We start from the raw sequence: 57,671 nt of genomic DNA on the forward strand, positions 1-57,671 counted from the left end.
GTGAGGGAAGGAGCATAGATAAGTATGTGACTGAGCTTACGAGCGCAGGCAACGCAGTCAGAGCACAAAAGACACAGGACAGAGCACAAAGAATTTGCCTGGCGGCTTTAGCGCGGTGGTCCCACCTGACCCCATGCCGAACTCAGAAGTGAAACGCCGTAGCGCCGATGGGACCCCTGAAGGGACGTTGAAGACTACGACGTTGATAGGCCGGGTGTGTAAGCGCAGCGATGCGTTGAGCTAACCGGTACTAATGACCCGTGAGGCTTAACCTTACAACGCCAGAAGCGTTCTGGTGGCGTTCGAGAGACGCAAAAGAGATTTTCAGCTTGTTACCGGAATTAAGTCCGAAGGATTTTGCGCTGTGACAAGGCGGCCAGTGAAGTGAGGGAAGGAGCATAGATAAGTATGTGACTGAGCTTACGAGCGCAGGCAACGCAGTCAGAGCACAAAAGACACAGGACAGAGCACAAAGAATTTGCCTGGCGGCTTTAGCGCGGTGGTCCCACCTGACCCCATGCCGAACTCAGAAGTGAAACGCCGTAGCGCCGATGGTAGTGTGGGGTCTCCCCATGCGAGAGTAGGGAACTGCCAGGCATCAAATTAGTTCCTTTTCCCCTGACAAGGAAAATAACAGGAACAAACTTGTATCAGACGTTTTCTGATGTGAGTGTAAGGACCGGTGGAGCGGTAGTTCAGTTGGTTAGAATACCTGCCTGTCACGCAGGGGGTCGCGGGTTCGAGCCCCGTCCGTTCCGCCAATTATTAAAAATTATGCCTGCTAAATTTAGCAGGCATAATGTTAAGCATAATTTAGGGGCGTAGCTCAGTTGGTAGAGCACCGGTCTCCAAAACCGGGTGTCGCGAGTTCGAATCTCTCCGCCCCTGCCAAATAAAAACAATCCTTTGCTTCGGCAAAGGATTTTTTTTGTCTAAAATTCCTGCCATGTTACCCCTGTAATCATCTTAAAAGCATAAAAAAGGACCAGCAAGCTGGTCCGATTCGATGGTTATTTATACGCTTTATGCTCTTATATTGACCGGAGACTTAATGAGTTGTCGGATATATGCCTGCTGATCGCTGTTTTGTAGCCATACCGCATACAGCGGTCTGGATGCGACAGCGGTATCAGGGATGACTAGCAGATCGCTGTACTCTTTCCCCCACACATCCGGTAAAAATGCACAGGCCCCAGTGGTATGCAGCAGTTGCCTGGCCAAATGTGCTGAGGTTGTTGTTAGTACCGGAACATCATCAGCGCCGGCAAGATAACTTTCATGTTGATGAAAATCAGCACCCCATTCCAACTTAATGTAATCATATTTCTCCTTTTTCTCGGATTTTTTTGACCGGAAAAGAGTCAGTGAAATATGGCCAATTTGCTGACTGGTCAGCTCATCCATTTTGGGGGCTTCGGTCGTAATAAGCAGGTCAAGTTGTCTCTCATGTAGCTGTTTAACCAGCAAATGACGCTGCGCAACACGCGCTTCCAGATGTAAGCTCTCACGGTTCTCATACAGCGTTTGCAGCCAGGGTGTCAGATAAGCCTCCCACAGAGAAGCACTGGCCCCGATCGACAGCTCGTGATGTTGCTGAGTGTGCGCTACCTCTTTCTTAGCCATCAGCCATGTGCTCATCAGGCTCTCTGCATAGGGCAGCAAACGCTCCCCTGCAGACGTCAGTCTGATGTTATTACGATGGCGGGTAAAAAGGTTCACTCCCAGCTGATTTTCAAGCTGTCTGATGCGAAAACTTACAGCAGATTGCGTGAGATAGAGTGCTTCTGCGGCACGTCCAAAGTGGCGAGTTCTGCTCACTTCAAGAAAGGTTTTCAGTAATTCCGTATCCACATCCATCTCCTAAAAAACATTTGTCGTTATGATTTAAATGTTTTGTTTTACACTCTGTCAAGCCTATCTAATACTCCGCGCCATAAATAGCACGGCCATAAATGAGTTAGGAGCGTGTAAAATGGCGGAAAGCTTCGCAACAACGAATCGTTTTTTTGATAACAAACATTACCCTCGCGGGTTCTCCCGTCACGGTGATTTCACCATCAAAGAAGCCCAACTTCTTGAGCGTTATGGTTACGCTTTCAACGAACTGGACCTGGCAAAACGTGAGCCAGGTACGGAAGAAGAGCGTCTGTTCATTGAGGTGTGCCGGGGCGTGCGTGAGCCGCAAACCGAGGCAGAAAAAGTCTGGTCAAAATATATGACCCGAATTAAACGTCCTAAACGTTTCCATACCCTGTCCGGCGGTAAACCGCAGATGGAAGGCGTTGAAGACTACACGGATAGTGACGATTAAGAAAAAGGGGCTTCGGCCCCTTTTTCATTTCCCTACTGCAGGCTGTTATGCAGATGAATCAGCAGGCGGTCGATCCCTCGGTAACTAACGGCTTCCGTTAAATGCTCCCTGCTAACCTCGTTCTCCCCTGCCAGATCGGCAATCGTACGTGCCACCTTCAGCAAACGTTGCCATGCCCGCACTGACAGCCCCAGTTGGTTCAGCACTTGCTCCAGCCATTGAGCATCCTCAGGCGTAAGTGTACAGCATGCCTTGATATCGTTGTTGTTCATTACCGCATTCACTTTGCCGCAGCGATTGATCTGGCGTTCCCGTGCGGCCAGCACACGTTCACGCACTTGCTGACTGGACTCTCCATTACCCTGTTGTGTACTCAACATCCCTGGTGGTAGTAACGGCACTTCAAGAGAGAGATCAAAACGATCGAGAAAAGGGCCAGACAGACGGCTGAGATAACGTAATGTCTGCTGGGGTGAACTTCGATTATGTGGGCCGCTATAATGCCCGGTTGGGCTGGGGTTCATTGCGGCGATCAGCTGAAAGCGTGCCGGATAGGTGATTTTGGCACGTGCCCGCGAAATACTGATCTCCCCTGATTCAAGCGGTTCACGCAGTGCATCCAATGCGCGGCGTTCAAACTCCGGAAGCTCATCAAGAAACAGTATGCCGTTGTGGGCAAGGGAAATCTCACCGGGCTTAGGCAGTGAACCACCGCCGACAAGAGCATACAGAGATGAACTGTGATGAGGGGAACGGAATGGCCTCTGGCGCCACTGACGGTGCAGATCGCCACTGCCTAGCAGACTGGCTACGCTGGCACTCTCCAGGGCCTCACGATCGCTTAGAGGCGGCATCAGACCGTTCAACCGTGAGGCGAGCATCGTCTTCCCCGTGCCGGGTGGGCCAATTAAGAGCAGGTTGTGCCCACCGGCTGCTGTTACCTCCAGTGCGCGCTTGGCCTGCTGCTGGCCGATAATCTCGTTTAAATCCCCTGTAACGTGCGGCAGGCAGACCAGGTCGTTGCTCTGGGCTTCTTCAAGCTGCGTTCTGCCATGCAGGAAAGCACAGACCTCAAGAAGATGGCTGGCGATTAAACTTTTCCCGTGCTGGATAAGGCCAACATCATTTTGGTTATCCGCTGAGAGGATGAGTTGCCTTCCTGCATTGAGTGCCGCAACGGCTGCAGGAATTGAGCCCTGTACGCCACGTAGCGCGCCGTTGAGGGCTAACTCACCGAGGAACTCATACCCGGCAAGTTTCGCCGCAGGAATCTGCTCTGAAGCTGCCAGGATGGCTATAGCGATAGGCAAGTCATACCTGCCGCCTTCTTTCGGGAGATCGGCGGGGGCAAGGTTGACGGTAATGCGTTTTGCCGGAAAGGTGAAACCGCTGTTGATGATGGCGCTGCGCACCCGGTCCCGGGCTTCTTTAACTGTCGTTTCGGGCAGACCGACCAGTGACAAAGCGGGCAGGCCATTACTCAGGTGAACTTCAACAGACACCAGCGGCGCCTGAATGCCCAATGCGGCACGGGTATTGGCAACAGATAGCGACATAGACACTCCTTGTATTCGCTACTGTGCACTGTCGATTTGCCTCTGACGAGGATGACATCAGGAATTTGTATGCTGCGCCGTAATGAATTTCATCAGCTCGACTGCGGAAGACATCTTCGTGCGATCTGCCCCGAACATTTTCACTATGTGGAAATAAAGCAGTCACGCGCCGTGAGTGATGAAAAAAATTCAATTTTTCCTTATTAACTGAATAACAATAGTTTTTTCTGGATTTGCGTCAGCGGTCATAAAATAAAGTGATGAAAAAAGTTGAATTAATGCTGATAACTGTGATAACTCTGTAGGCATTACTTCGAACAAGCGAACTAAAAGAATTCAAATGAAAGCCCTTCTACGAGTCATTAGCCTAGTCGTCATTAGCGTCGTCGTGATTATTATAACGCCGTGCGGGGCTACGCTCGGAGAAAGAAAGGCTTAAAAATCAAGCCTGATTTCGAAAGAACCCCCGCACCGAAAGGTCCGGGGGTTTTTTTTTGGCAAGGTATCAACGACAGAGGAACAGAATATGAACAGTAGCATAAAATGCTGTTGTTCCCAGCGAGAGGCGGGGGAATAACTATGAATGGTGCTCAGTGGGTGGTTCAAGCTTTGCGTGCACAGGGAGTCGAAACAGTTTTCGGCTACCCGGGTGGTGCAATCATGCCGGTCTATGACGCGCTCTATGACGGCGGTGTCGAACACCTACTGTGCCGCCACGAGCAGGGTGCAGCGATGGCCGCTATCGGCTTTGCTCGTGCAACCGGTAAAGTCGGCGTCTGTATCGCCACTTCCGGGCCGGGTGCCACCAATCTGATCACCGGGCTGGCAGATGCCATGCTGGACTCTGTTCCTATCGTCGCCATTACCGGGCAGGTCTCTTCTGCCGTGATGGGGACGGATGCTTTCCAGGAAATTGATGTTCTCGGCCTGTCGCTGGCCTGCACCAAACACAGCTTCCTCGTTGAATCCCTTGATGAACTGCCGGTGGTGATGGCCGAAGCTTTTGCCATTGCGAAATCAGGTCGGCCTGGCCCAGTACTGGTTGATATTCCTAAGGATATCCAGTTAGCGAGCGGCGATCTGGCCGCCCATCTGCTGCCAGTTGAACAGGAAATGGCACATCCTCACGCGGAATTACAGCAGGCGCGTAATCTGCTGGCGCTGGCGAAGAAGCCGATTCTGTATGTGGGCGGTGGCGTGGGTATGGCTGATGCTGTACATGCGTTGCGTGCTTTTGCGAAAGAAACGGGAATTCCCACTGTCGCAACGTTGAAAGGTCTGGGCACACCGGATGCTGATGACGAATGCTACCTGGGTATGCTGGGCATGCACGGTACCAAAGCGGCCAACCTGGCTGTGCAGCAGTGTGACCTGCTGATCGCTGTCGGGGCGCGCTTTGATGACCGCGTCACCGGAAAACTCGACACCTTCGCGCCGCATGCCAGTGTGATCCATCTGGATATTGACCCTGCCGAGCTGCATAAACTGCGCCGTGCACATGTTGGCTTACAGGGCGATCTTAATAAGCTGTTGCCTGATTTGTATCAGCCAGTATCCATCAGCGCATGGCGTGATGAAGTGAAAGCGCTGAAAGCCGATCATGGCTGGCGCTATGATCATCCCGGCGAGGCGATTTTTGCTCCGCTGTTTTTAAAACAGTTATCAGATCGTAAACCGCAAAGTGCGGTAGTGACTACCGATGTGGGCCAGCACCAGATGTGGGCTGCACAGCATATGAGTTTTAACCGTCCGGAGAATTTCATCACCTCCAGCGGTCTGGGCACGATGGGCTTCGGCCTGCCCGCAGCCGTGGGTGCGCAGGTTGCCCGTCCAGATGACACCGTCATCTGCGTCTCGGGAGATGGCTCCTTTATGATGAATGTCCAGGAGCTGGGCACCGTTAAGCGTAAACAGCTGCCGGTAAAAATCGTTTTGATGGATAACCAACGCCTGGGGATGGTACGCCAGTGGCAGCAGTTGTTCTTCGAAGAGCGTTACAGCGAAACGAATCTTTCAGATAACCCCGATTTTCTCATCCTGGCCAGTGCATTTGGCATTCCTGGCCAGCGCATTACCCGTAAAGATCAGGTCGACGCCGCATTAGACGCTTTGCTGCACAGTGAAGGGCCATACATGCTCCACGTCGCGATTGATGAGCATGAGAACGTTTGGCCTCTGGTACCACCGGGCGCCAGCAACGAAAATATGATGGAGAAGACTTCATGAAACAGCATCAATTGTCTATAGAAGCACGCTTTCGCCCGGAAATACTGGAACGCATTTTGCGCGTCGTTCGCCACCGTGGCTTCCAGGTGTGCTCAATGAACATGGCGTCGCTGGTCAATACTGACAATATTAATATTGAGATGACCGTTGCCAGCCAGCGCTCTGTCGATTTACTGTCAACGCAGTTAAGTAAATTGATGGACGTTGCATGCGTTCAGATCCAACAACAAACAACACAACAAATCCGCGCATAAGCGCGCAAGGAAACAAGAATGACGAAGAAAGCAGACTTTATCTGGTTCAACGGCGAGATGGTAAAATGGGAAGACGCAAAGGTCAGCGTGATGTCCCATGCACTGCACTACGGCACTTCAGTGTTTGAAGGCGTACGTTGCTATGACTCGCATAAAGGACCAGTAGTCTTCCGCCATCGTGAACATATGCAGCGCCTGCGCGATTCTGCAAAAATCTACCGTTTCCCGGTCAGCCTGAGTGTTGATGAGTTGATGGAAGCCTGCCGCGCCACACTGCGCAAGAACAACCTTAAAAGCGCCTATATTCGTCCATTAGTCTTCGTGGGTGACGTTGGTCTGGGTGTTAACCCGCCGGACGGCTACGAAACGGATGTGATCATCGCGGCCTTCCCATGGGGCGCCTATCTGGGTGCTGAAGCGCTGGAGCAGGGTATTGATGCCATGGTGTCTTCATGGAACCGTGTCGCGCCTAACACGCTGCCAACCGCAGCGAAAGCCGGTGGTAACTACCTTTCTTCTCTGCTGGTCGGTAGCGAAGCACGCCGCCACGGTTACCAGGAAGGTATCGCGCTGGATACTCAGGGCTACATCTCTGAAGGTGCAGGTGAGAACCTGTTTGAAGTCAAAGACGGAATCCTGTTCACGCCGCCGTTCACCTCTTCCGCTCTGCCAGGGATTACTCGTGACGCCATCATCAAACTGGCGCAGGATATGGGTATTGAAGTCCGTGAGCAGGTGCTGTCTCGTGAATCTCTGTATCTGGCTGACGAAGTGTTCATGTCAGGCACCGCAGCGGAAATCACCCCGGTACGCAGCGTCGACGGTATTCAGGTTGGCGAAGGCAAGCGTGGTCCGGTGACCGAGCGTATTCAGTCTGCATTCTTTGGTCTGTTCACTGGCGAAACGGAAGACAAATGGGGCTGGTTGGATCCGGTTAACCCATAACAAAAAATACTTTTCGCGGGCATCATTTGATGCCCGCGCACTATCTGATTTCTGGAGTAAAGAGCATGCCTAAGTATCGTTCTGCCACCACCACCCACGGCCGTAATATGGCCGGTGCCCGTGCCCTGTGGCGCGCCACAGGAATGACCGATGATGATTTCGGTAAGCCGATCATTGCGGTGGTTAACTCCTTCACGCAGTTCGTGCCGGGTCACGTTCATCTGCGCGATTTGGGAAAACTGGTTGCTGAAGAGATCGAAGCTTCTGGCGGCGTGGCGAAAGAGTTCAATACCATTGCGGTGGATGATGGTATCGCCATGGGCCACGGCGGGATGCTCTATTCTCTGCCGTCACGTGAGTTGATTGCGGACTCCGTGGAGTACATGGTCAATGCGCACTGCGCTGACGCCATGGTCTGTATTTCCAACTGTGACAAAATCACCCCGGGAATGTTGATGGCGTCACTGCGCCTGAACATTCCGGTGATCTTCGTCTCCGGCGGTCCGATGGAAGCCGGTAAGACCAAACTGTCCGACAAAATTATTAAACTCGATCTCGTCGATGCGATGATTCAGGGCGCTAACCCGAACGTCAGCGATGCGGAGAGCGACCAGATTGAACGTTCTGCCTGTCCGACCTGCGGTTCCTGTTCCGGTATGTTCACCGCCAACTCGATGAACTGCCTGACCGAAGCGCTGGGTCTGTCACAGCCGGGCAACGGCTCGCTACTGGCAACGCACGCTGACCGTAAAGAGCTGTTCCTGAATGCGGGCCGCCGTATCGTTGCGCTGACCAAGCGTTACTACGAGCAGGATGATGAAACCGCACTGCCACGCAGTATTGCCAGCAAAGCGGCGTTCGAAAACGCCATCACGCTGGATATTGCTATGGGCGGCTCAACCAACACCGTTCTGCATCTGCTGGCTGCCGCACAGGAAGGCGAAATCGATTTCGATATCTCTGACATCGACCGTCTGTCCCGCCTGGTTCCACACCTGTGCAAAGTGGCACCAAGTACCCAAAAATACCATATGGAAGACGTGCACCGTGCCGGTGGCGTACTGGGCATCCTTGGTGAACTGGACCGTGCCGGATTGCTGGACAACAGCGTACGTAATATCCTCGGACTGAGCCTGCGTGAAACGCTGGATCAGTACGACATCATGCTGACCAAAGATGAAGCCGTGAAAAAGATGTTCCGCGCTGGCCCGGCAGGTATTCGTACCACGCAGGCGTTCTCGCAGGACACTCGCTGGGACACGTTAGATGACGATCGCCAGGAAGGCTGTATTCGTTCACGCGAGTTCGCCTTCAGTCAGGACGGTGGTCTGGCCGTACTGTATGGCAACATTGCTGAAAACGGCTGTATTGTGAAAACAGCCGGTGTGGATGAAGGCAGCCTGGTGTTCAGTGGTCCGGCAAAAGTGTATGAAAGCCAGGATGATGCTGTTTCTGCCATTCTTGGCGGCAAAGTGGTTGCTGGTGACGTTGTGGTGATCCGCTACGAAGGACCAAAAGGGGGGCCGGGTATGCAGGAAATGCTCTACCCAACCACCTATCTGAAATCCATGGGTCTCGGTAAAGCCTGTGCGTTGATCACCGATGGGCGTTTCTCTGGCGGTACCTCCGGTCTCTCAATCGGTCATGCCTCACCGGAAGCGGCCAGCGGCGGGACCATCGCGCTGGTCAAAGATGGCGATATCATCGACATTGATATCCCGAATCGTGGCATCCAACTGGCGGTACCAGAGAATGAACTGGCTGCCCGTCGTCTGGAAGAGGATGCACGTGGCGATCAGGCCTATACGCCACACGGCCGTGAGCGTCAGGTTTCCTTCGCGCTGCGCGCTTATGCCACTCTGGCAACCAGCGCCGATAAAGGTGCCGTCCGTGACAAGAGTAAGCTGGGAGGCTAACCAACATGGCTGAATCTCAACCGCTATCCGACCAGCCCACGGGCGCAGAGTATCTGCGGGCCGTGCTGCGTGCGCCGGTGTACGAAGCTGCACAGGTGACCCCGTTGCAGAAGATGGAAAAGATCTCCGCGCGTCTCGGTAATACGATTCTGGTGAAACGCGAAGATCGCCAGCCGGTCCACAGTTTCAAGCTGCGCGGCGCCTATGCGATGATCGCCGGGCTGAACGCAGAGCAGAAAGCCTGTGGTGTGATTACAGCATCTGCCGGCAACCACGCGCAGGGTGTGGCGCTGTCATCCAGCAAGCTGGGGATTAAGTCTCTGATTGTGATGCCAGTGGCAACGGCCGATATCAAAGTGGATGCTGTGCGGGCGTTTGGCGGTGAGGTTTATCTGTTTGGGGCCAACTTTGACGAGGCCAAAGCCAAAGCCATTGAGCTGTCTGAGCAGCAGGGTTACACCTTCGTGCCACCGTTCGACCATCCGATGGTGATCGCCGGGCAAGGCACGCTGGCGATGGAACTGCTGCAACAAGATGCGCATCTGGATCGTGTGTTCGTGCCGGTGGGCGGCGGCGGGCTGGCGGCAGGTGTTGCGGTGTTGATCAAACAACTGATGCCGCAGATCAAAGTGATTGCGGTGGAAGCGGCCGATTCAGCCTGTCTGAAAGCCGCGCTGGATGCCGGGCATCCGGTCGATCTGCCACGCGTCGGGCTGTTTGCCGAAGGGGTGGCGGTGAAGCGGATCGGCAGCGAAACCTTCCGTCTTTGCCAGGAGTATCTTGACGACATCATTACCGTCGACAGTGATGCGATCTGTGCCGCGATGAAAGACCTGTTTGACGATGTGCGTGCGGTGGCGGAGCCTTCGGGCGCGCTGGCGCTGGCCGGCATGAAGAAGTACATCCAGCAGCACCAGATCCAGGGTGAACGCCTGGCGCATGTGCTGTCCGGTGCAAACGTTAATTTCCACGGTTTGCGTTATGTATCAGAGCGCTGTGAACTGGGGGAACAACGCGAAGCACTGCTGGCGGTGACGATCCCAGAGCAACAGGGCAGTTTCCTGCGTTTCTGTCAGCTGCTGGGTGGCCGCTCGGTCACCGAATTCAACTACCGTTACGCCAACGCAGACGATGCCTGTATTTTCGTCGGTGTACGACTGACGCGCGGATTATCCGAGCGTGAGGAGATTCTGACGCTGTTGTCAGAAGGGGGTTACAAGGTGGTGGATCTCTCCGATGACGAAATGGCGAAGCTGCATGTGCGTTATATGGTGGGCGGGCGTCCGTCAAAGCCATTACGTGAAAAGCTGTTCAGCTTTGAATTCCCGGAGGCACCCGGTGCGCTGCTTCGTTTCCTGCAAACACTGGGTACCCACTGGAATATCTCGCTGTTCCATTATCGCAGCCACGGCACGGACTATGGCCGCGTGCTGGCGGCGTTTGAACTGAGCGACAGTGAACCGAAGTTTGAAGAGCATCTGGCGGCACTGGGTTATGACTTCCACGACGAAACGCATAACCCGGCTTTCCGTTTCTTCCTGGCCGGTTAAAGCAATTTCCAGAAAGCATCAATAAGCGGCTCACTGAGCCGCTTTTTTTGTACGCAAACGCCTAACTCAAACGGCGCCACCATCTCCACATCTTCCAGTTCCAGAATACGATTGCGTATCGGTTCCGGGCTGTTTTCCAGCACCACATCCGGCAGCAGGGCAATACCACAGCCCAGCGCGACCATTGACACAATCGCTTCATGACCGGACACCGTCGCATAAATCTGAGGATTGGCGATATGACGATGACGGAACCAGAGATCAATACGCCGCCGCGAAGGGCCCTGAGCGGGGAGAATAAACGGAATTTGCGCCCAGTCGGGTTGCGGTTGCGTCGCCTGAGCCCGTACCGGACAGGGCAGTGCCGGGGCGATTAACACCAGCGGGATTAACCCCAGCGGGGTAAAACCGATGCTGGTGGGCAGCGTTTCCGGCCGTCCGGCGATGGCAATATCCACTTCGTTAGACTGCACTTTTTCCACCGCGTCGGCAGCATCGCCCGTGGTGAGTTTGATTTCGACCAGCGGATGCTCGGCACGAAAGCGATCGAGAATGGGTGGCAGATGGCTGTAAGCGGCCGTCACCGAGCAGAACATTTTCATCTCACCGCTGAGTGACGGGCCGTTCTGGCCCATCGCGTGCCGCATCTGCTGGTACTGTAGCAGCGTCTGCTGGGCAAACTGACGCAGGCGCTCTCCGGCATCGGTCAGGGTGACAGTGCGGTTATCACGCAAGAATAACGTCTGGCCAAGGTCTTCTTCCAATCGCTGGATTTGGCGTGAGAGCGTGGAAGGACTGACATGCATCGCCCGCGCACTGCGCCCGAAATGGCGGCTTTCAGCCAGATGTAGAAACAATTTCAGGTCACGCAAATCCATCAGAGTCAGGCCTCATTCTTATGTTGCAAAATATGCAATGTCACGTTGTTAATATATCAATTTCAGCAACGCATTTCCTGTCATATGATAAGGTCTATTGAGGGTAAGGAAATAACCTACCCCGACAACAAACAATAATGCGAACACAACCTCATACGGAGTACCCCATGGCTAACTATTTCAACACTTTGAACCTGCGCAACCAGCTGGCGCAATTAGGTAAATGCCGCTTTATGGCTCGCGAAGAATTCGCTGATGAAGCCAGCTACCTGAAAGGCAAAAAAGTCGTCATCGTTGGTTGTGGTGCTCAGGGCCTGAACCAGGGTTTGAACATGCGCGACTCTGGCCTGGATATTGCCTATGCTCTGCGTGCTGAAGCGATTGCTGAGAAACGTGCTTCATGGCGTAAAGCGACCGAAAACGGCTTCAAAGTGGGTACTTACGAAGAACTGATCCCGCAGGCAGACCTGGTGGTTAACCTGACGCCGGACAAACAGCACACTTCTGTTGTTCAGGCTGTTCAGCCGCTGATGAAAGACGGTGCTGCACTGGGCTACTCTCATGGCTTCAACATCGTTGAAGTGGGTGAGCAGGTACGTAAAGACATCACCGTTGTGATGGTAGCGCCGAAATGTCCGGGTACTGAAGTCCGTGAAGAGTACAAACGTGGTTTTGGCGTACCGACGCTGATCGCGGTTCACCCGGAAAATGACCCGAAAGGCGAAGGCATGGCGATTGCTAAAGCCTGGGCAGCTGCGACCGGTGGACACCGTGCAGGTGTGCTGGAGTCTTCCTTTGTTGCGGAAGTGAAATCTGACCTGATGGGTGAGCAGACTATCCTGTGTGGTATGTTGCAGGCCGGTTCACTGCTGTGCTTCGATAAACTGGTTGCTGAAGGTACCGATGCACCTTATGCAGAAAAACTGATTCAGTTCGGCTGGGAAACCATCACCGAAGCGCTGAAGCAGGGTGGTATCACTCTGATGATGGATCGCCTGTCTAACCCGGCTAAACTGCGTGCTTTCGCACTGTCTGAGCAGCTGAAAACCATCATGGCGCCGCTGTTCCAGAAGCACATGGATGACATCATCTCCGGTGAGTTCTCTTCCGGCATGATGGCTGACTGGGCGAACGACGACAAGAATCTGCTGGGCTGGCGTGAAGAGACCGGTAAAACCGCCTTCGAAACTGCTGCACAGTTTGAAGGTAAAATTGCCGAGCAGGATTACTTCGACCAGGGCGTTGTGATGATTGCCATGGTGAAAGCGGGCGTTGAGCTGGCATTCGAAACCATGGTGGCTGCTGGCATCATCGAAGAGTCTGCTTACTACGAATCACTGCACGAGCTGCCGCTGATTGCGAACACCATCGCACGTAAGCGTCTGTATGAAATGAACGTGGTTATCTCTGATACTGCAGAATACGGTAACTACCTGTTCTCTTACGCAGCAGTACCGCTGCTGAAAGAGTTCATGACCACTCTGCAGGCAGGCGATCTGGGTAAAGCAGTGAACACTGCGACCACCGTTGATAATGCGCAGCTGCGTGATGTGAACGAAGCCATCCGCAACCACGACATCGAAACGGTAGGCCGTAAACTGCGTGGCTACATGACCGATATGAAGCGTATCGCTGTCGCAGGTTAATGACGCGCAGTACCTCCAGGGGCGGATCGACGATCTGCCCGAAAAAAAAGCGCCTGACGGCGCTTTTTTCATTAGTTACGGTACAACACCTTAATGATGTGGTAACCGAACTGGGTATGCAGCGGGCCCTGTGGCTCGATCAGTGGGCAGGAGAACACCACTTTATCGAACGCCGGCACCATTGCACCTTGTTTGAACTCGCCTAAATGGCCGCCTTTCTTACCTGACGGACAGGTCGAGTGTTTCTTTGCCAGCTTCTCAAAATCGGCACCTTCTGCCAGCTGGGCTAACAGATCCTGAGCCAGTTTCTCTTCTTTTACCAGAATGTGCAGTGCTGCTGCCATTTTTGCCATGATGTTACCTTGAGTCATAGGGATTTGGCTGGCTATACTACCACGCTGTTATTTTCTTCCCTCTGCAATTTCATTGAGTGACTTATCTATGCGTCTTAATCCTGGTCAGCAACACGCCGTCGAATTTGTTACCGGGCCTTGTCTGGTACTGGCTGGTGCCGGTTCGGGTAAAACACGCGTGATCACCAACAAAATTGCCCATCTGATCCGCGAGTGTGGCTATCAGGCACGCCATATCGCCGCAGTGACGTTTACCAATAAAGCGTCGCGTGAGATGAAAGAGCGTGTGGCACAAACCCTTGGCCGTAAAGAAGCACGCGGACTGATGATTTCGACCTTCCATACCTTGGGTCTGGAGATTATCAAGCGCGAATATGCTGCGCTGGGCATGAAAGCCAAATTTTCGCTGTTTGACGATCAGGACCAGCTGGCATTACTCAAAGATCTGACGGAAGAGTGGCTGGAAAATGATAAAACCCTGCTGCAACAGCTGGTCTCAACGATCTCGAACTGGAAAAACGATCTGATGGATCCCTCGCGTGCGGCAGCGGGGGCGCTGTCCGAACGCGATAAGCTCTTTGCACATTGCTATGCGCTGTATGACAGACACCTTAAATCGTGCAACGTGCTGGACTTCGACGATCTGATCCTGCTGCCCACGCTGTTGTTCCAGCGTAATCTGGAGGTTCGCGAGCGCTGGCAGCAACGCATACGCTATTTGCTGGTGGATGAATATCAGGATACCAACACCAGTCAGTATGAGCTGGTTAAACTGTTAGTGGGTAACCGGGCACGCTTCACCGTGGTAGGGGACGACGATCAGTCAATCTACTCCTGGCGCGGGGCACGGCCACAAAACCTGGTGCTGCTGCAGGAGGATTTCCCGGCGCTACAGGTGATTAAACTGGAGCAGAACTACCGCTCTTCCGAACGCATCCTGAAAGCCGCGAATATCCTGATCGCCAATAACCCACATGTGTTTGAAAAGCGCCTGTTCTCTGAGCTGGGGTATGGCGCCGAGCTAAAAGTGATCACGGCTAACCATGAGGATCATGAAGCAGAACGCGTGACCGGGGAGTTGATTGCCCATCACTTCATCAACAAAACCGGCTACAAAGATTACGCCATTCTCTATCGTGGTAACCATCAGTCGCGGGTGTTCGAAAAGATGCTGATGCAAAACCGCATCCCGTATCGTATCTCTGGTGGTACCTCATTCTTCTCACGCCCGGAGATCAAAGATCTGCTCGCCTACCTGCGCGTGCTGACCAATGCTGACGATGACAGTGCGTTTATGCGTATTGTGAACACGCCACGGCGCGAAATTGGTTCAGCCACCCTGCAAAAGCTGGGCGACTGGGCCATGCAGCGTAACAAGAGCTTGTTCAGCGCCAGTTTTGATATGGGTCTGGAGCAGACGCTGAGCGGCCGCGGGCTGGAATCGTTACAGCGCTTTACTCACTGGTTGCAGGAGATTGCCCGGCTGGCCGAACGTGAACCTGTAGCGGCGGTTCGTGATTTGATCCGGGGTATTGATTACGAGAGCTGGCTTTTTGAAACGTCGCCCAGCCCCAAAGCCGCTGAAATGCGCATGAAAAACGTCAATACCTTGTTCCAGTGGATGACGGAAATGCTGGAAGGCAGTGATATTGACGAAGCGATGACGCTGACCCAGGTGGTGACGCGCTTCACCCTGCGTGACATGATGGAACGTGGCGAAAGCGATGAAGATTCCGATCAGGTCCAGTTGATGACGCTGCACGCTTCTAAAGGCCTGGAGTTCCCTTACGTTTTCCTGGTGGGTATGGAAGAAGGGTTGTTACCGCATCAGAGCAGTATTGACGAGAACAACGTCGAAGAGGAGCGCCGTCTGGCTTATGTAGGGATCACGCGCGCGCAGAAAGAACTGACCTTTACGCTGTGCCGCGAACGCCGTCAGTATGGTGAGCTGGTGCGCCCGGAAGTCAGTCGTTTCCTGCTGGAGTTGCCGCAGGATGACTTACAGTGGGAAAGCGAGCGTAAAGTGGTCAGTGCGGAAGAGCGCATGCAGAAAGGCCAGAGCCACCTGGCGAATCTCCGCGCGCAGTTGGCAAAAGCAAAGAAATAGCACCCGGATTAACGCAGCATCACACCGGGCGCAGCAGATTTCAAACGATGACTAATGACCAGTGCACATAGCTTTGCCAGTGTGCCTCCTGCTCCAGCAGCTCTGCACGCAGAGGATGCGCTTCCAGCCAACCTGTCGGCAACGTCAACGTCAGATTATCATCATCCGCCAGTAAACGGACGGCGGGCAGCATGTCATCGCGCCTGCGGCTGGCGAAAATAATCGCTAATCGCAGCAGACGGCACATCCGTTCGGCAACACGTGGCGGTACGGCATTTTGCTGACTTAACAGCGCCAGATCGATACCGTTCACCTGATTTTGCAGCAATGTCGCCAGTAGCTTTTTCTGCGCTGGCGTAAAGCCTGGTAAATCAAGGTGGCGTACCAGATAAGCCGCATGCTGTGGTGCCTGACGGAAATCGACGCTCAGACCAATCTCGTGGATCAGACAGGCACTTTCCAGCAGTTCCCGGCTGCGGTCGTCCAGCTTCCACACCTGGCTGACCTGACGGGCAAAACTGTCTGCCAGCTGGCGGACACGCTCTGCCTGCTCAGGGTCAATCGCAAAACGGCGCTGGATATTGTGCAGCGTGCGGTTACGGATATCACGATCCACTGGCAGATGCAGCATGCCATACACCAGACCTTCGCGCAGCGCGCCACCGGCCAGCGTCATGCTGTTGATATTCAGCTCGGTAAAGATAGCAATCAGAATAGACAGGCCGCTGGGGAACACTAACGCGCGCTCAAGAGTCAGCCCTTCAATCTCCAGCTCTTCCAGCTTGCCGCACTGAATAGCGCGCTGTTTCAATTGCTCAAGTTTACTGAGCGTGATGCGCTCATCCATGCCCTGAGCCATCATAATTTCTTGCAGGGCTTGTACAGTGCCGGACGCGCCCACGCAGACCTGCCAGCCCTGTTCGCGTAAAGCATCAGCCACCGGACGGATCATGGCTCGCGCCGCTTGTTCCGCCTGTTCGAAATTCGCTTTACCCAGATGACGATCGGCAAAATAACGTTCAAGCCAGGTGACACAGCCCATCGACAGACTAAACAGCGTCGTCGTCTGTGAACCTCTGCCGGTGACCAGCTCGGTACTGCCGCCACCGATGTCGACGACCAGTCGTTTGTCCGACCCACCCGTAGTATGCGCAACACCTTGATAAATCAGGCGTGCTTCATCTTCACCGCTAATGACATTGATCGGACAACCGAGGATTTCCTGGGCTTTGACCAGGAAACTACCGGCATTGGCAGCAATACGCAGCGTGGCTGTCGCCACAACGCGGATTTGTTCGGGAGGGATGTCCTGCAGTTGCTCGGAAAACAACCGCAGACACTGCCAGCCTCGTTCCATTGCCTCATCTGAAAGATGATTATCGGCATCGAGACCAGCAGCAAGACGCACCTTGCGCTTGATGCGGGCAATGGTCTGGATACTGCCAGCCACTTCGCGCACCACCAACATATGAAAGCTGTTCGATCCTAAATCGATCGCAGCATAGAGTGATGATGCACTCAGCATGGCGGCTTAACCTGAACGTTTGCGGTTAGGGTTACGCGGTGCGCTACTGCGGCGGTTGTTATTTCCACCACGGCGCGGGCCATTACCAGAACGGTTACGTGTTAAGCGTTTTGGTGGTGGCAATTCGCTCATCAGCGCATCGCTGTTATAGCGACTGACCGCAATGCTGTGACCGATGTATTCTTCAATACCTGGCAGGTTCAGCGCGTACTCTTCACAGGCGAGGCTGATAGAGTGACCATTGGCGCCTGCACGACCTGTACGACCAATGCGGTGAACGTAGTCTTCGCAGTCGTCTGGCAAATCGTAGTTAAATACGTGGGTCACTGCAGGAATATGCAAGCCGCGTGCAGCGACATCCGTCGCGACGAGGATATCGACATCACCCTTGGTGAAATCATCCAGGATACGCAGGCGTTTTTTCTGTGCCACATCGCCGGTTAACAAACCAACACGGTGACCATCTGCAGCCAGGTGGCCCCAGACATCTTCACAGCGGTGCTTGGTATTGGCGAAAATGATGGCGCGATCGGGCCACTCTTCTTCCAGCAGCGTTTGCAGCAGACGCATTTTTTCTTCATTGGAAGGGTAGAACAGCTCTTCTTTAATACGGTGCCCGGTTTTCTGCTCCGGTTCGACTTCAACGTATTCCGCGTTGTTCATGTTCTCAAACGCCAGCTCACGCACGCGGAAGGACAATGTTGCGGAGAACAGCATATTCAGACGCTGGTTGGCGGCAGGCATGCGGCGGAACAGCCAGCGGATATCTTTAATGAAGCCGAGGTCGAACATACGGTCAGCTTCGTCGAGTACCACCACCTGGATGGCGCCTAAATTCACGTGATTCTGTTTAGCGTAATCGATTAAACGACCCGTGGTGGCGATTAACACATCGACACCGCTTTCGAGCACTTTAAGTTGCTTATCATAGCCATCGCCACCGTAAGCCAGACCAAGCTTCAGTCCGGTTACCTGCGCCAGAGGCTCTGCATCCGCATGAATCTGCACCGCCAGTTCGCGCGTTGGTGCCAGAATCAGCGCCCGCGGTTGGTTAACCTGGCGACCTTCCGGTGCGGGGTGAGAAAGAAGATGATGGAACGTTGACGTCAGAAACGCCATCGTTTTGCCGGTACCGGTTTGCGCCTGACCTGCTACATCACGCCCGGAGAGCGTAAACGGTAATGCCAGCGCCTGGATAGGCGTGCAATTATGAAACCCTTTAGTTTCAAGGGCTTCAATAACCTGAGGGTGCAGGGCGAAGTCGGAAAACTTCTGTTCGGTTAAGTGTGTTTTGCTCATAGTGTGGTAGAATATCAGCTTACTATTGCTTTACGAAAGCTTATCCGGTGAAATAAAAGCAGTACAATAAACTCAGCCTTATGCTGCTTAATGCAACATCATGGTAAAGATAATCTCCTGGAGTAAACATGAGCGATAAAATTGTTCACCTGACCGATGACAGCTTTGAAACCGACGTTCTGAAAGCAGAAGGTTTGACGCTGGTTGACTTCTGGGCAGAATGGTGTGGTCCTTGCAAAATGATTGCCCCTATTCTTGACGAAGTGGCCGAAGAGTTTGATGGCAAGCTCACCGTTGCTAAACTGAATATTGATGAAAACCCTGCTACCGCACCTAAGTACGGTATCCGTGGCATCCCAACCCTGCTGTTGTTTAAGAATGGCGAAGTGGCCGCGACGAAAGTCGGCGCACTGTCTAAAGGCCAGCTCAAAGAGTTCCTGAACGCGAACCTGGGCTAATCATGCCGTGCCGGCGCCTTGCGGTTTGAATTTTTCGCTGACCGCTAGACGCCCGGCATTAAGCATGCTAAGTTAAATCTACTGCACTACGCACTTGCCTTGTAGTTTGAATCTTTAGAATTACTCCTTGTTGAACACAGTATTCATCAAAAGTCTTACAGACGTTCAGCAATCTGACGGTTAGTATCAACTGATTTCCGGCTTCTTGTCCTCACCGTCTCCTCGTCTCAGATTTGCGTTTTCCTGCACGTGATCATCGAGTGGACTTCGGAACCAAGAACCAATTAAACAGGCATGGATCTTTCGCCATACCATTCACGACAAACAGTTCATGTTTTACCCCGAGTTTAAGAACCCACCATTATGAATCTTACCGAATTAAAAAATACGCCGGTTTCTGACCTGATTACCCTCGGCGAAAATATGGGGCTGGAAAACCTGGCGCGCTTGCGCAAACAGGACATTATCTTCGCCATCCTTAAGCAACACGCGAAAAGTGGCGAAGACATCTTCGGCGACGGCGTACTCGAGATATTGCAGGATGGATTTGGTTTCCTCCGCTCAGGAGACAGCTCCTACCTCGCCGGTCCCGATGATATCTACGTTTCCCCCAGCCAAATCCGCCGCTTCAACCTCCGCACAGGTGACTCCATCTCTGGCAAGATTCGCCCGCCAAAAGAAGGTGAACGTTACTTTGCACTGCTGAAAGTTAATGAAGTTAACTACGACAAACCGGAAAATGCCCGTAATAAAATCCTGTTTGAAAACTTAACGCCGCTGCATGCCAATTCTCGTCTGCGCATGGAGCGTGGCAACGGTTCTACCGAAGATTTGACCGCTCGCGTACTGGATTTGGCTTCGCCGATCGGTCGTGGTCAGCGTGGTCTGATCGTGGCTCCTCCGAAAGCCGGTAAAACTATGCTGCTGCAGAACATCGCGCAGAGCATTGCTTACAACCACCCAGACTGCGTGCTGATGGTGTTGCTGATTGACGAGCGTCCGGAAGAAGTGACCGAGATGCAGCGTCTGGTTAAAGGTGAAGTTATCGCTTCAACCTTCGATGAACCTGCATCCCGTCACGTTCAGGTTGCTGAGATGGTGATCGAAAAGGCCAAGCGTCTGGTTGAGCACAAGAAAGACGTGATCATCTTGCTGGACTCCATCACCCGTCTGGCGCGTGCCTACAACACCGTGGTTCCTGCTTCCGGCAAGGTACTGACCGGTGGTGTGGATGCCAACGCCCTGCATCGTCCGAAGCGTTTCTTCGGTGCTGCGCGTAATGTGGAAGAGGGCGGAAGCCTGACCATCATCGCCACCGCACTGGTTGATACCGGTTCGAAGATGGATGAAGTGATCTACGAAGAGTTTAAAGGTACAGGTAACATGGAACTGCATCTGGCGCGTAAAATCGCCGAGAAACGTGTGTTCCCTGCTATTGACTACAATCGCTCCGGTACGCGTAAAGAAGAGTTGCTTACCACGTCCGAAGAGCTGCAGAAGATGTGGATCCTGCGCAAGATTATTCACCCAATGGGCGAAATCGACGCGATGGAATTCCTTATCAACAAGCTGGCGATGACGAAAACCAATGATGATTTCTTCGACATGATGAAACGTTCATAACAGGTCGTTGGGCTGCGGGCAGACGCCGAACTGATCGTCTGGCCATACCGCAGTCGTCAAATTAAGTACAAAACTCGGGTAACGCCACGCATAGTCGTGGCGTTTTTTGTTTTTGGCCTATAGGCTATCCTGATCTGGGAGAATTAATCTAAAGAACGGCACGGGATACTGATCAATGGGGATATTGATTATGCTTGTCCCGGTGAATAAAATTCAGAATTGAAGAGATGTTATTGGCACAAATATTGCTTATAACATTGTGCAATTCTTAGCAGAGAGCTGGATAATGTGAATTTACTCAATATGAGTACAGAACTTGGCCTGACTTTTTTATTTTCATTGGTGTTTCTTTTCTTTGCACGTAAAGCGGCTAACAAAATTGGATTGGTGGACAAGCCCAATTATCGCAAACGTCACCAGGGGGCTATTCCGCTGGTAGGCGGTATCTCTGTGTTTGCAGGCAGCTGTTTTGCTTTTGCATTGACGAATTTCTACATACCTCACTCAGTGCTATATCTGGCGTGTGCCGGGTGCCTGGTACTGGTGGGGGCGCTTGATGATCGTTATGACATTAGTGTGAAATTCCGCGCGGTGGTACAGGCGGGTGTCGCCATTGTCATGATGATGAAAGCTAAACTTTACCTGCTAAGCCTGGGCTACATCTTTGGCCCATGGGAACTGGTGGTAGGGCCGTTCGGCTATGTGCTGACGCTGTTTGCTGTCTGGGCTGCGATCAACGCCTTCAATATGGTGGACGGCATCGACGGACTGCTGGGCGGTTTATCCTGTGTGACGTTCCTGGCGATGGGGGTCATCCTCCAGTTTGACGGGCAGAGCAGCCTTGCCATGTGGTGCTTTATCATGATTGCAGCCATCGTGCCCTACATCCTGTTGAATCTGGGAATGTTTGGCCGCCGCTATAAAGTCTTTATGGGCGATGCTGGCAGCACGGTTATTGGCTTCACAATTATCTGGATCCTGTTAGAAGCGACCCAGGGTCAGAACCATCCCATCACGCCAGTGACGGCGCTCTGGCTGATTGCGATTCCATTAATGGATATGGTCGCCATTATGTATCGCCGTCTGAGCAAAGGGATGAGCCCCTTCTCCGCAGATCGCCAACATATTCACCATCTGATCATGCGCGCCGGTTTTACTTCGCGTCAGGCGTTTGTCCTGATCACCGCGGCTGCGGCCCTGCTGGCTATCGTTGGTGTGCTGGGCGAGTACCTTTCATTTGTCCCTGAGTGGATGATGCTGGTTCTGTTTCTGCTGGCCTTTATGCTCTACGGCTACTGCATTAAACGCGCGTGGCGCGTGGCGCGCATGATCAAACGGTTTAAACGCCGTCTGCGAAATAACAATAATGACAGCAAATCTCCTACTGACTGACCTATGCCCTGACGACAAGGAAACAGATGTATGACCTATCCTGACGCTGCAGATAACGAGTTGGATATTCGTGGCCTTTGCTGCACGCTATGGCGCGGTAAGTTATGGATTATTGCGGGTGGTGTGCTCTTTGCCCTGCTGGCCTGGATCTATTCGTTGCTGGTGACGCCGAAGTGGAGCACCACGGCGATTGTGGATCGTCCTACGGTGAATATGTTGTCCGGGTTTTATTCCCAGCAGCAGTTTCTCAATAATCTGGATATTCGTGCTGGCAGCCTGACCGTGGCTCCGCCGACGGTGATGGATGAAGCGTATCAGGAGTTTATGATGCAGCTTTTTGCCTGGGATACGCGTCGTGACTTCTGGCTACAGTCCAGCTATTACCAGCAGCGTAAAAGCGGCAAGACCGGTGAAGACGCCGCCTTACTGGATGAAATGATTGCCAATATCCAGTTCCAGCCCGCCGATAATGCGAAAAATATCAACGATACCGTCAGGTTGATCGCGGAAACAGCAGCAGATGCGAATACCCTGCTGCGCCAGTATGTTGCCTTTGCTAATGCCCGTGCTACCACGCATCTCAATGAAGAACTCGCCGCTGCCTGGGCTGCGCGCAGTATTCAGTTAAAGGCGCAGATTAAGCGTCAGGAAGCGGTTGCCAAAGCCATTTACGACCGTCAGATCAACAGCATCGGACAGGCGCTGAAAATTGCGCAGCAGCAGGGCTTTGAACAAGCAAAAACACAGACCCCTTCCGAGCAATTACCGGACTCTGAAATGTTCATGCTGGGCAGGCCAATGTTGCAGGCGCGATTGGAAAATCTGCGTGCAACGGGCCCATCCTACGATCTGGAGTACGATCAAAACCGGGCTATGCAGGCGACACTGAATGTCGGTCCTACGTTGGTAAAATCATTCCAGACCTGGCGTTATCTGCGCACACCGGAAGAGCCAGTAAAACGTGACAGCCCACGCCGTGTATTACTGATGATTATGTGGGGCACGGTAGGCGTGCTACTGGGTGCCGGGACTGCGCTGGTGCGCCGCTCTCGCCGTTAAGGGCACTGAATAAGTGCTGTTAAACCATTTCGAATTAAGAGAGTCACGGTGAAAGTATTAACGGTTTTTGGCACGCGTCCCGAAGCGATAAAAATGGCACCTCTGGTGCATGCGCTGGCGCAGGATGAGGACATTGAGTCGCGCTTATGCGTGACCGCACAGCATAGGGAAATGCTCGATCAGGTATTGCACCTGTTTTCCATCGTGCCGGATTACGATCTTAATATCATGCAACCAGGCCAGGGTTTGACCGAGATCACCAGCCGTATTCTGGAGGGTTTGAAGACGGTATTTGCCGATTTCACCCCAGATGTGGTGCTGGTTCACGGCGATACCACGACTACGCTGGCTGCCAGCCTCGCGGCGTTTTACCACCGAATTCCGGTGGGGCACGTGGAAGCGGGGCTGCGCACGGGTGATCTTTGGTCGCCGTGGCCAGAAGAAGCGAACCGTACGCTGACCGGTCATCTTGCCAGCTACCACTTCACCCCTACCGCCAGTTCACAGCAGAATCTGTTGCGTGAAAATCTGCCCGCATCCCGTATTTTCGTGACGGGCAACACCGTGATTGATGCGCTGTTCTGGGTGCGTGATCGCGTACTCAGTGACGATGCGCTGAGAAATAGCCTGGCAGCTCGCTACCCGTTCCTGGACGCGGATAAAAAGTTGATTCTGGTCACCGGCCACCGTCGTGGAAGTTTAGGTGGCGGCTTTGAGCGTATCTGTAACGCGCTGGCTGAAATTGCACGTCTGCACCCCGACACGCAGATTGTCTATCCCGTGCATCTCAATCCGAATGTCAGCGAGCCGGTAAACCGCATTCTGCGCGGTATAGATAATATTATTTTAATTGAACCGCAGGAGTACCTGCCTTTTGTCTGGCTGATGGATCGCGCCTGGCTGATCCTGACGGATTCCGGTGGTATTCAGGAAGAAGCGCCATCGCTCGGTAAACCGGTGCTGGTGATGCGTGATGCCACCGAACGCCCTGAGGCGCTGGCAGCAGGCACCGTCAAACTGGTGGGCACAGACGGCGCGAAGATCGTCAGCGAAGTGACCCGTCTGCTCACCGATGAGGACGCGTGGCATGCAATGAGCCGCGCCCATAACCCTTATGGTGACGGGCTGGCCTGCCAGCGTATTGTGCAGGCTCTCAAAAATAATCGGATAACATTATGAGTTTCAATACTATTTCAGTGATCGGTCTGGGTTACATCGGCCTGCCTACCGCTGCCGCTTTTGCTTCGCGCCAGAAGCAGGTGATCGGCATTGATATCAATGCGCACGCGGTCGAAACCATCAACCGTGGCGAGATCCACATTGTCGAACCGGACCTCGATCGCGTGGTGAAAACGGCCGTTGAAGGCGGGTGGTTACGCGCAGCTATGCAACCACAGGCTGCCGATGCTTATCTGATTGCTGTGCCGACACCCTTTAAAGGCGAGCACCAGCCGGATATGGCTTACGTGCAGGCGGCGGCCGTGTCGATTGCCACGGTGTTAAAAAAGGGTGATCTGGTGATCCTGGAATCGACCTCACCTGTTGGCGCTACCGAACAGATGGCGGCATGGTTGGCGGCGGCTCGCTCGGATCTGACGTTCCCACAGCAGGCCGGTGAAAACGCGGATATCCAGGTGGCCTACTGCCCGGAGCGCGTGTTACCTGGCCAGGTGATGGTTGAACTGTTTAAAAACGACCGTGTGATTGGTGGTATGACGCCACGCTGTTCACAGCGCGCCTGCGAGCTGTACAACATCTTCCTGGAAGGCGAGTGCGTGGTGACTAACTCGCGCACCGCTGAGATGTGCAAATTAACCGAAAACAGCTTCCGCGACGTCAATATTGCCTTCGCGAACGAGCTGTCACTGATCGCGGCCGATCAGGGTATTAACGTCTGGGAGTTGATCCGGCTGGCCAATCGCCACCCGCGTGTCAATATTCTGCAACCTGGACCGGGTGTGGGCGGGCACTGCATTGCGGTCGATCCATGGTTTATCGTGGCACAGAATCCGGTACAAGCACGTTTGATCCGTACCGCGCGTGAAGTCAACGACAGCAAGCCGCACTGGGTGCTGGAGCAGGTTCAGCGCCAGGTGGCCGACTGCCTGATGAGCAACAACAAACGCGCCAGCGAGCTGAAAATTGCCTGCTTTGGTCTGGCGTTTAAACCCGATATTGATGATCTGCGGGAAAGCCCGGCGGTACAGGTCACCAAAATGATTGCCGACTGGCATCAGGGCACCACGCTGGTGGTGGAGCCTAACGTGCAGCAACTTCCGGCAAAATTGCAGGACAGCGTGACGCTGATGACGTTGGATGATGCGCTGCAACAGGCCGATGTGCTGGTGATGCTGGTGGACCATCGTGATTTTAAAGCCATTGATCCGACAGCCGTCAGCCAGCAATGGATTGTTGATACGAAAGGTGTCTGGCGTTAGTGAAAGCGACGCTTAAACCCCTGGCGTGGGAAAACGCCTTCTTTGGATGTCACAGTGCTCTGCTTGAATTGCACGGTGATACACCGCTTGATAGCGCGCAACTCGACAGCTATACGCTGGTGCAGGTCAAAGTACTGGCTCAACAGAGTGCAGAGCTGGATGCCCTGAGCGCGTTGGGGTTTCGCCTGGTGGAAGGGGAAGCAGACTGCGTGCTGGGTATCACCCCTGTTGAACGCCCGACGGGCATTCGTATTGCCCGCGCTGAACATATCCCCATGCTGCGGCAGGTGGCTGAAGAAGCGTTCATCTACAGCCGTTTTCGCGCGCCCTGGTATGCGCCGGGCGACAGCGGGCGTTTTTATGCGCAGTGGGTGGAAAATGCCGTACGCGGCACCTTTGATCACCAGTGCCTGCTGGCGGTGGATGAGCAGGGCGCGATGCAGGGCTTTGTGTCGCTGCGTGAGCTGGAAGACGGCACGGCACGCATTGGCCTGCTGGCTGTAGTGCCAGCCGCGCAGGGGCTGGGCATTGGCCAGCGGCTGATGAACGCAGCTAATGACTGGTGCCGCGCGCGCCGACTGACACGGCTTCATGTCGCAACGCAACTGGGCAATGTTGCCGCGCTGCGACTCTATCTTCGCTGCGGTGGCGTGATTGAACGCACCGCCTACTGGTTATACAGGGAAACGCCATGATTCCGTTTAATGCGCCACCGGTGGTGGGAACTGAACTTGAATATATGCAGTCGGCAATGGGCAGCGGCAAACTCTGCGGCGACGGCGGTTTTACCCGTCGCTGCCAACAGTGGATGGAGCAGCGCTTCGGCAGCCGCAAAGTCCTGCTGACCCCCTCCTGCACCGCATCGCTGGAGATGGCGGCCATCCTGATCGACATTCAGCTCGGTGATGAAGTGATCATGCCGAGCTACACGTTTGTCTCTACGGCCAACGCCTTCGTGCTGCGCGGTGCAACGATTGTGTTTGTCGATGTGCGTCCGGATACCATGAACATCGATGAGTGCCTGATAGAAGCCGCGATCACCGATAAAACCAAAGCCATCGTGCCTGTACATTACGCGGGCGTTGCCTGCGAGATGGACACCATTATGGCGCTGGCGAAAAAGCACCAACTGTGGGTGGTGGAAGATGCTGCGCAGGGCGTGATGTCGACTTACAAAGGCCGGGCGCTGGGCAGCATCGGTCATATCGGCTGCTTTAGCTTCCACGAAACTAAAAACTATACCGCGGGTGGTGAAGGCGGTGCGACGCTGGTCAACGACGCGTCCCTGGTCGAGCGTGCTGAAATCATTCGTGAAAAAGGGACCAACCGCAGCCAGTTTTTCCGCGGCCAGGTGGATAAATACACCTGGCGTGATATCGGCTCCAGCTACCTAATGGCGGATTTGCAGGCAGCATATCTCTGGGCGCAGCTGGAGGCAGCGGAACGCATTAACCAGCAACGTTTGCGCCTGTGGCAGACCTACCACGATGCGTTGCAGCCGTTGGTCGCACGTGGGCGCATTGAGCTGGCTAGCATACCCGCCGACTGTGAACACAATGCCCATATGTTTTATCTGAAGCTGCGTGACCATGATGACCGCAGCGCGCTGATTGCATGGCTGAAAGAGGCCGAAATCCTGGCGGTGTTCCACTATATTCCGCTGCACAGCTCACCCGCGGGGCAGCGCTTTGGCCGTTTCCACGGTGAAGACCATTTCACCCAGACAGAGAGCGATCGCCTGCTGCGTTTGCCGCTGTTCTATAACCTTTCTGATAATAATCAGAAAACGGTGATCAACTCCTTACTGAGCTATTTCTCCTGATATGTCACTGGCAAAAGCGTCAGTGTGGACGGCAGCCTCCACGCTGGTAAAAATTGTCGCCGGTTTGCTGGTGGTGAAAATGCTGGCGGTCTCTTACGGGCCGGCGGGTGTCGGACAGGCGGGGAATTTTCGTCAATTGATTACCGTGCTCGGCGTACTGGCCGGAGCCGGCATTTTTAACGGCGTCACAAAGTATGTGGCGCAGTATCAGCAGCAGCCTGAACAGCTGCGTGCCGTTACTGGCACTGCATCGTCAATGGTGCTGGGATTCTCATTGCTGCTGGCGCTGGTGTTCCTGCTGTTCGCCGCGCCCATCAGTCATGCACTGTTTGGTCATGACCGCTATCAGCAGGTAATCCGTATCGTCGCCTTCCTGCAAATGGGCATCGCCTGGGCTAATCTGGCGCTGGCGATCATGAAAGGTTTTCGTGATGCGGCAGGTAATGCATGGTCGCTGATTATCGGCAGCCTGACCGGCGTTGCTGCATGGTTTGTCTGCTACAAGCTGGGAGGTTACAGCGGTGCACTGATCGGGCTGGCGATGGTGCCTGCGCTGGTGGTGGTGCCGGCAGTGGTTTTGCTGGTGCGTCGCGAGCATCTGCCAATGCGCTATCTGCTGCCCGGCTGGCAGCCGGAGTTCGTGGCTCTGCTGGGTAAGTTTACGCTGATGGCACTGATCACCGCTGTGACGTTGCCCGTGGCGTGGATGATGATGCGTAACCTGCTGGCACAACATGCGGGGTGGGAACAGGTTGGGTTGTGGCAGGGCGTCAGCAGTATCTCGGATGCCTACCTGCAATTTATCACGGCGTCTTTCAGCGTGTATCTGCTGCCCACCTTGTCACGCCTGCAGCATAAGGCTGAGATTTCACGTGAAATTCTGAAGGCGCTGCGTTTCGTACTGCCGGTGGTCGCCGCCGTGAGTTTAACCGTCTGGTTACTGCGTGATGTGGCTATCTGGCTGCTGTTCTCCCGTGAGTTTGCGGCCATGCGCGATCTGTTTGTCTGGCAGTTGACGGGCGATGTACTCAAAGTGGGTTGCTACGTTTTTGGCTATCTGGTCATCGCGAAGGCATCGCTGCGTTTTTATGTGCTGACGGAAGTGAGCCAGTTTATCTTGCTCACCGGCTTTTCCCGCTGGCTGATCCCGCTGCATGGTGCAGCCGGTGCGGCTCAGGCGTATATGGCGACCTATATCGCTTATTTTGCACTCTGTGCAGGCATTTTTATTATTTACCGTAGACGAGTATGACCAGAGTAATCCACCTTTTAGGCTCAGACATCCCTCATCATAACCAGACGGTGTTGAGCTTCTTTGATCAACAGCTGCATGACGTGGTGCCCGTGGCAGCCGCGCGCGAGTTCTGGCTGGTGAGCGCACAGCCTGAGATGGCGCAGCCCTTTACGCGGCTGAATATCCGTGTTTTTGCAAATAAAGCGGCGCTCGCTGCTGCTGTGATTACCACCGGACGCCGTGAGCGTGACACGCGCTTTTTCTGCCACGGTCAGTTCAATCCTCGCTTGTGGCTGGCGCTGTTGTCCGGCCAGCTTAAGCGCTCTCAGATCTATTGGCATATCTGGGGGGCCGATCTCTATGAAGATTCGACCCGCCTGAAATTCCGGCTGTTCTATCTGCTGCGGCGTCAGGCACAAAAACGTGTGGCACAGGTGTTTGCCACCCGAGGTGATATTAATCACTTTCATCAGCGGCATCCGAAGGTTCCGGCTTCTTTACTCTATTTCCCGACACGGCTGGCACAGAATGTGCAAAGCAGTGATGAGCCGCAGGGGCAGCTGACCCTTCTGCTCGGTAATTCAGGGGATGCCAGCAACCGACATATTCAGGCATTGCAGTCCATCCATCAGCAGTTTGGCGATAATGTGCGAGTGAAAGTGCCGCTGGGCTACCCCGCCAATAACGAGGCGTATATTCAGCGTGTGCGCGACGCAGCCGCGGCGTTGTTTGCCCCGGGTGTCGTTGAGCTCCTGACCGAGAAGCTGGCGTTCAGCGATTATCTGCAATTGATCGCCCGTTGCCACCTTGGCTATTTTATTTTTGAACGCCAGCAGGGTATCGGTACGCTGTGTCTGTTGATGCAGGCCAATGTGCCCTTTGTACTTAACCGAAAGAACCCGTTCTGGCAGGATCTGGCAGAACAACAGGTGCCGGTGTTGTTTGAGGGCGATCCGTTGGATGCAGCGACAGTGAAAGAGGCGCGGCGTCAGATGATGTTGCTGGATAAATCACATATTGCCTTTTTCGAGCCGGGCTACCTGAGCGGCTGGCAGCAGGCACTGCGTCGGGTAGAAGGGGACACCGCATGACGTTATTACAGTTTGCCGGGCTGCTGGTGGTGTATCTGTGCTGCTGTGGTTTTATTCTCACGCTGACCTGGCGCGAGTTTCGTCGTGTGCGCTTCAACTTCAACGTATTTTTCTCGCTGCTGTTTCTGCTGACGTTCTTCTTCGGCTTCCCGCTGACCTGCATGTTGGTGTTTGGATTTGATGTTGACGTGGTGCCGCCGGAGTATTTGCTCCAGGCGTTACTGTCAGCGGGCTGTTTCTACGCTATTTACTACGTCAGCTATAAAACCCGGCTGCGGGCGAAGCATCGGGCACCCCCTCGTCAGGTATTTACGATTAACCGTATTGAAGCCCATCTGATCTGGGGCATTCTGGCGCTGGTAGCGCTGGGAACCGTCAGTGTGTTCTTCCTGCACAATGGTTTCCTGCTCTTCAAGCTGCACAGCTACAGCCAGATTTTCTCGGCGGATGTCTCCGGCGTGGCGTTGAAGCGTTTCTTCTACTTCTTTATCCCGGCGATGCTGGTGATCTACTTCCTCAAGCAGGACAAGCGGAGCTGGCTGCTGTTTCTGGTCAGTACCGTAGCGTTTGGGCTGCTGACGTACATGATTGTCGGTGGCACCCGCGCCAACATTATTATTGCTTTTGCCCTGTTCCTGTTTATCGGCATTATTCGTGGCTGGATTACCCTGTGGATGCTAGTGCTGGCGGGGATTGGCGGGATTGTCGGCATGTTTTGGCTGGCGCTGAAGCGCTATAACCTCGATGTTAGCGGCGCGGAGGCGTTTTACACCTTCCTCTATCTGACCCGCGATACCTTCTCGCCGTGGGAGAACCTCGGCCTGCTGCTGCAAAATTATGACAAAATCGATTTCCAGGGGCTGGCACCAATCTGGCGTGACTTCTACGTGTTTATTCCCAGTTGGTTGTGGCATGACCGTCCTTCCATTGTGCTCAACAGCGCGAACTACTTTACGTGGGAAGTGCTGGATAACCACTCCGGGCTGGCCATCTCGCCCACATTAATCGGTTCGCTGGTGGTGATGGGCGGGGCGCTGTTTATTCCGCTGGGGGCGGTTGGCGTTGGGCTGATTATTAAGTGGTTCGACTGGTTATACGAAAAAGGCCAGCAGGAGCAGAATCGCTATAAAGCAGCGATTCTGCAAAGCTTCTGCTTTGGTGCCGTGTTCAACATGATCGTGCTGGCACGGGAAGGGCTGGATTCGTTTGTTTCGCGCGTGGTGTTCTTCTGCGTGATTTTCGCGTTCTGTGTGGTGGTGGCGAAGCTGCTGTACTGGCTGCTGGACACCGCGGGTTTAATCCGTGCCCGTGTTCCGGTTCGTCCGCTGTCGACCCAACCGTAACGCTTGCCAGGCGATTTGTTTTGAAGGAATGTCCATGAGTGTTTCTGTAACCGTGCCGCAATATCGGATCCGCGGGATAACGCTGTCAGGCTTTAGTGATATGGCGCAGTTTGTTGATTACCTCAATCAACAGGGTGAGCTGAAAACCGGCACGCTGGTAGCGATCAACGCGGAGAAAGTGCTGACCGCAGAAGCCGATGCGGCGGTGTATCAGTTGATTGATGCCGCAGAATACAAATATGCCGATGGCATCAGCATCGTGCGCTCTATCCGCAAGAAGTATCCGCAGGCGCAGGTATCGCGCATTGCCGGAGCCGATCTGTGGGAAGCACTGATGGAGCGTGCCGGGCGTGAGGGAACGCCGGTTTTTCTCATTGGAGGCAAACCGCCGGTTCTTGCGCAGACCATCGATAAGTTGCGTCGCCAGTGGAATGTGAACATTGTCGGATCGCAGGATGGGTTCTTCACGCCGGACCAGCGCGATGCACTCTTTACGCGCATCCGGGAGAGCGACGCGAAACTGGTGACGGTGGCGATGGGGTCACCACGGCAGGAGATTCTGATGCGTGACTGCAAAGCCAGCTATCCGGATGCGCTGTATATGGGCGTGGGCGGCACCTACGACGTGTTTACCGGCCAGGTGAAGCGTGCGCCTAAGATATGGCAGCGAATGGGCCTTGAGTGGCTGTATCGCTTGATTTCACAGCCTTCACGCCTGAAACGTCAGCTCAGATTGCTGAAATACCTCAAATATCACTGGCGCGGCGATCTTTAATCAATCAGTCATTGTTGTCACTGAAAGGCCTTTTGTGCGATTTAACCGGGTGAAAAGGCCGAAAAACGCTGCTACTTTAGACGTAATGCACAAAGCGTAATCAAACGCGTTTTTTTGTGAAAAAAGCACTGGACAGTCAGGGCTCTCCTCCGTAGTATGCACATCCGCAACGGCGCTACGCGCCCGTAGCTCAGCTGGATAGAGCGCTGCCCTCCGGAGGCAGAGGTCTCAGGTTCGAATCCTGTCGGGCGCACCATTTATTTTGTGCGCATATGAGCGGCGGTGGTAACATTTACCGCGTTAGTCAGTAGTTGAAAGAAGCAGTAAAGAAGTCAGGTATGGTGGCTATAGCTCAGTTGGTAGAGCCCTGGATTGTGATTCCAGTTGTCGTGGGTTCGAGTCCCATTAGCCACCCCAGACTTTAAGTACAAGATTTTGTCGTATGCGAAGGTGGCGGAATTGGTAGACGCGCTAGCTTCAGGTGTTAGTGTCTTAACGGACGTGAGGGTTCAAGTCCCTCTCTTCGCACCACAAAATCTAAGCAGTAAAGCAGTGCCGTAGTATTCGGCGAGTAGCGCAGCTTGGTAGCGCAACTGGTTTGGGACCAGTGGGTCGGAGGTTCGAATCCTCTCTCGCCGACCAATTTAGAAAACCCTGCTGTGGCGGGGTTTTTGCTTAAAACCTGAGAGTTTTGAGCGATAAAAAAAGAAAAGTAGTGGCATTACAGAAGTATTCGGCGAGTAGCGCAGCTTGGTAGCGCAACTGGTTTGGGACCAGTGGGTCGGAGGTTCGAATCCTCTCTCGCCGACCAATTTAAGAAACCTGCTTGAAAAAGCAGGTTTTTTTTCGTCTGTACATAATGAGGATGAGAACCTCCGAAGGAGGTTTGAGCCGAGCGAAGCGAGACAACGTTGCTTCAGCAACGGCCCGCAGGGCGGCTCGAAGAGCCGTAATCCTCTCTCGCCGACCAATTTAAGAAACCTGCTTGAAAAAGCAGGTTTTTTTTCGTCTTTTATTTCGTTTACACCAGCCCCATTTTCCTTCCCAGCTCGCTCACATTTTGCAGTTCAGCGCTTAGCGCATCTCCGGGCATTTGTAACAACAGTTCAGAGGTCAGCACCTCCGCACCACAGAAATCGAAAATCCCGTGATCGATCTGCGTTCTCATGGCGGCAAAGTAACCGTGACGGGCGTAAGTACGCATATCGCCCGCGCCAATGGCGACCAGATGCACCTTAAGGTGTTGCAGTTTTTTTACCAGGCGGCCATCGTCATCGGCGTCATAAGCCCAGCCTTGAGTAAATACGCGGTCAATCCAGCCTTTTAGCTGTGCAGGCATCGACCACCAGTAAATCGGATAAACCAGTACAAGGGTGTCCGCGCGGTCGATCCTGGCGTGTTGCGCAACGATCTCCTCTGTTACCGATCCCTGCTGGCGGAACGCGGCTACATCATCGGCGGTAAAACGCGGGTCAAATCCTTCGGCGGCAAGATCGGCGATCTCAATGCTGCCACCTGTTGACTCGATGCCCTCTGCGAGTTGTCTGGCGACGAGATGTGTCAATGACTGGCGATCGGGATGAGAAACGACAATAAGGGTATGCATGAGCAGCCTCCGGCTTGCAGGTTGAACTGAGAAAAGTTACGCTAATATACTATTGGTAAGTTACCTTTGGTATATAAGCATGTCAACGGACAAAAACTCTTCACCGCTGCCCCGGCGACGTTTATCGCGTGAGGCGCGTTACCAGCAGCTCATTGAAGCTGCATGGCAGCTCATTCGTACCGAGGGAACGGAGGCGTTAACGCTGGGCCGACTGGCCGAGCAGTCAGACGTCACTAAGCCCGTGGTGTATGATCATTTCGGCACACGTTCAGGCCTGTTTGCGGTGCTCTATCAGGAGTTCGATGCCCGCCAAAATGCGCTGTTTGATGCGGCATTAGCGCAAAGTGAAGCCACTTTGTCGGCCAGGGCGCAGGTGATGGCAGAATCTTATGTGAATTGTGTTCAGAAACAGGGACGGGAGATACCGGGCATTATTGCTGCGCTGGTCGGCTCACCCGAGCTTGAGCAGATCAAGCGGGCCTACGAAGTGGCCTTTATCGAGAAGTGTCGCGAAACGCTGACGCCTTTTACCGGGGGTAAAGCATTATCGAACGCCGGTTTGTGGGCCATGTTGGGGGCTGCGGAAGCGGTGGCTTACGCATCCACCCGTCATGAAATCACCGAACAACAGGCGCGGGATGAGTTGTACGCGGTGATTATGGCACTGGTCGAACGCAGCGTAAGAACATAATATCCGTTTGTCGCTACATTGAGACATATAACGCTATGTTTAATAAGGTGTTTACTTAAGTATGCGCTGCCTGTCTCTAAATGGAGACGCACCTCGGGCAATCGTGTCGGCTTGAGGTGACATCAGAGAAGGGCAGTAAAGTCGGCTAAGCATGAATTAATATTTTAACTATCAGTGAGATATTAAATTCATGGTGAATGAATTTCTATTCTGGCACGCGCTGTGCAAGAATACCCTCGTAGATGCTCATTCCACCTCTTATGTTTGCAGATGCTTCATAAACCTGGGAATGACGCAGAGCCATTTTACGGTACCTGTTGTCCAGCCAGCCAATATCGCTAACGCCTTATTGGATCTATCGGGCAATACGTTGAGTCAGGTACCAATCGGTTGTCTTAACCGACCTGAAAATTTGCACCTGTCCCCGGACAGGTGTTTTTTTTTGCCCTGATGCCCGTCATCTTTCGTGCCGCAGATGCGTTGGCTGTCCTTACTCACCCCGGTCACTTACTGATGTAAGCTCCCGGGGACTCGCTCGGTTGCCGCCTTTCTGCAACACGAAATCTTTAGGGCATCGCGCTACGTCATCTTTCGTGCAGCAGATGCCTTTTCTGCGCAGTTACAGGCATAAAAAAGCCGGGCATTGCCCGGCTTTCGTGTCTTTTTGCAGATGCAGATTAAGAATTATTTTTCAGCGTCAGCAGTAAACCATCACGGCGCATGGTGGCCGCTTCTTCCGGCTTGTGCTGACGATCCAGCGTATCGGCCAGCCAGGCGTAGTCGAAAGCATCCGGGCGCTGCTGCAGCGCCGCACGGAAGGACTCGGCAGCCTGTTCCCATTCACCGTGCTGCATCAACAGTTGACCCAGCGTACTGTGCAACAGCGGTGTTGCGCCATGCTGCTTGATCTGCTGACGAAGCGCTTTCTCGAGTTGCTCCGGGTTACCGGTTTTCAGCCGTGGCATCAACAATACCAGGCGCTCATCGTACTGACGCTTCAGGCCATCCAACACGATTTGCTGTGCGATGTCGTGGTCATTACAAACGATAAGATGGTCCGCCATTGCCACCTGTAAAGCGGGGTCATGACGCGTTTTGCGGCTCTGGTTCTGCCACCAACGCTTCAGACCATCACTGCCCTGATCGGCCATGGCCTGGCTCATCAGGCCCAGCCATGCCTGCTGTTGCAAATCGAGGCGATGTGCTTCATCACCCAACTGAATCTTCTCCATGGCAGGGAGAATATCCAGCAATGCACCCCAGGCATGGGTACGCAGATAAGCCTGCTCAGCCAGACGCAGGACTTCAGGGTGGCGTGGCGCAATCTCCAGCAGACGATCAATACCGTGGCGTGCGGCGTGATCTTCATTACGTGCCAGTTGGATACGTACACGCGTGATCTCTACCGGCAGCGGGTCACCGTTATTTAATTCGGTAGCACGTTCCAGATGCTGATTGGCACGTATCTCGTCACCGCGTTGTTGTGCAGCTTCGGCGGCCAGCAGATAGTTAACCATCGGTTGTTCAGCATGGTCGGCATTACGTGACAGCAGTTTTTCAACCTGCTGGTAATCACCCTCCGCCAGTTTGATCAACGCAGCATTGGTATGTTTATGTGCACTGCGGCGTTTGCGGCCGCTAAACCAGCCACGGGTGCGTGCCCCCGTACGGAAGAGACGGCGGAGCAGCCATTCGATAGCCAAAATCACTATCAGCGTCAGGATCAGCATGATCACCAGTGCAGTCACACTGGTTTTAATATCCCAGTTGTCGGTCTGGATCAGTACAAAGCCCTGATGACCCGCAATCACGGGACCCAGCACAATACCGGCGATTAGCAGCAGGAACAGCAGAAGTACTTTCAACATCATTATTCTCCCTGCTGCTGAGATGAAGCGGATGGTGCGGCTGGCTGTGCCAGCAGATTACGCACGCGTGTCTCCATCAATTTATCCAGCAGTGGCTGACTTTGCAGAGCTTCCGGAACATCCATTGATACGCTCTGCTGGCTCAGCTCATCCAACTGGCTAAGGAAGGCTTTTGTATTCGGATCGTTGCTGTCAAACCAGGCACGTGTCCAGGCGGAAACCGTGTCGATAGACTGTTTGAAGATTTCATCTTGATGACGCGGTACTGCCTGAGCCGCAATGAGCAGGCGTGAACGGATATTTTCACGTAAATAAATATCCTGATCCGGGGCCATCAGTGGCTCTGCGGTTGCGTCACGACGACGGATGGTGATGAAATCGTCCATAAAGTTATGCCAGCTCTTGACCAGATTCTGACGCCATTCACGCAGCGAAGAGGAAAGCTCATTGCTGTCGGCATCCATTGGCTCATTATCACTGTCATTATCGGCGATGCGCAGATTATCAACATCGTTAGATAATTGGTTTAATTTGAGGATCACGCCATCGTAGTCGACCTGGCTGAGAGCGGACAGGGTACTGATGTCATGCGTGAGCGCGCGGCGGGCATCGATCAGGCTCGGATCGTTCATGTCGGCCAGGCTGGCATCCGCACTTTTCAGCAGCGCTGCTGCGGTGGTGACGTCTTGATCGCTCCACAGCTTACGTCCGGCCATTTTGACCAGGTAATCAGCCTGCGCCAGCATCCATGTCTGGGCATCGCTGCCTGAGATGGTGGCGACTTTTTGTTTCAGCTCATCCAACTGTTGGCTGGTGGCTGCCTGCTGCTGACGGGCGGTATCCAGTGCGCTGGTTTGCGTTGCCAACTGCTGTTCCAGTGACTTTTTGTCACTGAGCGCTGACTGTTGCAGGTCGGATAGCTGTAAGGCAAGCGCCTGACTGGCGGCGGCCTGCTGCTGTATTTGATGGTTTCCATACAGAGAGAGACCCGCACCCACAGCCAGTGCAATCGCGATGGCGACAGCACCCAGCACCACACCGCTGTTTTTCACTTTACGTGGTGATTGTGATTCAGATGTTGAGTTATCAACCGCTGGGGTAGTCTCTTCAACCATGGCGGAGGAATCTTTGTGTTCCGTCATAATGGCTCATCCCATATTTAAGTGTGTTTTATACCTTAGCATTGACGTTTCATTGCTCGCGCAATATCCGTACGACCTTTTAAAGGTATAGCGCGCGCAATAGCGCGTCATTATCGGCACCCCCGGCGACACAAATGTTCGCCCAGCCCAGTTCCCGGGCCAGAGTAGCCAAACGTTCACTGACGACAACCAGCCGGCAGTGCAGGAGCCATTCATCCCGATCAACATCGGGGAACAGCTGGTAAAGCTGTTGCAGCATTTCACCACTGGTCACGACCAGGGTATCAATGCCGCAATTACGCCAGCGTCGGCCTTCTTCCGCTCCGTGATAAGGCTTTTCACAACGCTGGTAGCACTCAATGAACTCTACCTGAGCGCCACGGGCAAGCAAAGTTTCTGCCAGTAATTCCCGACCACCGTTGCCGCGCAGAATAAGGGCGCGTTTGCCGACAACCGCTTGCAGGGCCGGAAGCTGGATCAGTACTTCGCTGATTTCCTGCTCGTGAGGCCAGACAACGTTATGGCCACTGACCGCATGCAGTGCCAGCGCTGTCGTGCGGCCTATAGCATAATAGTTCAGGTTGGCAGGCCATGTAGTTCCAGTAGCAGAGAGTGCGGGCTGGGCATAATGGATAGCGTGTTGTGACAAGATAAAGACCAGATCGCCTGCCGCCAGCGATCGAAGTCGCCCGGGCAGGGTATCCAGCTGGGTTCCCGGCGTAAACTCAATCAACGGGAATGCCCAGGCCACCTGACCACGCGTGCGCAGACGGCTGACCAGCTCGTCGGCGGCCGGTGATGGGCGGGTGACCAGAATCGTCATGCCGGGGGATTTCCCTGGTAGACCTCAGCGAGGATGTCGCGCGCGCCGTTATCCAGCAGTTCCTCCGCCAGCGAAATACCCATTTTTTCTGCATCTGTACGTGGGCCGCGACGTTCACCGCGAACCATCAGGCTTCCGTCTGGCGCACCGACCAGCCCCCGTAGCCAGAGTTGATCGCCTTCCAGCAGCGCATAGCTGCCGATGGGCACCTGGCAACCCCCTTCCAGTCGGGTATTCATCGCACGCTCTGCACGAACCCGGCAGGCGGTGTCGTCGTGATTCAGCGCAGACAATAGCCCAATAACCCAGACATCATCGAGGCGGCATTCAATGCCCACCGCGCCCTGACCCACCGCCGGAAGAGATTCTTCAGCCGGCATGATCTGACGAATGCGATCGCCAAGGCCCAGACGTTTCAGCCCAGCCACGGCAAGGATAATGGCATCATATTCACCAGCATCCAGCTTGCCCAGGCGCGTGCCAACATTCCCGCGCAGCGAACGGATAATCAGATCCGGGCGACGTGCACTGATCTGACACTGGCGGCGCAGGCTGGACGTGCCGACAATCGCGCCCTGCGGTAAGTCATCGACAGACGCATAATGATGAGAAACAAAGGCATCATGCGGGTCTTCACGCTCGCAGATCGTGGTTAATCCCAGACCCGGCGGAAAATCGACCGGCACGTCTTTCATCGAATGCACGGCGATGTCGGCACGATCGGACAGCATGGCCTGTTCCAGTTCTTTAACGAACAGGCCTTTACCGCCGACTTTCGCCAGAGGAGTATCGAGGATCACATCCCCGCGTGTAACCATAGGCACCAGCTCAACGCGCAGGCCTGGATGGGCGGCGATTAAACGTTGCTGAACATACTCTGCCTGCCATAGCGCGAGTGGACTTTGTCGGGTGGCAATTCTTAAAATTTTGTCTAACATGCTTGATACCGTTTTGATCGTTCACTGATTATCCTATCATTGAACCGGGAATGCTGTCAGTTAAACGGCGGTACACGGAGGTATTGCATCAGGTTGGTCGCAAAATGTGCTAAACTGTTAAGTAGCGCAACTTTCTTTACGGTCAATCTGCCAAGTGTTAGATTGATCACGTTTCCAGCAATAATCTGCACGACTATTTTTAAAGCAAGCGGCAGATTTCGGAAACCGAACTTTTATATACCCTTGTTAGTCCAATAAGGGTATAGGCACTGGGATAATCAGGCGAGACGTCTTGTACCTCTACATTGAGACACTGAAACAGAGACTGGATGCCATTAACCAGCTGCGCGTTGATCGTGCGCTGGCGGCCATGGGGCCTGCGTTCCAACAGGTTTACAGTCTGCTGCCGACCTTATTACATTATCATCATCCGCTGATGCCGGGTTACTTCGAAGGTAACGTTCCACATGGCATCAGCTTTTACACGCCTGATGAAAGTCAAAAGTTCTATCTGGATGATTTAGAAGGAAAATCCGGATCTGCCGCGGCGATCCCTCCCGAGGGTGAAATGCCGATCACCGGCGTCTACTCGATGGGCAGTACCTCATCCGTCGGTCAAAATGATACCTCCGATCTCGATATCTGGGTCTGCCATCAGTCATGGCTGGACAATGACGAGCGCCTGAGCTTGCAGAAAAAATGCACCCAGCTGCAAAAGTGGTGTGCGGCCATGGGCGTTGAGGTGAGTTTCTTCCTTATTGATGAAAACCGTTTCCGGCACAACGAAAGCGGCAGCCTCGGTGGTGAAGACTGCGGCTCTACTCAGCATATCCTGTTGCTGGATGAGTTCTATCGCACGGCGGTGCGCATGGCGGGTAAACGTATTCTGTGGAATATGGTGCCACGCGAAGAAGAAGAACATTACGACGACTATGTTATGTCGTTGTATCAACAGGGCGTGTTAACCCCTAACGAATGGCTGGACCTCGGTGGTCTGGGTACGCTGTCGGCCGAAGAGTATTTCGGTGCCAGCCTGTGGCAGTTGTATAAAAGCATCGATTCGCCCTACAAGGCGGTGCTCAAAACGCTGCTGCTGGAGGCCTATTCCTGGGAATACCCTGCCACGCGTCTGCTGGCGATGGATATTAAACAACGCCTGCACGACGGTGAAATTGTCTCTTATGGGCTCGACCCCTACTGCATGATGCTGGAGCGGGTGACTCACTACCTCACCAGTATTGACGATCATGCTCGCCTTGACCTGGTGCGGCGTTGCTTCTATCTCAAAGTCTGTGAAAAACTGTCGATTTCAGCAGAAGACACGGGCTGGCGCCGCGAAATTCTTGGCCAGCTGGTTAAAGAGTGGGGCTGGGATAATGCCCGCCTGGCGATGCTCGACAGCCGTGCCGACTGGAAAATAAGCCAGGTTCGAGAAGCCCATAATGAATTACTGGATGCGATGATGCAGAGCTATCGCAACCTGATTCGTTTTGCGCGCCGTAACAACTTAAGCGTCAGCGCCAGCCCGCAGGATATTGGCGTGCTGACGCGTAAGCTGTACGCGGCCTTTGAAGCTCTGCCAGGGAAAGTCACTCTGCTTAATCCGCAGATTTCCCCTGACCTGTCAGAATCACACCTGACCTTTATTCATGTGCCAAACGGCCGCGCTAACCGTGCAGGCTGGTATCTGTATAACCAGTCACCAGACATGAGTTCGATTATCAGCCATCAGCCGCTGGAATATAATCGCTACCTTAACAAGCTGGTGGCATGGGCATGGTTTAACGGCCTGCTGACCAGCAAAACGCGGCTGCATATTAAAGGCAACGAGATCTGCGATCTGGCCCGTTTGCAGGAACTGGTGTCCGATGTTTCGCATCACTTCCCGTTGCGTCTGCCTTCGCCTACGCCGAAAGCCCTTTACAGCCCGTGCGAGATCCGTCATCTGGCGATTATCGTCAATCTTGAATATGACCCGACGGCAGCATTCCGCAATCAGGTGGTGCATTTCGACTTCCGTAAGCTGGATGTGTTCAGTTTTGGTCAGCAGCAGCAGTGCCTGGTTGGCAGTGTCGATCTGCTGTACCGCAACTCGTGGAATGAAGTGCGTACGCTGCATTTCAACGGCGAGCAGGCAATGATTGAAGCGTTGAAAACCATTCTGGGCAAAATGCACCAGGACGCCTCACCGCCAGATTCTGTGGAAGTCTTCTGCTATAGCCAGCACTTGCGCGGATTGATTCGTACCCGTGTGCAGCAGTTGGTGTCTGAATGCATTGAACTGCGCCTTTCCAGCACTCGTCAGGAGCCAGGCCGATTCAAAGCCGTACGTGTAGCGGGACAGACATGGGGACTGTTCTTTGAGCGCCTCAGTGTTTCGGTACAAAAGCTGGAAAATGCGGTCGAATTCTACGGTGCCATTTCCAATAATAAACTGCACGGCCTGTCGCTTAAGGTGGAAACGGATCAGGTACGCCTGCCTGCCGTGGTGAATGGCTATGCCAGTGAAGGCATCATTCAGTTCTTCTTTGAAGATACCCTGGACGATCACGGCTTCAATATCTATATCCTTGACGAAACAAACCGCGTTGAGGTGTATCACCATTGCGAAGGCAGTAAAGAGGAGCTGGTGCGTGATGTCAGCCGCTTCTACTCGTCCTCACACGATCGATTCACCTATGGTTCCAGTTTCATCAACTTCAACTTGCCGCAGTTCTATCAGATTGTGAAGGTGGAAGAGCGCTTCCAGGTGATCCCGTTTCGCAGTCAGACTCTGACGCAGCTCTGTGCTGCCGTACCGAATGATAGCGCCAGCTAAGAGAACGCACGACGCTATCAGATGCACTAAGATGCGATAGATTTTTATGCTGCCGATCCCCTTTGCGATGATTGAGTCCCCGTAGTATCGTTGATCATTTTTCACTCTACGCCGCCACCTCCCCCTGCATATTATTTCGTAATGCTATGATTTGTCGCGCTTTATTTTATTTACACCTATCAAGATGCTTGATTTAAGCATCTTATGTTTGTCATCTATCAACTTGTTATTAATTGATTTATTTTATTACACGATACATTATTTGTCATAATTGTTAATATGCGATATTAATAGTCGCTATTCTGTTTTTTTAAATTTTCGCGATGTTTTTCATCGTATATATAATTAGATTGTTCATTTATTTGTTTTTATGTGGCAGGGTTTGTCATAATGCATCCATCAATTTTTACATGTAAACTACATCTCATCCTATTAACAAGTGATAGGCGCTTTGCCTGTAATTTATATTACAGGCAAGGTGCTTTACACCTTGGGGGGATGGTCATCATGAAGGTGACTTAGTTAAATATATTATGGATGAATATCATGAAACTCAGCAATATTGCACTTGCAATGGCAATGACTCTTTCTTTCGCCGGTGCTGCACACGCTGCTACTAAAACTGATTCAGTTTCTAAGAAAATTACTCTGACTGCACAGATTAACGATGGCATGTTTGTATCCAAGCCAGATGGTTCTTCTTGGTATAACACCGAAGAGCTGGAACCAACTGATTACAAACAGAAGCAATTCTCTAAAGTGCTGCCTATTCGTGTGTGGACTAAGAATGCTGACTTTAATATTTCCCTGGCTCAGGACCTGAAATTGGCCGGCCCTAATTATGAAATGTTGAACCCAGTGGTAACTCTTGGCTCTGCTCAGGGTGATCTGGCATTAAAATATGGCACGGCACAGAAAGTGACCCAAACCGTACAGACTGCTGATGGCTATGACGCTATTTACAACCTGACCGTCACTGTTGATGCACCTGCTACTCCTGCTGATGGCAAACCAAGCCTGAATGGTAGCTACAGCGGTGATCTGGTTATGCTTTTTGAGCCATCAACGGGTTCGTAAGAGTCAGCGATAGCTTAGTTTAACCCCGGTTAGACCGGGGTTTTTTTTGCATTGACTACCTGGTAGAGGAATATGGATATGACTCACCGAAAAAAAAACAGCTTACCTTATAAAGGGTGGGTCTTTGTTTTTTTTGCAATGAACTCCCCGGGTTCGTTCGCCCAGATGAAGATCTCTTATAATGTACCTGCTGGGTTTAGTGCTTCAGATTTAGAGGATGATGCGCGTTATTTAGCAACATTTAACGGCAATACATTGCCGGACTTTATTATTATTTCCCGACAGGACGGTAAATTAACATTTAACCAACGAAAATATCTCAGTAATGGCGTGGGGGTTGAAGATATTGCTACGCTGAAAAAAATACTTGAGAGTTTTGACTACCAAAAATGTCATAACGGCTGTGATTTAACGCTGGAAGGTTATCGCGTCTCTGTTGATAAAGTTAAACGCACCATAACCATTCGTGATGCAAACAGTGATTATATTGTGCCGGCCACAAATTTTGGTCTGGTTCATAATCAGTCGGTTGACCTGCGCGCCTCTTCTGAGAGTTATCGCGCAATGAACATTAACGGCAATGCCTGGCTTGGGCTGCCCTCTCAGTCCTATGGTTTTCTTAGTTGGTATGCCAGCCGTACAGAAAGAGAGAATCAGAGCGCTGATACGCAGGGTGTTTCATCCTGGTATATGCAGAAAAATTTCGCTGACATCTATGTTCGAACGGGTAAACAAAACAGCGTTGATTACTCATCCGGTTCGATCAGTACGCTGCTGACCAGCGGTTTTAACCAGTTTTTCACCGTGGGAAGTCAAGCTCACCTGTTAAGTAACCCGAACAAAGGGTCGCTGGTGCTGTATGCCACCTCGGAAGGTAACTACGAGTTTTATCGTAACGGCCGTATGTTGCTTAAGCGCCCGGCAGTCCTGGGGCGAAATGAGATCGATTTTTCCGATCTACCTGGTGGTTATTACCCACTGGAGATCAGACTGGTTGACCATAATGGCCGGCTGATAAAAAAAGAAGAGCGAGAAGTCAATAACGTTAACTTTGGCAGCGGGCGGAATGCCTGGAGCCTGACCGCTGGCCGCGAAGCACAGACCAATCTGTCGATGTTGCAGGCATCCTGGAGCCAGGATATGCGCTGGTTCTTTGTGAATACCTCCATGATACAAGGTGATAAAGGCAAATGGGCGGCAGAGCTGAATCTTACGCGCTCCATTGTAACGGGACTGTTCCAGGTGATCCCAACGTTAGGGTTGTTGAGCGGTGAAAAGAAAACCGGGGGTTACGTCAGCATGAGTGCCACCAGCGAGAAACTTGGCACGCTGTCCTTAAGCCGTTACCAGAATAACCAGGTATCCCATTTTTATGCCGGGTCCAGTAGTACCAGCCTTTCTTACAGCTATCTGTTGAAAGGTGCGATGTTAAGTTACAGCTACAGGCGCTATTCGAATAGCGAACAGCAGCAGGCCGAAGTGCGCTGGAACTATCGTCCGAACGGACTGTGGGCCAACTTTGCCCTAGGCATACAGAAGGGCGGTTACCAGCAGTCATCGGGGAATTATGGTGTTTACCTGAATACCAGTTGGACGCTGAACAACTCACAGGCCAGCTTCAGTGCAGCTCGCTCTGGCGGACAAACGCAGTTGAGTGGCGATTACCGTAAAACCTTCGACGATGATTTCGGCGAAACCACTGCGGGCACCACTGTCAACCGCATTGGTAATGACACCAACGTTAATCTCTATGCCAGTCGTTCCGGTACCCGTGGTGATGCTTCACTTAACGTCGGGCATGACAAAAGCAGTACCAATGGTGATTTCAACTATCGCGGCATGATCGCGGCGAACGCTCAGGGCATTGCTCTGGGGCGCTACAGCTATAGCGGCGCGGCCATGATGCTGGAGACACCAAAAATTGACGCGCTGGATTATGGCTTTCGCGTTGAAGGTGCCCCCGTTGCCGGCGGGCATCGCTATGCCATTCCGCTGAAACAGTATACCGATATCCCGTATGCACAGGTCATGACCCGCAGCAACGATATGGATATGAACATTGAAATCCCGGCCAACATTGTGCGTTCACACCCAGGACAGGTCTATAACGCCAAAGCAACGGTCGATATCAACCTGCTGTACAACGGCTTTATGAAAACCGTACAGGGGCTTCCCGTCAGCGGCGTCATTTCTGAAACCGGGGATAACGTTTATCAAAACGGTCTGTTCTCTATTGCCAGTAAAGGCGTACTGCAACAGGTGACGGTCGATGGTAAGCAGGGGAGTTTCCGCTGCGACTTAACCAAACCCAGAGGCAATGATTACCCCTGTGTGCCGCTGCGGCCTTAAATTTTAATGAGTGAGAATATTTATGCCTAAAAAATTATTGCTGACCATGCTGGCGATACCCGCGATGGTCGGCGGGTTACTGTTTTCAGCCCCCGCGGCACTCGCCGACGGAGAACTGATGGTTCTCCCGGTCAGTACGCGTCTGTTTAACGCCCATCCGCAGATGATCAAAGTACGTAATGTCGGCGATGCTCCGCTCTATCTCTCCGTCAGTCTGGAGAAAGTGATGAATCCTGGCATGTATCCTGAGAAGAAAATCATGATGCGCGATATGCCTCATCCGGGCGTGCTGGCAACGCCAGAAAAGCTGACCCTGGGGCCTAATCAGAGCCGCGATATTCGCCTGACATCGCTGGAAGAGCCCACGCAGGAAGGCGTATACCGCCTGTATATCACTCCGGTACATTCGCTCCAGGTGAAAGATGCGCCACAGGATAAAATCACCGCACCCATGAGTGTCGCCATTGGATATGGCGTGCTGGTGCGCCATATGCCTGTGCCACGAAATCAGAAAAGCAGCTGGACACATCGCTGCGAAGGCAAACAAATCATCCTGACCAACAGTGGAAATATCCGGGTCCGCTTGTCGGATATGAAATTCACCCCAGTGAATAAGAAAAACCCGGCCACTGTTGGTCTTTTCCCAGGCGTACCGCAGTCGTTTACCGCCAGTCAGATTGTCATGAATGTTGACGATGAGCCGACAACCCTGAGCTGCCCGTAATGCGTTTGCTGATGAGCGTACTACTCGGTCTATGCCTGTTGAACAATACGTCGCAGGCAGCGGGTGTGCTGCGCATTTCACTCAGCGAGATGACCCTGGGCGGCCCAGATCGTGTGGGAAAACTGATGGTGAAAAACACGGGTGATTCTCCGCTGTATCTTGATATCACCCAGGAGCAGGTGCAAACGCCGCTGACAGACCCGGAAGTGCGTGTCCCTGTGGGCGACGTTGCCGCTCCCTCGCTGTTGATTAGTCCGATGCGTCTGGCGCTGGGGCCCCAGCAAGAGCGGGAAATCAATGTGAAAGAACTCCGTAAGCCTGCACAGCGAAAAATTTGGCGCGTGACTCTTCGTCCGCGTGAAAATATCAGCGTACAGGGGGTGACGACGGAGAATACCCTGGTGCCTTTGGCGGTCAGTATCGGTTATGGGGTGGTGATTTATCAACTGGGTGCTTCAGTGGGTAACAAATAACGCAGAGGAAACGTAATGATATCAAAAATGAAGATAGCGCCACTGCTGCTTTGTTTGTTGCCGGGCCTGAGCCTGGGGGCAGACATAGAGCTCAAAGGCAAATTTACCAGTAAAATTAGCGCTCATGTGAACAAAGAGAATAATCTGTTTGTTACCGATGAAAAAGGGACTTGGTACGATCAGGGTCTACAGCTTGAGCAGCTTGGGGCGTTTGACACGCCTTATTCGGTTGCAGCGCCGCTGCGAATTACGTCCAGTAGTGGAACCTTCCAGGCCAGTCTGGCGCTGCCGCTGACGTTACAAAACAAAAATAAGCCTGAACTGTTGTTCCGTAATATAAAAGTCGTCATGGGGGCGATGGATTCGCCGGTGCAGGAGCTGACGGCAGCGACTAAAGTGACCTTTTCCAATCCCCCGCCGATAAACGGTGAAGATACCATAGGGCACTATCTGATCAATATTTCAGGTTACCCGCCTGCCGGAGACTTTAAGTCCGTGGGGGGAACTTACAGCGGCGTGCTGTCATTACTCTTTGAGCCAGTGGTGGAATAATGTTTAGATCGGTATTAGCAACGATGATATTACTCTTCGGTTTTCCTGCCTGTGCAGTGATTGATTTGGTGCCAAAAATGATTGACGTTGACGGGGACGATATTGCCAATATGACCCTCGTCAACAAAAGTGACCATATGGAATACGTCACCGTCACCCTTTCAAAACTGATCAACCCTGGTGTGCCGTATGACAAAGAAATACTTGAGCCGGTGGGGATGGCGCGCAACCCGCAGCTCTATGCCTATCCGTTCAAACTGTCCCTTGCACGCGGTCAGTCAAAAAAAATTAATCTCAAGCCGCTGGCCGCCGTTACGCAGGAAACCGTTTACCGACTGGATGTAAAGCCGTCCACTGAAATATCCGGCAACGGGATAGCAAACCTTGCTGCTGGCGTGGCGGTTAACCTGAGTTTTAGTGCGTTGGTACGCCAACTGCCAGAAAAGAAGATCAGCACCCTGAGCGCCGTATGCCGCGCGAATACCATTACGCTGACGGCGACGGGCACAACGCGTTATCAGGCAAAAAACATTAAAATTGATAGCCGTAAAGTGGATGATTTTAATGTCTATCCCGGTACACCACAGATGATATCCGGTGAAAAGATAGATATTGGTGGGAAATATTGGTGCAATCGTCAATAAGGATAACAGGAATGCATATTATTATTTCAGGTGTGTTGGTGATTTTAATTCATTGTTTTTTTGTTACCCCGGCTTATTCCACAAATATTGTTAAAGCAGACGTTGCTAAATGGTACTCTAGCTGCTCATTGACAAAAAACCGATACGGTACTTTTGCAAGGGTCAATATTTCATTTAACGCCGTAGAAGGAATAATTGGAAGTACTAAGTTGAGGTCGCGTGCAATTCTGTTCTACACGTATTCGAAGGATGGTCTTCCAGCCAGGTCGGTCCCATCAAGCGTTAGAATAGATCTTTCAGATGCGAATCCTACTACCATGATGAAGGAAAATGGCTATGTGCGAATATTTATTATGCCTACCTGGGGAGTTCCGATACTTTATCCATGGGGTGAGGCGGGGGCATTTATCGGAGAGGTATTAGTCTATTTGTATAATAGTGATATAGAAAACTGGGCAGGGGTTTCCATCAGTGCGGGTATTGATACTCTCGATACTCATTATAACGATAATAAGACTGCCTATATTACCTTTGGCAGCGAAGGAACTTGCCGCACTATTGCCGACCCTGAAAACCCACCCGAACCCGATGTATCAATGACGGCAACGGCACCCGATTGGGACCTGGGTGAAATAAAAAGCGGCGAGCAGATAATTCCCTTTAGCAGCAGTCAAAGCCAGTTTTGTCTGGAGTATGATCAAGCCTATGCGACCGGTAAGAAATTTGTCATTAATGCCAGCAGTCAGAACGGCGCAGTGAATAATCAGTATCAGCTTATAGGCCTGCAAGATAATACGCAGATTATTCCCTACCAGCTGACGCTTGACAGTGGTAGCGATAAAGTTGACCTCCCTAACGGGTCATTAACCACACTGCCACTGCTGCCTGGTGGGAAAACCTGTTTTCTACCCACGTTCCGTACCTTCGCGCCGAAGGGCATTAAAAAGGGTGACTACAGTGATGTGCTGACCTTTAATATTGCGACAAAGGCCTGATGGCACAGGCACTGATGTAAGCAGAAATTAGTATCAGTTACTGTTTAATCAATGAATCAGAACCCCCTCAGTCAGTGGTATAGATAGAAAAAATGCGAATAAGGAATAAGCAATGAAAAGGATTGTAGGGGGGTTTTGGAGGATGTTACTTCTGAGTCTGTTGATAAATCCTGCTTTTGGTGGGGTTACTCTCGTAACCACAGATGTTGCATATGGATACCGTGATTGCCAGATGGTTGATAATGGTAATGGAACCAGTACGGTCAAGGCCGTGGTGAAATTTAAGACCTCTTCCGGAAGAACAAATAATTTACAATTTTTGGGCCGAGGTGTGTTGTTTTATAATTATTCAAGTTCTGGTGTTCTTGTTAGTGTTCGTCCAAATTCAGCTTTCATGGACGGCCTGAAATTAGGAAATTACAGCGGAGATGATTACATTGTTCTATATAATGTCGGATTAAAAGGAATGCCCTTTGATGCCGAGTTCAAAATAATATTCAACAATAGTATTGTTGAATCCTGGCCCGGGGTGGTTATCCGGGCAGCAAATGTAACTGTTGGTTTTACTGATGTGGCTGATATTACCGGTGGGGTTTATATCAGCCGCAACAGTGTAACTTGTCAAACCATATCCGACCCGACTCACCCTCCTGCTCGTGATATCATACTGACGGTTACTGCGCCTGACTGGGATCTCGGTGAAATAAAAAGCGGCGAGCAGGTTATTCCTTTGAGCGCCAGCAGCGAAAAGCTCTGCATGCGGTATAATGGCGGTGGGGCGGCCCGTAGGCTGTTTATTGTTACTGCCAGCAGCAAGAACGGCACGGTAAATAATAAGTATCAGCTGAAAAACATACAGGATAATAGTCAGAGTATTCCTTACCAGCTGACGCTGGATAGCGGAACGAGTAAAGTTGATCTGCCCAACAACTCTTTTTCCACGCTGCAGTTACTCGAAGACAGGACATCCTGTTTTCTACCCACGTTCCGCACCTTCGCGCCGGAGGGGATTAAAAATGGCGACTACAGCGATGTGCTGACCTTTAATGTTGTCACTAAAGCGTGACAGATAAAGAGAGACCGCCTGTGGCCGTGGGCGGTGTTTCGCTGGCATCCTTTCTCTGGCCGTCTGTTCCCTCTTTTACTGCTGTGCCCCTGATGCTTCTGATGGTGAATACGGCAACAGGGATTGCGCTTTTCCTGTTGCTTTTCGAACTTCACCTGCGATGATAGACGGCAAAAGGTATCTTTAACGAGCAGAACAAGAATGAAGAAAATACGATTCCCGCTGGCTCTGGTACTGGCTGCGGTCAGCCTCACGGGATGTGGCCTGAAAGGCCCGCTCTATTTCCCCAAAGATGAGACTGCTAAACCGCAGGTCCAGCAGGCTACCCCAACGACGCCATCCGCCACGTCAGAGCAGACGCCTGCCACGACCCGCGGACAGAGTGTGCAACCGGCTCAGTAAACTATGACGCACCCGGCGGAGCAGAAAATGCAGTTTTCAAAAATGCACGGCCTAGGCAACGACTTTATGGTGGTTGATGCCGTCACGCAGAATGTCTATTTCTCACCTGAGTTGATCCGCCGTCTGGCCGATCGTCATCTGGGGATCGGCTTCGATCAGCTACTGATCGTTGAGCCGCCTTACGATCCTGATCTGGATTTTCATTACCGCATCTTTAACGCCGACGGTAGCGAAGTGGCACAGTGCGGCAACGGCGCACGCTGTTTTGCCCGCTTTGTCCGCCTGAAAGGGCTGACCAATAAAAATGATATCCGCGTCAGCACCCAAACCGGCCGCATGGTGTTAAGCGTCAACCAGGATGAACTGGTGTGCGTGAACATGGGCGAACCCAATTTCGAACCGCAGCAGGTGCCTTTCCGTGCCAACAAAGCGGAAAATATCTACCTGATGCGCGCTGCTGAGCAAACTGTGATGTGTGGTGTGGTGTCGATGGGTAATCCACACTGCGTCTTACAGGTTGAGAGTGTAAAAACCGCCACGGTGGAAATACTGGGGCCGGTGCTGGAAAGCCACGAACGTTTTCCTGAGCGGGTCAACGTTGGTTTTATGGAAGTGGTCAGCCGCGAACATATCCGTCTGCGCGTGTATGAACGCGGTGCGGGTGAAACCCAGGCCTGTGGCAGCGGTGCATGCGCCGCCGTCGCGATCGGGATACAGCAGACGTTGCTGGCGGAAAAAGTGCGGGTTGACCTGCCTGGCGGCACGCTCAATATCGCATGGAAAGGTCCGGGGCATCCCCTGTATATGACCGGTCCTGCCACTCACGTATATGACGGGTTTATTCATTTATGAAAAATGTCGGGGAACAACAGGACGCTGGCGAAATCTTACTAGACGATCGTACGGTCAGTGAGTTCCTGATGCAAAATCCAGACTTCTTTATCCGCAATGCCCGCCAGGTTGAACAGATGATCGTGCCGCATCCGATCCGCGGCACCGTCTCGCTGGTGGAGTGGCAGCTGGCGCGTCAGCGCAATCATATTCACCAGCTGGAAGAAGACATTACGCTGTTGATGGAGCAGGCCAGCGCAAATCAGCAGCTGTTTGATCGGCTGTTCGCCCTGCAGGGGCGTCTCGCCTCGGCCACCAGTCTGCATGACATGCTTAACCGCCTCCATCGCTGGGCGCGTGAATTTGGCCTTGCGGGGGCAAATATTCGGCTGTTCGCTGAGAAATGGCGCATCGGTGCCCCTTCCGACTTTACGCAGCTGGCGCTGCCGCGTCAGGCATTTGAATCTGTGCGCATTCAGCGTTTGGGTAAACAGAATCACTATCTTGGCAGTCTTAATGGCCCGGAGTTACTGTTACTGTTGCCACAGGCAAAAGCCATTGGTTCGGTCGCGATGTCGCTGCTGGGTGAAGAGGGTGACCTCGGCGTACTGATCTTCAGCAGCCGCGACAATCAGCATTACCAGTCGGGCATGGGTACGGTGTTGTTACAGCATCTGTCGCTGATGTTGCCCCAGCTGCTGTCACGCTGGATAGAACGCGCGTGAATAGCGAGTCGCCCCTGCTGCCAGCCGTAGAGGGCTTCCTGCGTTATCTGAAAGTGGAGCGTCAGCTCAGTCCTCTCACTCAGGAGAGCTATCAGCGCCAGCTCAGTGCTGTCATAGCCCTGCTGGATGAACTGAACGTGAGTGACTGGCCACGGCTGGATGCTGCCCTGGTGCGCTCACTGGCGGCCCGCAGCAGTCGCAGCGGGCTGAAGCCCGCGAGCCTGGCGCTGAGGCTTTCCGCATTACGTAGCTTCCTCGACTGGCTGATCAGCCAGGGCGTCATCAACGCTAACCCGGCGAAAGGCGTTGCCACGCCGCGCGCTGCACGGCATCTTCCCAAAAATATTGATGTCGATGAAGTCGACAAGCTGCTGGACATTGACCTCAATGACCCGCTGGCCGTTCGCGATCGCGCGATGCTGGAGGTGATGTACGGTGCCGGCTTGCGTTTGTCCGAACTGGTGGGTATTGACCTGAGTCATCTTGACCTCGCTTCCGGTGAAGTGTGGGTGATCGGTAAAGGCAGCAAAGAGCGCCGTCTGCCGATTGGCCGGACCGCCGTCCATTGGGTTGAGCACTGGATGGTGATGCGTGAGCTGTTTGCACCAGAGGACACTGCGTTATTCCTGTCGAAGCAGGGCAAGCGCATTTCAGCGCGTAACGTACAAAAGCGTTTTGCTGAGTGGGGCGTTAAACAGGGGCTGTCCAGCCATGTTCATCCGCATAAACTACGTCATTCATTTGCAACGCATATGCTGGAATCCAGTGGTGATTTGCGTGCCGTGCAGGAGCTGCTCGGGCATGCCAATCTGACCACTACGCAAATCTATACCCATCTCGACTTTCAACACCTGGCGTCGGTTTACGATGCTGCCCATCCCCGTGCGAAACGAGGAAAATCCTGATGCACTTTTACCGGCCTTTACGCCCTGTTGCGGCAATGACCTTCGATCTTGATGACACGCTGTATGACAACCACCCGGTGATCCTGCGTACTACGCGGGAATCTCACAGCGCGCTACAGGCGTATCATCCCGCGTTGAAGGACTACAGCGTGGCGCAGTATCAACAGGTGCGTGACCGCCTGCTGGCTGCCGAGCCTGAAATTTATCATGATGTCAGCGAGTGGCGTCGCCGCGCAGTCGAGCAGGTGATGCTGGATGTGGGGCTGCCGTCAACGCAGGCGCTGAGAGGTTCGCATGACGTCATGGCTGTCTTTGCCCGCTGGCGCAGCGAGATTGAGATGCCTGAAGAGACGCACGCCACGCTGGCGGCTCTGGCTCAGCGCATACCGCTGGTGGCGATCACCAATGGTAATGCGGAACCCCACCTTTGTGGCCTGGATAAGTACTTCCAGTTTACCCTGCGTGCCGGGCCGGATGGCCGCGCTAAACCTTTCCATGATATGTATCAGCTGGCGGCAGAGCGGTTAAATCTGTCTGCTGAAAATATCCTGCATGTGGGTGACGATCTCACCACGGATGTCGCCGGGGCTATCCGTTACGGCATGCAGTCATGCTGGATTAACCTGCGTGAAGGCAACCTGATGCATATTAACGACACCCGCCTGCTTCCCACGCTGGAAATTTCCCGGTTGGCATCGCTGACCGCGCTGATATAATAAGCTGGTTAAATATCCAGTGGGCGGCCTGATGCTGCCCCCGATCCCCGACGGTGCCTATGGACGTTTCTGAACTGCTCGACAGCTTGAATGACAAACAACGCGAAGCCGTTGCCGCGCCGCGCAGCAACCTGCTGGTGCTGGCGGGTGCGGGCAGTGGTAAAACCCGCGTGCTGGTGCATCGCATTGCCTGGCTGATGGCAGTGGAAAACTGCTCCCCCTATTCGATTATGGCGGTGACCTTCACCAACAAAGCGGCGGCCGAGATGCGCCACCGTATCGAACAGCTCATCGGTACCAGCCAGGGCGGTATGTGGATCGGGACGTTCCACGGGCTGGCGCACCGTCTGCTGCGCGCGCACCATCTCGATGCCAACCTGCCGCAGGACTTCCAAATCCTCGACAGTGAAGATCAGCTGCGTCTGCTGAAGCGCCTGATCAAAGCGATGAATCTGGATGAGAAGCAGTGGCCTGCCCGTCAGGGGATGTGGTACATCAACGGCAAAAAAGACGAAGGGCTGCGTCCGAAACATATCGAAAGTTACGGTAACCCGATTGAACAGACCTGGCTGCGTATTTACCAGGCCTATCAGGAAGCCTGCGATCGCGCCGGTCTGGTGGACTTTGCCGAGCTGCTGCTGCGTGCTCATGAGCTGTGGCTGAACAAACCGCATATCCTCAATCACTACCGCGAACGGTTTACCAATATCCTGGTGGACGAATTCCAGGATACCAACAATATCCAGTATGCGTGGATCCGTATGCTGGCGGGTGACACCGGTAAAGTGATCATCGTGGGGGATGACGATCAGTCTATCTATGGCTGGCGTGGTGCGCAGGTGGAAAACATCCAGCGCTTCCTCAAAGATTTCCCCGGTGCGGAAACCATCCGTCTTGAGCAAAACTACCGCTCGACCAACAATATTCTGAAAGCAGCGAACACCCTGATTGCTAATAACAGTGGCCGCCTGGGTAAAGAGCTGTGGACCGAAGACAGCGATGGCGAGCAAATTGCGGTTTACTGTGCCTTCAATGAACTCGATGAAGCGCGCTTTGTGGTCAACCGCATTAAGGTGTGGATGGAGAATGGCGGCGCGCTGAATGACTGCGCGATCCTCTATCGTAGTAACGCCCAGTCGCGCGTGCTGGAAGAAGCCCTGTTGCAAACCAGTATGCCGTACCGGATCTATGGCGGTATGCGCTTCTTCGAGCGCCAGGAAATCAAGGATGCGCTGGCCTATCTGCGTTTGATCTCCAACCGTAATGACGATGCCGCCTTTGAGCGCGTGATCAACACGCCGACCCGAGGCATAGGCGACCGGACGCTGGATGTCATCCGCCAGACGTCACGTGAACGTCAGCTCACGCTGTGGCAAACCACGCGCGTGCTGTTGCAGGAAAAAGCGCTGGCCGGGCGTGCCGCATCAGCCTTACAGCGCTTTACCGAGCTGGTCGATTCACTGGCGCAGGAAACCGCTGAGATGCCGCTGCATGTGCAGACGGACCGGGTGATCAAAGATTCCGGTTTGTGGCTGATGTATGAGCAGGAAAAAGGCGAGAAGGGCCAGGCACGTATCGAAAACCTTGAGGAGCTGGTTAATGCCACACGACAGTACAGCTATCAGGATGAAGACCAGGACCTGATGCCGCTGCAGGCGTTTCTCTCCCATGCCGCTCTTGAGGCCGGTGAAGGGCAGGCCGACAAGTGGCAGGATGCCGTGCAGTTAATGACCCTGCACTCCGCCAAAGGGCTGGAGTTTATGCAGGTGTTTATTGTCGGCATGGAAGAGGGCATGTTCCCCAGCCAGATGTCGCTGGATGAAGGTGGCCGCCTGGAAGAAGAACGTCGCCTGGCCTACGTTGGTGTGACGCGTGCGATGCAGAAACTGACCCTGACCTATGCCGAAACCCGACGGCTTTATGGTAAGGAAGTGTATCACCGCCCATCGCGCTTTATCGGAGAGTTGCCTGAAGAGTGCGTGGAGGAGGTTCGTCTGCGTGCCAGCGTCAGCCGCCCTGCCAACCATCAGCGCATGGGGACGCCGATCGCGAAAAATGACAGTGGTTTCGCCCTCGGCCAGCGGGTGCATCATGCCAAGTTTGGCGAAGGGACTATCGTTAATCTGGAAGGCAGTGGCGAGCATAGCCGACTCCAGGTGGCGTTCCAGGGACAGGGCATTAAGTGGCTGGTGGCTGCTTATGCCAAACTGGAAGCGATGTGACGCCCAGAAGGGCGCATGGCCCCGCTTGACGCCTTTTTAGTCTCAGCGTAACATGCGCCCACCATTACCCTAAGAGGACATTCGCCTTGGACACACCCAGTACATACTGGCTCACTGACCTGCATTTCAGGTACAACTCCTAAGGCTATCCTCTTTTGCCGATAGCCTTCGTGGTTGTTGGCGACCGCATGTCCCGTCGCTCTGAGTCAGTTTTGCTCGCTGACTGAAACATCTGTTTCCCGTGTTCAAGCGCTCTGTCCCATTTTGTTACTGTGAATTGGGAGTACAGCTAATGTTGAGCGCATTTAAACTCGACCAAAACCGTCTGACCCGCCTTGAACTGGATGATGCTGATGCCAGGGACGAGCTGATCGGTTCCGTCTGGGTCGATTTGATCGAACCGGAAGAAGCTGAACGAGATCGGGTACAAACCGAACTGGGCCAGAGCCTTGCGACCCGCCCTGAACTGGAAGATATCGAAGCCTCCGCACGTTTCTTCGAAGATGAAGATGGTCTGCATATTCACTCATTTTTCTTCTATGAAGATGCTGACGATCACGCGGGTAACTCGACGGTGGCCTTCACCATTCGTGAAGGGCGCCTGTATACCCTGCGCGAACGTGAACTCCCGGCGTTTCGTCTTTACCGTATGCGTGCCCGTAATCAGGTTCTGAGCGACGGAAATGCTTACGAGCTGCTGCTCGATCTGTTTGAGACAAAAATCGAACAGCTGGCGGATGAGATCGAGAATATCTACAGCGATCTGGAAAAACTGAGCCGCGTGATTATGGAAGGACAGCAGGGCGATGCGTTTGATGAAGCACTGTCGACGCTGGCAGAGCTGGAAGATATCGGCTGGAAGGTGCGCCTGTGTCTGATGGATACCCAGCGTGCACTTAACTTCCTGGTACGTAAGGCGCGTCTGCCAGGCAATCAGCTGGAGCAGGCTCGCGAGATCCTGCGCGATATCGAATCCCTGCTGCCGCACAATGAATCCCTGTTCCAGAAAGTTAACTTCCTGATGCAGGCGGCGATGGGCTTTATCAACATCGAACAGAACCGCATCATCAAGATCTTCTCGGTGGTATCGGTGGTCTTCCTGCCGCCTACCCTGGTGGCCTCCAGCTACGGGATGAACTTCGAGTTTATGCCTGAGCTGAAATGGAGCTTTGGCTATCCAGGGGCGATTAGCCTGATGATCCTCGCCGGTCTGGCACCTTACGCCTACTTTAAGCGTAAGAACTGGCTGTAAGCCGCTCGATAAAAAAAATCGCCTGAGAGGCGATTTTTTTATTTCTGCTTATCGCGCTATACGGCCGACGATCGGCGTAATGCCAACAGAGCATCGGCAATAAAGAGCGCCAGCGCTGTCCAGATAAAGCCAAAGGTCACGACTTTATCGGGTGTCATTTGCTCTCCGTAAAATAATACGGCTAGCAGGAACATCAGCGTGGGTGCCATATACTGGAAAAAGCCGACGGTGGACAGTTTCAAACGTGTACAAGCGGCAGTAAACAGCATCAGCGGAACCGTGGTGATCACCCCGGCAGCGGCCAGCATCAAGTTGAGGCTCAGTGGGTTGCTTCCCAGATGGCTGGTGGGGCTGTCGGCTATCGCGAACAGATAGATAGCCGCAGGGATTAACAGCCAACTGGTTTCAATCAGCATTCCGCTTTGGGCATCAACGGCTATTTTTTTACGCAGCAAGCCATAGAATGAAAAGCTGATGGCGAGACTGAGAGCGATCACCGGCACGGAACCAAACTGCCACACCTGTATCAGTACGCCGCAGGCCGCGAGTGCCACTGCCAGCCATTGCAGGCGCCGGAAGCGTTCCCCGAGAAACACCATCCCCACCAGAACGTTCAGCAACGGGTTAATAAAGTAACCCAGACTGGCCTCCAGCAAATGGTGATTATTCACCGCCCAGATATACAGCAGCCAGTTACCGCAAATCACAACGGCGGAGAGCGCCAGCAGCAGCACCTTTTTGGGGTGCTGGATAACCGTACGGACATTGCGCCAGTGTCGGCTGGCGGTGAGCAGCACCAGCATAAAGAAAAATGACCAGATCACCCGGTGGGTCATAATTTCCCCGGGGGCAACTTGCTGGATGAGCTTGAAGTAAACCGGAGCAATGCCCCAGATAAAATAAGCGCCCAGAGCAAAGAAAATGCCCTGGCGAGTGTGCTGTGGATTCATGAAGTTAACCGATCAGATAGGTAGCAGTGGCGCTGGCAATATGAACACCGACATCGTTATGTAACTCGACCCTGGCAACCGACACTTTATTACCACCACGT

General features: G+C 53.2%; 53 protein-coding genes, 7 tRNA genes, 1 rRNA gene, 1 other RNA gene and 1 other annotated feature (1 of these 63 running past the window's edge). Of the genes, 49 read left to right on the forward strand and 13 right to left on the reverse strand.

Going from position 1 to position 57,671, the window contains the following annotated elements; all coding sequences use genetic code 11:
* Nucleotides 1-275, forward strand: a sequence feature (most likely nonfunctional fraction of RNA operon).
* Between the two features lie 206 nt (nucleotides 276-481).
* The 3 genes from rrf to WH277_RS06805 all read left to right on the forward strand — a co-directional run bounded on the left by rrf (nucleotide 482) and on the right by WH277_RS06805 (nucleotide 891).
* A 5S ribosomal RNA gene (rrf, locus tag WH277_RS06795) occupies nucleotides 482-597 on the forward strand.
* Between the two features lie 87 nt (nucleotides 598-684).
* Nucleotides 685-761 (forward strand) — tRNA-Asp (locus WH277_RS06800).
* A 54-nt stretch (nucleotides 762-815) separates the two neighbouring features.
* Nucleotides 816-891 (forward strand) — tRNA-Trp (locus WH277_RS06805).
* 132 nt (nucleotides 892-1,023) lie between these two features.
* Here the strand turns inward: WH277_RS06805 and hdfR are convergent.
* The gene (gene hdfR, locus WH277_RS06810) at nucleotides 1,024-1,851 is read right to left on the reverse strand and encodes an HTH-type transcriptional regulator HdfR (RefSeq protein ID WP_133846884.1); all 828 of its coding nucleotides are present in this window, start codon (nucleotides 1,849-1,851) and stop codon (nucleotides 1,024-1,026) included.
* Nucleotides 1,852-1,972: 121 nt separating this feature from the next.
* Here hdfR and WH277_RS06815 point away from each other — a divergent pair, with 121 nt between their 5' ends.
* Nucleotides 1,973-2,311 carry a DUF413 domain-containing protein gene (locus tag WH277_RS06815; RefSeq protein ID WP_062749119.1) on the forward strand — a complete coding sequence of 113 codons (339 nt, stop codon included), beginning with the start codon at nucleotides 1,973-1,975 and terminating at the stop codon, nucleotides 2,309-2,311.
* A 32-nt stretch (nucleotides 2,312-2,343) separates the two neighbouring features.
* On the opposite strand, the gene WH277_RS06820 is transcribed toward WH277_RS06815, so the two are convergent.
* On the reverse strand, nucleotides 2,344-3,867 hold the full coding sequence (locus WH277_RS06820; protein WP_133846883.1) for a YifB family Mg chelatase-like AAA ATPase: 1,524 nt from the start codon (nucleotides 3,865-3,867) through the stop codon (nucleotides 2,344-2,346).
* A gap of 69 nt (nucleotides 3,868-3,936) precedes the next feature.
* On the opposite strand from WH277_RS06820, the gene WH277_RS06825 reads away from it, so the two are divergent.
* From WH277_RS06825 to ilvA, 7 genes are all read left to right on the forward strand, one after another.
* Nucleotides 3,937-4,074, forward strand: a complete 138-nt coding sequence (locus tag WH277_RS06825) for a hypothetical protein (RefSeq protein ID WP_159338527.1) — start codon at nucleotides 3,937-3,939, stop codon at nucleotides 4,072-4,074.
* Between the two features lie 133 nt (nucleotides 4,075-4,207).
* Entirely contained in the window at nucleotides 4,208-4,306 is a 99-nt protein-coding gene (gene ilvL / locus WH277_RS06830) for an ilv operon leader peptide (protein WP_105595116.1), read from the forward strand.
* Between the two features lie 140 nt (nucleotides 4,307-4,446).
* Nucleotides 4,447-6,093 (forward strand): acetolactate synthase 2 catalytic subunit, encoded by a 1,647-nt coding sequence (gene ilvG / locus WH277_RS06835; protein ID WP_159338528.1) that lies wholly within the window; start codon nucleotides 4,447-4,449, stop codon nucleotides 6,091-6,093.
* Nucleotides 6,090-6,347, forward strand: a complete 258-nt coding sequence (gene ilvM, locus WH277_RS06840) for an acetolactate synthase 2 small subunit (protein WP_133846881.1) — start codon at nucleotides 6,090-6,092, stop codon at nucleotides 6,345-6,347. The genes ilvG and ilvM overlap by 4 nt, the downstream gene beginning before the upstream one ends.
* 18 nt (nucleotides 6,348-6,365) lie before the next feature.
* Nucleotides 6,366-7,292: a branched-chain amino acid transaminase gene (locus WH277_RS06845; RefSeq protein WP_133846880.1), complete on the forward strand. Its 927-nt coding sequence runs from the start codon at nucleotides 6,366-6,368 to the stop codon at nucleotides 7,290-7,292.
* A gap of 65 nt (nucleotides 7,293-7,357) precedes the next feature.
* On the forward strand, nucleotides 7,358-9,208 hold the full coding sequence (ilvD, locus tag WH277_RS06850) for a dihydroxy-acid dehydratase (protein ID WP_133846879.1): 1,851 nt from the start codon (nucleotides 7,358-7,360) through the stop codon (nucleotides 9,206-9,208).
* 5 nt (nucleotides 9,209-9,213) lie between these two features.
* A complete protein-coding gene (gene ilvA / locus WH277_RS06855; protein WP_133846878.1) occupies nucleotides 9,214-10,758 on the forward strand; it encodes a threonine ammonia-lyase, biosynthetic in 1,545 nt (514 codons plus the stop codon).
* Here the strand turns inward: ilvA and ilvY are convergent.
* Entirely contained in the window at nucleotides 10,755-11,636 is an 882-nt protein-coding gene (ilvY, locus tag WH277_RS06860) for an HTH-type transcriptional activator IlvY (RefSeq protein WP_133846877.1), read from the reverse strand. The genes ilvA and ilvY overlap by 4 nt on opposite strands.
* Nucleotides 11,637-11,803: 167 nt before the next feature.
* On the opposite strand from ilvY, the gene ilvC reads away from it, so the two are divergent.
* Complete coding sequence (gene ilvC / locus WH277_RS06865) at nucleotides 11,804-13,282, forward strand: ketol-acid reductoisomerase (RefSeq protein WP_133846876.1); 1,479 nt, start codon at nucleotides 11,804-11,806, stop codon at nucleotides 13,280-13,282.
* 71 nt (nucleotides 13,283-13,353) lie between these two features.
* Here the strand turns inward: ilvC and ppiC are convergent, their stop codons facing one another.
* On the reverse strand, nucleotides 13,354-13,635 hold the full coding sequence (gene ppiC / locus WH277_RS06870; RefSeq protein WP_133846875.1) for a peptidylprolyl isomerase PpiC: 282 nt from the start codon (nucleotides 13,633-13,635) through the stop codon (nucleotides 13,354-13,356).
* An 88-nt stretch (nucleotides 13,636-13,723) separates the two neighbouring features.
* On the opposite strand from ppiC, the gene rep reads away from it, so the two are divergent.
* On the forward strand, nucleotides 13,724-15,742 hold the full coding sequence (gene rep, locus WH277_RS06875) for a DNA helicase Rep (protein ID WP_133846874.1): 2,019 nt from the start codon (nucleotides 13,724-13,726) through the stop codon (nucleotides 15,740-15,742).
* Nucleotides 15,743-15,782: 40 nt separating this feature from the next.
* On the opposite strand, the gene gppA is transcribed toward rep, so the two are convergent.
* Both gppA and rhlB read right to left on the reverse strand, forming a co-directional pair.
* Nucleotides 15,783-17,267 (reverse strand): guanosine-5'-triphosphate,3'-diphosphate diphosphatase, encoded by a 1,485-nt coding sequence (gppA, locus tag WH277_RS06880; protein WP_133846873.1) that lies wholly within the window; start codon nucleotides 17,265-17,267, stop codon nucleotides 15,783-15,785.
* 6 nt (nucleotides 17,268-17,273) lie between these two features.
* Entirely contained in the window at nucleotides 17,274-18,566 is a 1,293-nt protein-coding gene (rhlB, locus tag WH277_RS06885) for an ATP-dependent RNA helicase RhlB (RefSeq protein WP_133846872.1), read from the reverse strand.
* Between the two features lie 128 nt (nucleotides 18,567-18,694).
* Between rhlB and trxA the strand changes: the two genes are divergently transcribed.
* The 18 genes from trxA (at nucleotide 18,695) to WH277_RS06975 (ending at nucleotide 32,771) form a co-directional block, all read left to right on the forward strand.
* Nucleotides 18,695-19,024 carry a thioredoxin TrxA gene (gene trxA / locus WH277_RS06890; RefSeq protein ID WP_133846871.1) on the forward strand — a complete coding sequence of 110 codons (330 nt, stop codon included), beginning with the start codon at nucleotides 18,695-18,697 and terminating at the stop codon, nucleotides 19,022-19,024.
* Nucleotides 19,025-19,387: 363 nt separating this feature from the next.
* On the forward strand, nucleotides 19,388-20,647 hold the full coding sequence (gene rho, locus WH277_RS06895; RefSeq protein WP_056234711.1) for a transcription termination factor Rho: 1,260 nt from the start codon (nucleotides 19,388-19,390) through the stop codon (nucleotides 20,645-20,647).
* 288 nt (nucleotides 20,648-20,935) lie between these two features.
* Nucleotides 20,936-22,039: a UDP-N-acetylglucosamine--undecaprenyl-phosphate N-acetylglucosaminephosphotransferase gene (gene wecA / locus WH277_RS06900; RefSeq protein ID WP_133846870.1), complete on the forward strand. Its 1,104-nt coding sequence runs from the start codon at nucleotides 20,936-20,938 to the stop codon at nucleotides 22,037-22,039.
* 30 nt (nucleotides 22,040-22,069) lie between these two features.
* Nucleotides 22,070-23,098, forward strand: coding sequence for an ECA polysaccharide chain length modulation protein (gene wzzE, locus WH277_RS06905; RefSeq protein ID WP_133846869.1), 1,029 nt, complete (start codon nucleotides 22,070-22,072; stop codon nucleotides 23,096-23,098).
* A gap of 48 nt (nucleotides 23,099-23,146) precedes the next feature.
* Nucleotides 23,147-24,277 (forward strand): non-hydrolyzing UDP-N-acetylglucosamine 2-epimerase, encoded by a 1,131-nt coding sequence (gene wecB, locus WH277_RS06910; protein ID WP_339505081.1) that lies wholly within the window; start codon nucleotides 23,147-23,149, stop codon nucleotides 24,275-24,277.
* Nucleotides 24,274-25,536, forward strand: coding sequence for a UDP-N-acetyl-D-mannosamine dehydrogenase (gene wecC, locus WH277_RS06915; protein ID WP_133846867.1), 1,263 nt, complete (start codon nucleotides 24,274-24,276; stop codon nucleotides 25,534-25,536). The genes wecB and wecC overlap by 4 nt, the downstream gene beginning before the upstream one ends.
* A complete protein-coding gene (rffC, locus tag WH277_RS06920) occupies nucleotides 25,536-26,231 on the forward strand; it encodes a dTDP-4-amino-4,6-dideoxy-D-galactose acyltransferase (RefSeq protein ID WP_212813466.1) in 696 nt (231 codons plus the stop codon). Before wecC ends, rffC begins: the two co-directional genes overlap by 1 nt.
* Entirely contained in the window at nucleotides 26,228-27,358 is a 1,131-nt protein-coding gene (gene rffA, locus WH277_RS06925; RefSeq protein ID WP_339505085.1) for a dTDP-4-amino-4,6-dideoxygalactose transaminase, read from the forward strand. Before rffC ends, rffA begins: the two co-directional genes overlap by 4 nt.
* Nucleotide 27,359: 1 nt before the next feature.
* The gene (gene wzxE, locus WH277_RS06930) at nucleotides 27,360-28,610 is read left to right on the forward strand and encodes a lipid III flippase WzxE (RefSeq protein ID WP_227535308.1); all 1,251 of its coding nucleotides are present in this window, start codon (nucleotides 27,360-27,362) and stop codon (nucleotides 28,608-28,610) included.
* Complete coding sequence (locus WH277_RS06935) at nucleotides 28,607-29,683, forward strand: TDP-N-acetylfucosamine:lipid II N-acetylfucosaminyltransferase (RefSeq protein WP_159338532.1); 1,077 nt, start codon at nucleotides 28,607-28,609, stop codon at nucleotides 29,681-29,683. Before wzxE ends, WH277_RS06935 begins: the two co-directional genes overlap by 4 nt.
* Nucleotides 29,680-31,026, forward strand: coding sequence for an ECA oligosaccharide polymerase (gene wzyE, locus WH277_RS06940; protein WP_159338533.1), 1,347 nt, complete (start codon nucleotides 29,680-29,682; stop codon nucleotides 31,024-31,026). The genes WH277_RS06935 and wzyE overlap by 4 nt, the downstream gene beginning before the upstream one ends.
* Nucleotides 31,027-31,060: 34 nt before the next feature.
* Complete coding sequence (gene wecG, locus WH277_RS06945) at nucleotides 31,061-31,801, forward strand: lipopolysaccharide N-acetylmannosaminouronosyltransferase (protein WP_159338534.1); 741 nt, start codon at nucleotides 31,061-31,063, stop codon at nucleotides 31,799-31,801.
* Between the two features lie 179 nt (nucleotides 31,802-31,980).
* Nucleotides 31,981-32,057, forward strand: a tRNA-Arg gene (locus WH277_RS06950).
* An 85-nt stretch (nucleotides 32,058-32,142) separates the two neighbouring features.
* Nucleotides 32,143-32,218: transfer RNA gene (locus WH277_RS06955), tRNA-His, on the forward strand.
* A 27-nt stretch (nucleotides 32,219-32,245) separates the two neighbouring features.
* Nucleotides 32,246-32,332 (forward strand) — tRNA-Leu (locus WH277_RS06960).
* Between the two features lie 34 nt (nucleotides 32,333-32,366).
* A tRNA-Pro gene (locus WH277_RS06965) sits at nucleotides 32,367-32,443 on the forward strand.
* Nucleotides 32,444-32,535: 92 nt separating this feature from the next.
* Nucleotides 32,536-32,612: transfer RNA gene (locus WH277_RS06970), tRNA-Pro, on the forward strand.
* A gap of 33 nt (nucleotides 32,613-32,645) precedes the next feature.
* Nucleotides 32,646-32,771, forward strand: a non-coding RNA gene (locus WH277_RS06975) — RtT sRNA.
* Between the two features lie 51 nt (nucleotides 32,772-32,822).
* Here the strand turns inward: WH277_RS06975 and WH277_RS06980 are convergent.
* On the reverse strand, nucleotides 32,823-33,407 hold the full coding sequence (locus WH277_RS06980) for an NAD(P)H-dependent oxidoreductase (protein WP_133846860.1): 585 nt from the start codon (nucleotides 33,405-33,407) through the stop codon (nucleotides 32,823-32,825).
* 79 nt (nucleotides 33,408-33,486) lie between these two features.
* On the opposite strand from WH277_RS06980, the gene WH277_RS06985 reads away from it, so the two are divergent.
* On the forward strand, nucleotides 33,487-34,098 hold the full coding sequence (locus WH277_RS06985; RefSeq protein ID WP_133846859.1) for a TetR/AcrR family transcriptional regulator: 612 nt from the start codon (nucleotides 33,487-33,489) through the stop codon (nucleotides 34,096-34,098).
* A gap of 677 nt (nucleotides 34,099-34,775) precedes the next feature.
* Here WH277_RS06985 and hemY read toward each other — a convergent pair.
* From hemY to hemC, 4 genes are all read right to left on the reverse strand, one after another.
* Nucleotides 34,776-35,966, reverse strand: coding sequence for a protoheme IX biogenesis protein HemY (gene hemY, locus WH277_RS06990; protein ID WP_339505123.1), 1,191 nt, complete (start codon nucleotides 35,964-35,966; stop codon nucleotides 34,776-34,778).
* Nucleotides 35,967-35,968: 2 nt separating this feature from the next.
* Entirely contained in the window at nucleotides 35,969-37,108 is a 1,140-nt protein-coding gene (hemX, locus tag WH277_RS06995) for a uroporphyrinogen-III C-methyltransferase (RefSeq protein WP_133846858.1), read from the reverse strand.
* Between the two features lie 79 nt (nucleotides 37,109-37,187).
* Nucleotides 37,188-37,931, reverse strand: coding sequence for a uroporphyrinogen-III synthase (hemD, locus tag WH277_RS07000; protein ID WP_133846857.1), 744 nt, complete (start codon nucleotides 37,929-37,931; stop codon nucleotides 37,188-37,190).
* Nucleotides 37,928-38,869, reverse strand: coding sequence for a hydroxymethylbilane synthase (gene hemC / locus WH277_RS07005; protein WP_133846856.1), 942 nt, complete (start codon nucleotides 38,867-38,869; stop codon nucleotides 37,928-37,930). Before hemC ends, hemD begins: the two co-directional genes overlap by 4 nt.
* A 292-nt stretch (nucleotides 38,870-39,161) precedes the next feature.
* Here hemC and WH277_RS07010 point away from each other — a divergent pair, with 292 nt between their 5' ends.
* From WH277_RS07010 to corA, 17 genes are all read left to right on the forward strand, one after another.
* Nucleotides 39,162-41,687 carry a class I adenylate cyclase gene (locus WH277_RS07010; protein ID WP_339505089.1) on the forward strand — a complete coding sequence of 842 codons (2,526 nt, stop codon included), beginning with the start codon at nucleotides 39,162-39,164 and terminating at the stop codon, nucleotides 41,685-41,687.
* 546 nt (nucleotides 41,688-42,233) lie between these two features.
* Entirely contained in the window at nucleotides 42,234-42,764 is a 531-nt protein-coding gene (locus tag WH277_RS07015; RefSeq protein ID WP_208868854.1) for a CS1 type fimbrial major subunit, read from the forward strand.
* Between the two features lie 165 nt (nucleotides 42,765-42,929).
* Nucleotides 42,930-45,113: a TcfC E-set like domain-containing protein gene (locus WH277_RS07020; protein WP_339505092.1), complete on the forward strand. Its 2,184-nt coding sequence runs from the start codon at nucleotides 42,930-42,932 to the stop codon at nucleotides 45,111-45,113.
* Between the two features lie 22 nt (nucleotides 45,114-45,135).
* Entirely contained in the window at nucleotides 45,136-45,837 is a 702-nt protein-coding gene (locus tag WH277_RS07025) for a pilus assembly protein (RefSeq protein ID WP_202879951.1), read from the forward strand.
* 11 nt (nucleotides 45,838-45,848) lie between these two features.
* Nucleotides 45,849-46,310: a hypothetical protein gene (locus tag WH277_RS07030; RefSeq protein ID WP_339505096.1), complete on the forward strand. Its 462-nt coding sequence runs from the start codon at nucleotides 45,849-45,851 to the stop codon at nucleotides 46,308-46,310.
* A gap of 27 nt (nucleotides 46,311-46,337) precedes the next feature.
* On the forward strand, nucleotides 46,338-46,862 hold the full coding sequence (locus tag WH277_RS07035) for a hypothetical protein (RefSeq protein ID WP_159338538.1): 525 nt from the start codon (nucleotides 46,338-46,340) through the stop codon (nucleotides 46,860-46,862).
* 77 nt (nucleotides 46,863-46,939) lie between these two features.
* Nucleotides 46,940-47,506: a hypothetical protein gene (locus tag WH277_RS07040; protein ID WP_339505097.1), complete on the forward strand. Its 567-nt coding sequence runs from the start codon at nucleotides 46,940-46,942 to the stop codon at nucleotides 47,504-47,506.
* A gap of 11 nt (nucleotides 47,507-47,517) precedes the next feature.
* Complete coding sequence (locus tag WH277_RS07045; protein ID WP_339505099.1) at nucleotides 47,518-48,501, forward strand: hypothetical protein; 984 nt, start codon at nucleotides 47,518-47,520, stop codon at nucleotides 48,499-48,501.
* A 112-nt stretch (nucleotides 48,502-48,613) separates the two neighbouring features.
* Nucleotides 48,614-49,567: a hypothetical protein gene (locus tag WH277_RS07050; RefSeq protein ID WP_159338541.1), complete on the forward strand. Its 954-nt coding sequence runs from the start codon at nucleotides 48,614-48,616 to the stop codon at nucleotides 49,565-49,567.
* Nucleotides 49,568-49,768: 201 nt separating this feature from the next.
* Nucleotides 49,769-49,969: an LPS translocon maturation chaperone LptM gene (gene lptM / locus WH277_RS07055; protein WP_133846847.1), complete on the forward strand. Its 201-nt coding sequence runs from the start codon at nucleotides 49,769-49,771 to the stop codon at nucleotides 49,967-49,969.
* 27 nt (nucleotides 49,970-49,996) lie between these two features.
* Nucleotides 49,997-50,821, forward strand: coding sequence for a diaminopimelate epimerase (dapF, locus tag WH277_RS07060; RefSeq protein ID WP_133846846.1), 825 nt, complete (start codon nucleotides 49,997-49,999; stop codon nucleotides 50,819-50,821).
* A complete protein-coding gene (locus WH277_RS07065; protein ID WP_133846845.1) occupies nucleotides 50,818-51,525 on the forward strand; it encodes a DUF484 domain-containing protein in 708 nt (235 codons plus the stop codon). The genes dapF and WH277_RS07065 overlap by 4 nt, the downstream gene beginning before the upstream one ends.
* Nucleotides 51,522-52,430: a tyrosine recombinase XerC gene (gene xerC / locus WH277_RS07070; RefSeq protein ID WP_133846844.1), complete on the forward strand. Its 909-nt coding sequence runs from the start codon at nucleotides 51,522-51,524 to the stop codon at nucleotides 52,428-52,430. Before WH277_RS07065 ends, xerC begins: the two co-directional genes overlap by 4 nt.
* Complete coding sequence (gene yigB / locus WH277_RS07075) at nucleotides 52,430-53,146, forward strand: 5-amino-6-(5-phospho-D-ribitylamino)uracil phosphatase YigB (RefSeq protein ID WP_167864782.1); 717 nt, start codon at nucleotides 52,430-52,432, stop codon at nucleotides 53,144-53,146. Before xerC ends, yigB begins: the two co-directional genes overlap by 1 nt.
* 59 nt (nucleotides 53,147-53,205) lie before the next feature.
* Complete coding sequence (gene uvrD / locus WH277_RS07080; RefSeq protein ID WP_171149787.1) at nucleotides 53,206-55,368, forward strand: DNA helicase II; 2,163 nt, start codon at nucleotides 53,206-53,208, stop codon at nucleotides 55,366-55,368.
* Between the two features lie 86 nt (nucleotides 55,369-55,454).
* Nucleotides 55,455-55,511, forward strand: a complete 57-nt coding sequence (ysgD, locus tag WH277_RS28675; RefSeq protein ID WP_374760164.1) for a YsgD/CorL family protein — start codon at nucleotides 55,455-55,457, stop codon at nucleotides 55,509-55,511.
* Between the two features lie 149 nt (nucleotides 55,512-55,660).
* Nucleotides 55,661-56,620 (forward strand): magnesium/cobalt transporter CorA, encoded by a 960-nt coding sequence (gene corA, locus WH277_RS07085; protein WP_133846841.1) that lies wholly within the window; start codon nucleotides 55,661-55,663, stop codon nucleotides 56,618-56,620.
* 56 nt (nucleotides 56,621-56,676) lie between these two features.
* Here corA and rarD read toward each other — a convergent pair whose 3' ends face one another.
* Both rarD and WH277_RS07095 read right to left on the reverse strand, forming a co-directional pair.
* Complete coding sequence (gene rarD / locus WH277_RS07090; protein WP_133846840.1) at nucleotides 56,677-57,570, reverse strand: EamA family transporter RarD; 894 nt, start codon at nucleotides 57,568-57,570, stop codon at nucleotides 56,677-56,679.
* Nucleotides 57,571-57,574: 4 nt separating this feature from the next.
* Nucleotides 57,575-57,671: the 3' end of a thioesterase family protein gene (locus tag WH277_RS07095; RefSeq protein ID WP_339505109.1), read on the reverse strand. The gene runs 374 nt beyond the window's last position; the window shows 97 of its 471 coding nt (coding positions 375-471); the start codon falls outside the window, past its right edge — the gene reads right to left on this strand; the stop codon is at nucleotides 57,575-57,577.

The organism is Erwinia sp. MYb416 (assembly GCF_037479575.1).
GTDB classification, from domain to species: domain Bacteria; phylum Pseudomonadota; class Gammaproteobacteria; order Enterobacterales; family Enterobacteriaceae; genus Erwinia; species Erwinia rhapontici.

Coding starts and splice junctions, on each gene's coding strand:
- hemC (WP_133846856.1), bottom strand. CDS start 38,869: ATGTTAGACAAAATTTTAAGAATTGCCACCCGACAAAGTCCACTCGCG.
- WH277_RS07020 (WP_339505092.1), top strand. CDS start 42,930: ATGAAGATCTCTTATAATGTACCTGCTGGGTTTAGTGCTTCAGATTTA.
- WH277_RS06935 (WP_159338532.1), top strand. CDS start 28,607: ATGACCAGAGTAATCCACCTTTTAGGCTCAGACATCCCTCATCATAAC.
- rep (WP_133846874.1), top strand. CDS start 13,724: ATGCGTCTTAATCCTGGTCAGCAACACGCCGTCGAATTTGTTACCGGG.
- hemX (WP_133846858.1), bottom strand. CDS start 37,108: ATGACGGAACACAAAGATTCCTCCGCCATGGTTGAAGAGACTACCCCA.
- wzzE (WP_133846869.1), top strand. CDS start 22,070: ATGACCTATCCTGACGCTGCAGATAACGAGTTGGATATTCGTGGCCTT.
- corA (WP_133846841.1), top strand. CDS start 55,661: ATGTTGAGCGCATTTAAACTCGACCAAAACCGTCTGACCCGCCTTGAA.
- ilvA (WP_133846878.1), top strand. CDS start 9,214: ATGGCTGAATCTCAACCGCTATCCGACCAGCCCACGGGCGCAGAGTAT.
- WH277_RS06980 (WP_133846860.1), bottom strand. CDS start 33,407: ATGCATACCCTTATTGTCGTTTCTCATCCCGATCGCCAGTCATTGACA.
- ppiC (WP_133846875.1), bottom strand. CDS start 13,635: ATGGCAAAAATGGCAGCAGCACTGCACATTCTGGTAAAAGAAGAGAAA.
- wecG (WP_159338534.1), top strand. CDS start 31,061: ATGAGTGTTTCTGTAACCGTGCCGCAATATCGGATCCGCGGGATAACG.
- WH277_RS06820 (WP_133846883.1), bottom strand. CDS start 3,867: ATGTCGCTATCTGTTGCCAATACCCGTGCCGCATTGGGCATTCAGGCG.
- uvrD (WP_171149787.1), top strand. CDS start 53,206: ATGGACGTTTCTGAACTGCTCGACAGCTTGAATGACAAACAACGCGAA.
- hemD (WP_133846857.1), bottom strand. CDS start 37,931: ATGACGATTCTGGTCACCCGCCCATCACCGGCCGCCGACGAGCTGGTC.
- WH277_RS06845 (WP_133846880.1), top strand. CDS start 6,366: ATGACGAAGAAAGCAGACTTTATCTGGTTCAACGGCGAGATGGTAAAA.
- trxA (WP_133846871.1), top strand. CDS start 18,695: ATGAGCGATAAAATTGTTCACCTGACCGATGACAGCTTTGAAACCGAC.
- ilvD (WP_133846879.1), top strand. CDS start 7,358: ATGCCTAAGTATCGTTCTGCCACCACCACCCACGGCCGTAATATGGCC.
- rarD (WP_133846840.1), bottom strand. CDS start 57,570: ATGAATCCACAGCACACTCGCCAGGGCATTTTCTTTGCTCTGGGCGCT.
- ilvG (WP_159338528.1), top strand. CDS start 4,447: ATGAATGGTGCTCAGTGGGTGGTTCAAGCTTTGCGTGCACAGGGAGTC.
- rhlB (WP_133846872.1), bottom strand. CDS start 18,566: ATGAGCAAAACACACTTAACCGAACAGAAGTTTTCCGACTTCGCCCTG.
- gppA (WP_133846873.1), bottom strand. CDS start 17,267: ATGCTGAGTGCATCATCACTCTATGCTGCGATCGATTTAGGATCGAAC.
- wzxE (WP_227535308.1), top strand. CDS start 27,360: ATGTCACTGGCAAAAGCGTCAGTGTGGACGGCAGCCTCCACGCTGGTA.
- WH277_RS06985 (WP_133846859.1), top strand. CDS start 33,487: ATGTCAACGGACAAAAACTCTTCACCGCTGCCCCGGCGACGTTTATCG.
- hemY (WP_339505123.1), bottom strand. CDS start 35,966: ATGTTGAAAGTACTTCTGCTGTTCCTGCTGCTAATCGCCGGTATTGTG.
- WH277_RS07015 (WP_208868854.1), top strand. CDS start 42,234: ATGAAACTCAGCAATATTGCACTTGCAATGGCAATGACTCTTTCTTTC.
- wzyE (WP_159338533.1), top strand. CDS start 29,680: ATGACGTTATTACAGTTTGCCGGGCTGCTGGTGGTGTATCTGTGCTGC.
- ilvM (WP_133846881.1), top strand. CDS start 6,090: ATGAAACAGCATCAATTGTCTATAGAAGCACGCTTTCGCCCGGAAATA.
- ilvL (WP_105595116.1), top strand. CDS start 4,208: ATGAAAGCCCTTCTACGAGTCATTAGCCTAGTCGTCATTAGCGTCGTC.
- WH277_RS07030 (WP_339505096.1), top strand. CDS start 45,849: ATGAGCGTACTACTCGGTCTATGCCTGTTGAACAATACGTCGCAGGCA.
- WH277_RS07025 (WP_202879951.1), top strand. CDS start 45,136: ATGCCTAAAAAATTATTGCTGACCATGCTGGCGATACCCGCGATGGTC.
- WH277_RS07035 (WP_159338538.1), top strand. CDS start 46,338: ATGAAGATAGCGCCACTGCTGCTTTGTTTGTTGCCGGGCCTGAGCCTG.
- lptM (WP_133846847.1), top strand. CDS start 49,769: ATGAAGAAAATACGATTCCCGCTGGCTCTGGTACTGGCTGCGGTCAGC.
- WH277_RS07045 (WP_339505099.1), top strand. CDS start 47,518: ATGCATATTATTATTTCAGGTGTGTTGGTGATTTTAATTCATTGTTTT.
- rffA (WP_339505085.1), top strand. CDS start 26,228: ATGATTCCGTTTAATGCGCCACCGGTGGTGGGAACTGAACTTGAATAT.
- ilvY (WP_133846877.1), bottom strand. CDS start 11,636: ATGGATTTGCGTGACCTGAAATTGTTTCTACATCTGGCTGAAAGCCGC.
- WH277_RS06825 (WP_159338527.1), top strand. CDS start 3,937: ATGCTGCGCCGTAATGAATTTCATCAGCTCGACTGCGGAAGACATCTT.
- wecC (WP_133846867.1), top strand. CDS start 24,274: ATGAGTTTCAATACTATTTCAGTGATCGGTCTGGGTTACATCGGCCTG.
- rho (WP_056234711.1), top strand. CDS start 19,388: ATGAATCTTACCGAATTAAAAAATACGCCGGTTTCTGACCTGATTACC.
- ilvC (WP_133846876.1), top strand. CDS start 11,804: ATGGCTAACTATTTCAACACTTTGAACCTGCGCAACCAGCTGGCGCAA.
- dapF (WP_133846846.1), top strand. CDS start 49,997: ATGCAGTTTTCAAAAATGCACGGCCTAGGCAACGACTTTATGGTGGTT.
- WH277_RS07040 (WP_339505097.1), top strand. CDS start 46,940: ATGATTGACGTTGACGGGGACGATATTGCCAATATGACCCTCGTCAAC.
- WH277_RS07050 (WP_159338541.1), top strand. CDS start 48,614: ATGAAAAGGATTGTAGGGGGGTTTTGGAGGATGTTACTTCTGAGTCTG.
- yigB (WP_167864782.1), top strand. CDS start 52,430: ATGCACTTTTACCGGCCTTTACGCCCTGTTGCGGCAATGACCTTCGAT.
- WH277_RS06815 (WP_062749119.1), top strand. CDS start 1,973: ATGGCGGAAAGCTTCGCAACAACGAATCGTTTTTTTGATAACAAACAT.
- WH277_RS07065 (WP_133846845.1), top strand. CDS start 50,818: ATGAAAAATGTCGGGGAACAACAGGACGCTGGCGAAATCTTACTAGAC.